We start from the raw sequence: 55,741 nt of genomic DNA on the forward strand, positions 1-55,741 counted from the left end.
CTACTTTCCGGTTTTATCCCCAAGGAACCATTAGGCGCTTTGACGCGTTGCCAAGATAAGAGTCATACTTTTTTGGGAAACATCCTGCTTTTCTGAAAACCGAACTTTCCAGCAAGAGGAAGACCTTTAATGGCACAGAAAGTAAACATCATCCTCGTTGATGATTTGGATGGGGGATCCGCAGACGAGAATGTGAAGTTTGGCCTCGACGGGGCCAGCTACGAGATTGACCTGTCGGCAGCCAATGCCGCTGAACTCCGGTCTTCATTGGAGAGGTTCATCAACGCTGCACGCAAGGCTTCCGGTGGAAGCCGGGCGCAGCGGACCAAGGCGCCAACAGGGGGCCGCAGCCACGATTCGGCGCAAATCCGGCAATGGGCGCGGGATAACGGGTACACCGTTAACAGCCGCGGCCGAATTCAGGCCGAAATCCAGGAAGCCTACCAGAAGGCAAATTCCTAGCACCGCCTTTAGCTCCACCGAGACCCCGCTTACCGCCGACAGGCGGGGCGGGGTTTTTCAATTTGCCGATATTGCTGCTACTGGCGGTGTCTGCCGTTGCCCATTTGACTCAATTGGGACGATGCCGCGGCCTCTTGGCAGCTGGCCGGATTGAAGGGTTTTGCCGGGTCCCTTCCGGGCGCCAGGGCCGGCTGCTCCCCCGCCTTCCCCGTCCAGAGCGCCGCGCTGCGGCTGCCCGCAACGTTATTCCCGCAAGGGGCACGGTTTCCCCTGTGGCGAACACGCTCCACAACTCAGGGGCGGCCACGTAGCATCAAAGTACGTCGTAGCTAGGAGTGTGGCGAAATGTTTGAGCGATTTACGGACCGTGCCCGTCGCGTAGTTGTGCTTGCCCAAGAAGAGGCACGCATGCTGAACCACAATTACATCGGTACCGAACACATCCTCTTGGGTCTGATCCATGAGGGTGAGGGCGTTGCCGCCAAAGCTCTTGAGTCTTTGAGCATTTCGCTCGACGGCGTTCGCGAGCAGGTGCAGGAGATCATCGGACAGGGCCAGCAGGCCCCCTCCGGCCACATCCCCTTCACCCCCCGTGCCAAGAAGGTACTGGAGCTCTCGCTGCGCGAAGCCCTCCAGCTGGGCCACAACTACATCGGCACGGAGCACATCCTGCTCGGCCTGATCCGTGAAGGTGAAGGCGTTGCCGCCCAGGTTCTGGTCAAGCTCGGCGCCGACCTCAACCGGGTCCGCCAGCAGGTCATCCAGCTCCTCTCCGGCTACCAGGGCAAGGAAACCACCGGCGCAGGCGTCGGCGGCGGACAGCCTGAGGGCGCCCCTGCCGGGTCCGTGGTCCTGGACCAGTTCGGCCGCAACCTGACCCAGGCTGCGCGCGAGAACAAGCTGGACCCGGTCATCGGGCGCGAGCAGGAAATGGAACGCGTCATGCAGGTCCTTTCCCGCCGCACCAAGAACAACCCGGTCCTCATCGGCGAGCCCGGTGTCGGCAAGACCGCCGTCGTCGAGGGCCTGGCCCAGGCGATCGTGCGCGGCGACGTCCCGGAGACCATCCGCGACAAGCAGCTGTACACCCTGGACCTCGGCTCCCTGGTGGCAGGCTCCCGCTACCGCGGTGACTTCGAAGAGCGCCTGAAGAAGGTCCTCAAGGAGATCCGCACCCGCGGCGACATCATCCTGTTCATCGACGAGATCCACACCCTGGTGGGTGCCGGTGCCGCCGAAGGCGCCATTGACGCAGCCTCGATCCTGAAGCCCATGCTGGCCCGCGGCGAGCTGCAGACCATCGGTGCCACCACGCTGGATGAGTACCGCAAGCACATCGAGAAGGACGCCGCGCTGGAGCGCCGCTTCCAGCCGATCCAGGTCAAGGAACCCTCCGTGGCGCACGCCATCGAGATCCTCAAGGGCCTGCGCGACCGGTACGAGGCACACCACCGCGTCACCATCACCGACGGCGCCCTGGCCTCCGCTGCCAGCCTGGCCGAGCGCTACATCTCGGACCGCTTCCTGCCGGACAAGGCGATCGACCTGATCGACGAAGCCGGTGCACGCCTGCGCATCCGCCGCATGACCGCTCCGCCGGAGCTCAAGGCCATGGACGAGCGCATCGCCAAGCTGAAGATGGAGAAGGAATCCGCCATCGACGCCCAGGACTTCGAAGGTGCAGCTTCGCTCCGCGACAAGGAGCAGAAGATGATCTCCGAGCGGGCCGAGAAGGAGCGCCACTGGAAGTCCGGCGGCATGGACGACATCTCCGAGGTGGATGAGGATCTCATCGCTGAGGTGCTGGCCAACTCCACCGGCATCCCCGTCTTCAAGCTGACCGAGGAAGAATCCTCGCGCCTGCTCAAGATGGAAGAGGAACTGCACAAGCGTGTGGTGGGCCAGGACGAGGCCATCAAGGCACTGTCCCAGGCCATCCGCCGCACCCGTGCAGGACTCAAGGACCCCAAGCGTCCCGGTGGCTCATTCATCTTCGCCGGCCCCACCGGCGTCGGCAAGACCGAGCTCGCCAAGGCACTCGCGGAGTTCCTGTTCGGTGAAGAGGACGCCCTCATCACCCTGGACATGTCCGAGTACTCCGAGAAGCACACCGTTTCGCGGCTCTTCGGTGCCCCTCCGGGCTACGTGGGCTACGAAGAGGGTGGCCAGCTGACCGAGAAGGTCCGCCGCCGTCCGTTCTCCGTGGTGCTGTTCGACGAAGTGGAAAAGGCCCACGCGGACCTCTTCAACTCGCTGCTGCAGATCCTGGAAGACGGCCGCCTGACCGACTCCCAGGGCCGAGTGGTGGACTTCAAGAACACAGTGATCATCATGACCACCAACCTGGGTACCCGGGACATCTCCAAGAGCGTTGCCACCGGCTTCCAGTCCGGCACCGACACGCAGACCGGCTACAACCGCATGCGTGCACGTGTCACGGAGGAACTGAAGCAGCACTTCCGCCCCGAGTTCCTGAACCGTGTTGACGACGTCGTGGTGTTCCCGCAGCTCACCCAGGACGAGATCATCGAGATCGTGGACCTGTTCGTGACCCGCCTGGAGAAGCGCCTCAAGGACAAGGACATGGGCATCGAGCTCACCAAGGCCGCCAAGGTGCTCCTGGCAACGCGCGGCTATGATCCCGCCATGGGGGCCCGGCCGCTGCGCCGCACCATCCAGCGCGAGATCGAGGACCAGCTCTCCGAGAAGATCCTCTTCGGCGAGATCCACCCCGGCGACATCGTCGTGGTGGATGTCGAAGGCGAAGGCGACGACGCGAAGTTCACCTTCGCCGGCAACGCCAAGCCGCGCATCCCGGAAATCGCCCCGAGCGTCTAGGCGCCATAGCCAAAGCCCCGCCACTCCGCAAGGAGCGGCGGGGCTTTCGTTTTGCCGTCTGTACCCGTCAGTGGTCTGGGGTTTGTGACGGCGGCCACAAACCGTGTTGAATCGGGGCATGGCTAATCAGAATCCGGTGATCCCGGACGAGCAACCACTGACTCCTTTCCACGACCTCGACCACTACCTGTCCATCCCGCGGGTAAGCGGACTGGCGCTGAGCCCGGACGGCTCCCGCCTGGTCACCACCGTCGCCACCCTGAACGGCAAGAGCACCGAGTTTGCCACCGCCCTGTGGGAGCTGGACCCGGCGGGGCAGAAGCACGCCCGGCGCATCACCCGCAGCGCCAAGGGCGAAGCGGGCGCGGCTTTCGCCGCGAACGGCGACGTCTACTTCACCTCCGCGCGCCCCGACCCGGACAGCCCCGACGAAGAACCGGTCAATGCACTGTGGCTCCTTCCGGCCGACGGTGGGGAAGCCCGCGTAGTCCTCAGCCGGCCCGGCGGCGTCAGTAAGGTGATGACCGCCAGGAACGCTGATGCGGCATTCGTGGCGGCTGAGGTTCTGGCAGGGTCAGCCGATGAGGAGGACGACGCCGAGCGGCGCAAGTCCCGCAAGGACAGGAAGGTCTCCGCCATCCTGCACAGCGAGTACCCGGTCCGGTACTGGGACGCCGACCTGGGTCCCGGCCAGCCGCGGATCTTCGCCGTGGAAGCCGGGGCGGACAAGGGGCCCGGCAAGCCCGCAACCGTTGACGCCACAGCTCCCCTGGTCCTGCGCAACCTCACGCCCGACGCCGGCCCGCGGCTGAGGGAAGCCGAGACAGTGGTCAGCCCGGACGGGAAGACCGTCTACAGCAGCTACACCAAACCCCTCGCCAAGGCGGACAGCCGGTCCGTCCTGGTGGCGGTGGATGTGGCATCGGGCAGCCTCAAGGTGCTCCTGGACCAGGAGGGCATGAGCTATTTCCCGGGTCCGGTCAGCCCCGACGGCAACACGCTGGTGGTGGTCAGCGAAAGTGATTCCACCCCGCAGCGGGCCCCCGAGGTCAGGATGCACCTCCTGGACGTCTCCGGCAGCGCCGGGGATGCCGGGTTGCAACCGTTGGCCCATGACTGGGACCGCTGGCCCAAGCCGGCAGCCTGGCTTCCGGACGGTTCCGCCCTCCTGGTCACGGCGGACGACGACGGCGCGTCGCCGGTTTTCCGGGTCAGCGTCCCCGCGGCTGCCGCTGAGGTGGGTGTTGCCCGGGTGACGCAGGACGCGGCGGCCTACTCCGACGTCGTTGTTTCGCCGGAAGGGCGCTATGCCTACGCCCTGCGCAGCTCCTACGAATTCCCACCCGAGGCAGTGCGGATCGACGTGGCCACAGGGGAAACCACCCGGCTTCCAGCCCCTGCCGACCGGCCGTCCCCCCCGGGCCGGCTGGAGCGGATCGCCGCCACGGCTCCGGACGGTTCCCGGGTTCCTGCCTACCTTGCCCTGCCCGAGGGTGCATCAGCAGAGGAGCCCGCGCCGATGCTGCTGTGGATCCACGGCGGTCCCCTGGGGTCCTGGAACGCGTGGACGTGGCGGTGGAATCCCTGGCTCCTGACGGCGAAGGGCTACGCGGTGCTGCTCCCGGACCCTGCATTGTCCACGGGCTACGGGCAGGCCTACATCCAGCGCGGATGGGGTGCCTGGGGCAAAGCGCCGTTCACCGACCTCATGGCCGTTACGGACGCGGCGGTAGAGCGTCCGGACATCGATGAGGCCCGGACTGCTGCGATGGGCGGATCCTTCGGCGGGTACATGGCCAACTGGGTGGCGGGCAACACGGACCGGTTCAAGGCCGTGGTCACCCACGCCAGCCTGTGGGCGCTGGACCAGTTCGGACCCACCACGGATGCCTCGCAGTACTGGCTGAAGGAAATGACCGAGGAGATGGCGCTGGAGAATTCACCGCACCTGCACGCGGAGAAGATCGGTTCGCCCATGCTGGTGATCCATGGCGACAAGGACTACAGGGTGCCCATCGGGGAGGGCCTGCGGCTCTGGTACGAGCTGCTGTCCAAATCGCGGCTGGCGGCGGACCAGGACGGGCAGACCCCGCACAGGTTCCTCTACTTCCCGGACGAAAACCACTGGGTCCTCCAGCCGCAGCACGCCAAGGTCTGGTACCAGGTGGTGGAGTGGTTCCTGGCGAAGAACGTCCTGGGCCAGGAACTCGAGCTGCCGCCCGAGCTGGGCATCTAAGCGCCCGGCTCCTGCGGCTCGGAGGGTGGGACATTTACCGCTTGCTGCTCCTCCGTCGCTTTGGCGGAAGCTACGTAAATGTCCCACCCTCCTTCGCCTCGTAGGATGGCTTTGTGACCGACTCCTTCCACATCCGCCCAGCACGCACCAGTGACGTCCCCGCCATCAAGAAGCTGGTGGCGCCCCTGGCCGAGGAACGCATCCTTATGGCGAAGGAGACGGTGGCCTACTACGAGAGCCTCCAGGAGTTCCGCATCGCTGAATCCAGCGACGGCGAAATGATCGGCTGCGGGGCGCTGCACGTCATGTGGGAGGACCTGGCCGAAATCCGCACCCTCGCGGCGTCCGGGCAATGGCGGGGCAAGGGCGTGGGCCATGTCCTGGTGGAAAGCCTGCTGGAGGAAGCCCGCGCCCTCGGAGTGTCCCGGGTCTTTTGCCTTACCTTCGAGGTGGACTTCTTCAAGCGTCACGGCTTCGAAGTGATGGCGGACCAGTCCGCGGTGGACCCCGAAGTGTATTCGGAGCTTCTCCGCTCGCACGACGAAGGCGTGGCTGAATTCCTGGACCTGGCACGGGTCAAGCCGAATACCTTGGGCAACACCCGGATGATCCGCACCCTATAGTCCGCTGGGGCCACCTAGGGCATACCCCTCTTGGTTTTACTCGAATTGATGGATAAACTATTGGAGGCCGATATGTGGGGGGCCTCAGGAAAGGGACAGTCATTGGGGGCTGTCCCTTTGCTGCGTCCCGGACCGGTCGCGGGCGGACGCTGACTGAAAACCGGGCCGGAGGAACCTACCGCCACCTGTGATCCCGGTAGTAGGGTCGGAAACACATCCTTCAGGAGCACAGCCAGGAGCACCGCCATGAAGAAACTCATCAACGATCCAAAAGCCGTTGTCCAGGAAGCTGTCCAGGGCTTTGGCCTGGCACACGCAGGGCTGGTCACCGTCAGTGAAGACCCCACCTACATCACGCGCAAGGACGCGCCAGTGGCAGGCAAGGTGGGGCTGGTTTCAGGCGGCGGCAGCGGGCACGAGCCGCTGCATGCCGGTTACGTGGGGCGGGGCATGCTCGACGCCGCCGTGCCCGGGGCGGTGTTCACCTCACCTACCCCGGACCAGATCCTTCCCGCCACCCTCGCAGTCGACTCAGGTGCCGGCGTCGTGCATATCGTCAAGAACTACACCGGGGACGTCCTGAACTTCGAGACCGCGGCCGAACTGGCCGAGGCTGAGGGCGTAAGCGTCCGGACCGTACTGGTCAACGACGACGTCGCCGTGGAGGACTCGCTGTACACCGCCGGCCGCCGGGGAGTGGGCGGCACCGTGCTCGTGGAGAAGATCGCCGGCGCCGCTGCCGAGCGTGGTGACGGCCTGGATGCCGTGGCCGCCATCGGAGAACGGGTCAACGCCAACGTCAGGACCATGGGTGTTGCGCTGTCAGCCTGCACGGTGCCGCACGCAGGCACGCCCAGTTTCGACCTCGCCGAGGACGAAATCGAGATCGGCATCGGCATCCACGGCGAACCCGGCAGGCACCGGATCCCCATGGAGAACGCGGACAGCATCACCAACCGCCTGCTGGAACCCGTCCTGGCCGATCTGAAGGTCAGCTCCGGCGACAAGGTACTGCTGTTCGTCAACGGCATGGGCGGCACCCCGCTGAGCGAGCTCTACATCGTGTACCGGCGGGCGGTGCAGGTGCTGGCGGATGCAGGCGCCACGGTGGAACGTTCGCTGGTGGGCAACTACATCACCGCCCTGGAGATGCAGGGCTGTTCCATCTCGGTCCTCCGGCTCGACGACGAGCTCACCGAACTCTGGGACGCTCCCGTGCATACCCCCGCCCTGCGCTGGGGCGTGTAGCCGTGGTGCTGGATGCCAATTGGGCCGTCAAGTGGCTGACCCTGTGCGCGCAGGCCATGGCTGAACACCGCGTTGAACTGATCGAACTTGACCGCGCCATCGGGGATTCGGACCACGGCGAGAACATGGACCGCGGCTTCCAGGCGGTCCTTGCCAAGCTCGGTGAATCCACGCCCGAAACGCCGGGGGCGGCGCTGAAGATGACAGCCATGACCCTGATGTCCAAGGTGGGCGGCGCAGCCGGCCCGCTTTACGGAACAGCGTTCCTCCGCGCCGCCACCGCGCTGGGTGATTCCGCCGAGATTGATCCGGCCGCCTGGGCCGGCGCCCTGGAGGCGGCCCGGGACGGGATCGTGGCGCGCGGCAAAGCGGAGTCCGGGGACAAGACCATGGTGGATGCGTGGACACCGGCGGTCGATGCTGCCCGTGCGGCGGCCGACGGCAGCGGCACGGACGTCCTCAGCGTCCTGGTGGCCGCCGCCGAAGCTGCCGAGGCAGGGGCCGTGGCCACCGACCCGATGGTGGCACGGAAAGGCCGCGCCAGCTATCTTGGCGAACGCAGTGCAGGCCACCGGGACCCGGGAGCAGTGTCCAGCGCGCTGATCCTCCGTGCTGCCGTTGGGGCGGCCGCGTGACCGTCAGCATCGTGGTGGTGTCGCACAGCGAAAAAATTGCCGACGGCGCCGTGGAGCTTGCCGCCCAAATGGCCCCGGACGTAATGATCCTGCCGGCCGGGGGCACCGACGATGGCAGGATCGGCACCAGCCTGGAGAAGGTCCTCGCGGCCCTGGAAAAGGCCGGGGGAGAGGCTGGCGGCGAACCTTCCCGGCAGGCCGGCGGGGATGGCGCCGGGGTAACGGGCACGGTGGTCCTGACAGACCTGGGATCAGCCGTGATGACCGCGGAATCGGCACTCGAGTTTTTGGAGAATCCCGCCGGTGTCCTGCTTGCCGACGCACCGTTGGTGGAAGGCCTGGTGGCCGCGGCCGTCGCTGCGCAGGGTGGTGCGGACGTCCACGCGGTCCTTAAGGCGGCCGAAGGTGTGCGGGGGCTGGCGCACGAACCGGAGCGGGGCGGGGCGGCAGCCGAACACGAGCCTGTCAGCAGCGCCCCGCCGGACTTCACGGGCGACTTTGAGCTGGTGAACCAGGCCGGCATGCATGCCCGGCCTGCTGCGAAAGTGGCAGGGGGCCTGGCTTCGCTGGACGCTGAGGTCACCATCAACGGCGTGGACGGTGCGTCCATGACCGGGCTGATGACCCTGGGCGCGGGCAAGGGCACCGTGCTGCACGTGGAAGCGTGGGGCGCGGATGCTGAACGGGCCGTGGAGTATGTGGGCGGCCTGGTGGAGGCCGGCTTCGGCGAGCCCTGAGCTCCCCGGCCGTTCCTGGGAATAAGCTCGATGGCATGGAACGGCCGCTTGCAGACAACACCCAGGAAATCGAAGTGCTGGACGGCCAAATTTCCGTGGAGGAACTGCTCGCCGAACTGGGCTTCAACTGGAGTGCTGAACCGGTGGGGAGCGGCCCCGCGGCCGGAGCTTCCGACGACGGGACCTTCACCCAGCCGGCGCTTTTCTAGCCCCGCGGCTTTTGGGATGCCGGCTGCTGGTGCAGCCCGTCGCCGTCCAGCGTAAGTGATGCCGACAGGAACTTCCCGCACTGCTCACCGAACGGATACAGCGCCTGCGGGCGGAACTCCAGGGTGCGGACGGCCAGCGCTGTCCCGTCAGGAGCCGTGCCGGAAGCGGTCACCGTCATGGGTGATTCCGTAAGGGTCTCCAGCATCAGCGTCGCCACCTTGGTGCCGTCGGGAGAAGCCGTGGCCGAACAGGCGCCCTCGTCCGTGCACCCCTGGTCAACGGAGGAGCTGCCGGGGCGCAGTTCGACGCCGGACTCCTTGCAGGCGCCGTCCTGGCATGCCCGCAGATGCAGCGTTTGTACCAGGGCGGAGTAGTCAGCGGTGATTGTCACGGCCACGACGGTGGCCTGCGCAATCGCCGGGCATGCGCTGCCGGCGGGCCCGCAGGCAGCGAGGAGCGCCGCAGCCATCCCCAATGGCACCAGCATTCCGGGCTTGTGCATGCCTTCAGGCTACCGCGCCCGCGGCACAGTCAGCCGATTGGAAAAATGCCGATAAACCAGAACGAGGCGACGGCGAAGACCGCGAAAAACGCGATCAGGCAGCCCATGGCCCTGCGCGGCTCGGAGGATACCTGGAGCGATTCGTTGGGGTTGGACGGGTTGTAAGCCACCTCGATCAGCGAACCCGGCACGGGCTGCTCCACCCCGGAGATTTCGGACTTGCCCATGAAGAGGGTGCCCTGCGGATCGGTGAACTGGTACGTGGGGAAGTAGCGGAGGTTCCGGCTGGCACTGCCCACGCCGCTGGTCCAACCGGTTGCGCTGCCGGTGACGGTTGCCTGCGCCTTGGGCCAGGATGCCATCTGTTGTTCCTGCCGCTTGGTCCGGCGCGACGCATAGAGCAACGAAAATATCGCCGCGGCAACAAACAGTGCCCAGACGATGTACAGAATGGTCTTCATGGCTTCCCCCGGTTCCGGTCACCAAGAAGTATGCCATCCCGGGCCCACGCCGCCGGTGGGTCAGGCAGGAAGCCGGTAGCCGCCGTCGTGCATCTCTGCCAGCCCGTCCGCCAGCAGCCCCGCAAGCGCCCGCTCCAGCTGTTCAGGGGCGGAGTTGAGCCGGTGCAGCGCGGCCAGCGGCACGCCGATTCCCTCCGGGGCAAAGCCAAGGTCGGCAGGTTCACGCTCGAACATGTCCGGCGGCACGGGCGATTCCGCCAGCCGGAGCACGGCCAGCACGGCGCCACGGACCTGGCGGTCGGTGCCGTGCCATGCCTGCCCCTTGGGAACGTACGACGGCGGGGGCTCACCCGCCGCCAGCCACGCGCAGGAGTCTTTGACCGGGCAGGCGGCGCACTTCGGCGCCCGGGCCGTGCACACCAAAGCCCCAAGCTCCATGACCGCAGCGTTCCAGCGCACGGAAGTTTCGTCGTCGTCCGGCAGCAGGGCGGCGGCCAGGCGCATCTCCGCCGCGGTCAGCGCCGGGGCGGGAAGCGCGACGCCGGTGACCAGCCGGGCGTGCACCCTGCGGATGTTGGTGTCCACCACCGTTTCCCGGCGGCCGTACGCGAACGCTGCCACTGCGGCGGCGGTGTAGCTGCCCACCCCTGGAAGGGCCAGCAGCTCGGCGTGGGTGTCCGGGACCTTGCCGCCGTGGTCCTGCACGATCGCCGTGGCCGCGGCATGCAGCCGAAGCGCCCGGCGGGGGTAGCCCAGCCGGCCCCACGAGCGGACGGCTTCCCCTGCCGGTTCGCCCGCCAGCCCGGCGGGGGTGGGCCAGCGCTTGAGCCATTCATGCCAGACGGGAAGCACCCGGACCACCGGGGTTTGCTGCAGCATGATCTCGCTGACCAGGACGCCCCAGGGGGAGCAGCCGGGCTCGCGCCAGGGCAGGTCGCGGGCAATGCCGGCGAACCAGCCGTTGATCCGGTGGTGGAGCAGCTCCAGGTTTGCGGGGTCCGCCGGAGCATGCTTTGCGGGGGAGGTTTGAGTGTCGATGCCAACACTGTAGTGGATTGGTTCCGGCGGCCCGCAAACCGGTTGTGACCAGCGCGATGGGCCTGCGGCGGCGTGGTGGCAGTGCAGATCCGGCGGGTTTCCCTAGCCTAGGAGGATGGGCAGGCAAGGCAATTCATCAGCGCGCGGCACGGCATCGGGTTCCAGCAGCGTCCGGAAGCCCAGCGCCGCCGTGTACCGCCGGCGACGAATGGTTGTTGGTGGTGCGCTCCTGCTGGTGATCGCGCTGGTGGCGGGCGGGTTCGCGCTCGCCGCAGCCTTCACGGGTGGGTCCCGGAAAGCATCCTCCACCCAGCCGTCGTCCACCGAAACCGCGTCGAACCCGACCGCATCCCCGTCTGCTGCCGCCACGCCCTCTGCCTCCGCGGCTGCTTCCGCCACGCCGTCGCCCACTGCCCCGGCGACCCCCACCTGCAACCAGAACCTGGTGACTGTCTCGGCTGCCACGGACAAGCCCGCTTACGGTCCGGGGGAAAACCCGCTGCTTACCCTGAAGGTGACCAACGGCGGCACCGTGCCCTGTGAAGTCAACATCGGAACCTCCCAGATGGAGTTCCTGGTGACCAGTGGCTCAGACCGGATCTTTTCCTCGAAGGACTGCCAGGCCTCCAGCGAGGACCTGGTGAAGGTGATTGCGCCCGGTGCCAGCGAAACCGCGAACTTCCCGTGGAGCCGGAACCGCAGCGCCGATGGCTGCAAGGCCGTTGCTGCGGCCCCCGGTGGCGGCGGGGCGTACTACATCTTCACCGCGAAGCTGGGTTCCCGGGCCAGCCCCAAGGCCGTCTTCCAGCTGAACTGAGCTGCTGCTTCATCGATTGCTCCGTAACTGTCGTTTTCAGGCTTCATAACGACAACTACGGAGCACTCGATGAGCGTTATCCCACGGATGGGGATCTTAGAGGAATCGGTCCAGGAGGCTGGCCTCGGCCATCCGGCTCAGGCCTTCGCGAACGGTGCGGGCGCGCTGGTCCCCGATGCCGTCAACGGTCATGAGGTCATCAATGGTGGCGGCCATGAGGTACTGCAGGCCCCCGAAATGGTCCACCAGGCGGTCCGCCACGGCCTTGGGGACTGCCTTGAGGCCGGACAGCAGCCGGTAGCCGCGGGGCTGGACCACCGCGTCGAGATTGGCTTCGCCGCCGGCAAACCCCACAATCGCGGAGATCTTGCCAAGGTCGATCAGTTCCGTGGGGCCCAGGCTGACAAGCTCATGGACGGCCTTGTCGATGTCGTCCGCGGAGGCATTGGGGCTGGCGTAGTCACGGATGATCACATCGCTGCCGGGGCCCCTGCCCACGGTGAGTTCGTCCAGCTGCAGGGAGAGGAGCCTGCCGTCTTCGCCCAGTTCCAGCACATACTGCGAGATTTCCTCCGAGATGCGGCGGACCATTTCCTGCCGCTGGAGGGTCACGGCCACGTCCCGCACCGTCACCATCGCCTCGATTTCCAGCGCAGACAGCGAACTGGTGACCTGGTCCAGCCGTGCGCGGTAGCGCTCCAGGGTGGCGAGTGCCTGGTTGGCGCGGGCAAGAACGTTCTCGGAGCCCTCCAGGACATGCCGGAGACCGTTGACGTAAAGGGCGATGATTTGCATGGACTGGCTGACGGAGATCACCGGGACTCCGGTCTGCTTGGCCACCCGTTCCGCAGTGCGGTGGCGGGTGCCTGACTCCTGGGTTTCGATGCTTGAGTCCGGGACCAGCTGGACCGCCGCGCGCAGGATGTTGCCCGCGTCCTTGTCGCAGATGATGGCACCGTCCATCTTGGCCAGTTCCCGCAGCCGGGTGGGCGAGAACTCGATGCCGATATCGAATCCGCCGGAGCAGATGGAATCGATGGTGCGGTCGGAGCCCAGGACGATCAGTGCGCCGGTCCGGCCGCGGAGGATCCGTTCCAGGCCGTCGCGAAGCGGTGTTCCGGGTGCAACCCTGCCCAGAGTGGCCCTCAGCGATTCTTCGGGGCTCCGTGCCATAGGTGTTTCCCTTCAAAGGTGCGGACCGCCGCCCGCAGGAATGCCGGCATCCGCAGTTGGTAAGCAGGATCAAAAAGTGCTCTGATTCCCGCAAGCTCAATGATAGGGGCAAGAAGCCCAAGTTCCGCACGGGCAAGCCCCAAAGTACCCCATTAGGGGGTAACCGGGCAGGGCGGAAAAGTGCCCCCTGGATGTCATGCAGGGCAGGCACTTTTGCTCTTTTCAGACGCGGTCATGGCGGCCGGTTCAGGCAGCCCCTGCCAGGAGCGTGATCGTTTTGGTGCTGCTGTCCCACAGCCGGGCTGCCGTGCAGCGGCCCTCCACGCGAAGGTCCAGCAGGTCCATGGCCGTCCCGAGTTGATGGCCGGGGATACGGCGGGAGATGGTGACGTGCGGTGTCCAGCCCTCCGGAAGGGTGAGCGGCAATGCACCTGCAAGCCCTTGGTGCAGGTGCCTGTGCAGATCCAGCAGGGGAGCGGTCAGCAGGACAGACCGGGCCAGCACATACTTGCCGGCTCCGGCGGGAAAAACGATGGCGCCCGAAAACGTGATGTCCAGGGGCAGCGCCTGCCAAGGCCCTTCCTGGCCGGACTGCAGGTCCGCTCCTGCGGCAAGCGTGACGTGTGGACTGTTGCTGGGTGAGGTGTGCGCTGCCATGCTGGGGAGGCCGGCGGCTTCGAGCCGCGCCCAGTCGGCTCTGAGGAGGGCGTCCGTGCGGTCATCAAAGACCAGTTCGATGCTGCGCATAAGCACATCATGCCGTTACCCGCTGTCCCTTGCGCCACGTGTTGTGGGGCGCCGGGACAACCGGGCCGCGGCCGACAGAGATTTCAGCGCCTGCGCTCCCTGATCATCCGCTCCAGATCCCTGCTGACTTTCGAGAGGGACGCGGCGCGGAGCGCCTTGTGTTCCGCCGCCGTCTGGACGCCCCGTTGCCGCAGCGGGGCCGAGGGAATCGCTCCGCCGGGCCCCTGCGCACCCGCACCAACCGGTCCGGGGGCCAGGTTGGTGGCCAGAGGATCAAAGAAAAGGTTGCCGGAGAAAGTGGCGCCATGCATCATTCGCCCAAGCTAACGGTCCGGCATTTCGCGGCCTTGAACGGGCGGTTTCGCCTGCGTTAAGCACGGCCCATGCCGGTTTGCGGCCCTGCGATAAACTTGTACTTTGGCCGTTTGCCAATCCTGATTCCCCGCCCTCGAGTCGCACCGCAGAACCCGAATGGCCCCTGGGCAGCCTCAACCGCAGCGAAAGTAGCACCGTGTCCCAAGATGTCCTGACCCCCGCCCGGATCTCCGAGATTCACAAGCAGGCGGGCCGCCGCAGGACCTTCGCCGTCATCTCCCACCCGGACGCCGGCAAGTCCACGCTCACCGAGGCGCTGGCCCTGCATGCAAAGGTGATCGGCACCGCGGGCGCCTCCAGCGGCAAGGCCAACCGGAAGGAAACGGTCTCGGACTGGATGCAGATGGAGAAGGACCGCGGCATCTCCATCAGCTCCGCAGCCCTGCAATTCTCCTACCGCGACACGGTCATCAACCTCCTGGACACCCCCGGCCACGCCGACTTCTCGGAGGATACCTACCGCGTGCTCGCCGCCGTGGACTGTGCCGTGATGCTGGTGGACGCCGCCAAGGGCCTGGAAACCCAGACCATGAAGCTCTTCGAGGTCTGCAAGCAGCGCAACCTGCCCATCATCACCGTCATCAACAAGTGGGACCGGCCGGGCCTGGACGCCCTGGCGCTGATGGACGAGATCACCGAACGCACCGGCCTGCAGCCCATGCCGCTGACCTGGGCCGTGGGCATCTCCGGCGACTTCCGCGGCGTGTGGGACCTGCGCAACGACCGCTTCGCACGGTTCCAGCGCAACAACGCCGGCGCCCAGATCGCCATCACCGAATACTTCACGCCGGAGGAAGCCGCCGAGAGCCAGGGCAGCAACTGGTCGGACGCCGTGGACGAGGCAGGCCTGGTGATCGAGTCCAACCTCGAATTCGACGTCGACGCCTTCCACGCGGGAAAGGCCACCCCCATCCTGTTCAGCTCCGCCGCCCTGAACTTCGGCGTCAAGGAGCTGCTGGACGCCCTGGTGGACTTCGCTCCGCCGGCGTCCCCGCGCCCCGACGTGGACGGTGCGCCCCGCCCGGTTGAGTCGCCGTTCTCGGGCTTCGTCTTCAAGGTGCAGGCCGGCATGAACAAGGCGCACCGTGACCACGTGGCCTTCATCCGTGTCTGCTCAGGCGTCTTCGAGCGCGGCATGGTGGTCACCCAGACCCGTACCGGCAAGTCCTTCGCCACCAAGTACGCTCAGCAGGTGTTCGGCCGGGAACGCGAAGTCATCGACGAGGCGTATCCCGGGGACGTGGTGGGCCTGGTCAACGCCTCGTCCCTGCGCGTGGGTGACAGCCTCTTCCTTGAGGAACCCGTCGAGTACCCGGCCATCCCGCTGTTCGCCCCCGAGCACTTCCAGGTGGCCCGGTCCAAGGACCCCAGCAAGTTCAAGCAGTTCCGCCGCGGCATCGAGCAGCTCGAGCACGAGGGCGTCATCCAGGTGCTCCGCTCCGACGTCCGCGGCGACCAGGCCCCGGTGCTTGCCGCCGTCGGGCCCATGCAGTTCGAAGTGGTGGAGGACCGCATGGCCCACGACTTCAGCGCACCCATGCGCCTGGAACGCCTGCCCTACTCGCTGGCGAGAATTTCGACGGCGGACGCCATGCCCGCGCTGGCCAACGTACCGGGGGCGGAGGTGCTCTTGCGGTCCGACGGCGAATACCTCGCCTTGTTCAACGACGTCTGGGCGCTCCGGCGGATCGAGAAGAACCACCCGGACCTGACACTCGTGCCCATCGGCACGCACAACCCGGCGAAGTAAGGCATCCGTGAACACTCCTGCACCCCGCGCCGTCGTCACCGGTGCCGGCACCATCAACCCGCTCGGCACCACGGTCAAGGAGACCTGGGAGGCGCTGCTTGAGGGGCACTCCGGGATCACCGCCCTGGACCAGGACTGGGCGGAGCAGCTGCCGGTCAAAATCGCCGGGCAAATTACTGCCGACCTTTCGGAGCACCTCAGTACCCGCGAAATGAAGCGTATGGACCGTTGCGGCCAGCTCGCCCTGGTCTCAGCCCGGGAGGCATGGACGCAGGCCGGCAGTCCCGAGGTTGACCCCGAGCGGTTCGCGGTGGTGATCGGTTCCGCTTACGGCGGCCTGGGCTCCACCATCGAGCAGGACCGCACGCTGAACCAGTCCGGGCCGCGGAAGGTTTCCCCGCACACCCTCACCCGGCTTATGGCCAACGGTCCCGCCGCCTGGGTCTCCATCGACCTTGGCGCCCGCGGCGGTGCGCGGACGCCGGTCAGCGCCTGCGCCTCCGGGGCTGAGGCGATTGTCCAGGCAGCCGAGCTGATCCGCTCCGGTGCCGCCGACGTCGTCATTGCCGGCGGCGTTGATGCCTCCGTCAACGACCTGGTGATCAGCGGCTTCGCCCAGATCCGTGCACTGTCCACCCGCTCGGATAACCCGCAGCGGGCCGCGCGCCCGTTCGACGGCGGCCGGGACGGCTTTGTACTCGCAGAGGGCGCCGCGGTGGTGGTGCTGGAGAGCGAAGAACACGCCCGTGCCCGCGGCGCCGCCATCCTGGGTGCCGTCGCCGGGGGAGCGGTGACCTCCGATGCCAACGACATCGTGGCGGCAGATCCTGCGATGCAGCGCCGCGTCATGCAGAAAGCGCTGGACTCGGCCAGGATGGAACCGGCGGAGATTGGGTTTGTCCATGCCCACGCCACGTCCACCCCCGTGGGCGACCGGCTGGAAGGCCAGGCAATCAACGCCGTCTTCGGCGCCTCCGTGCCGGTGACGTCCACGAAGGGCCACACCGGACACCTGCTGGGCGGCGCGGGCGCGTTGGCCGCCGTCGTGGTCCTCGAAGCCCTCCGCACCGGCCAACTCCCCGGGACGTTGAACGTGGAGGCGCTGGACCCGGAAGTGGACCTCAACGTCGTCACCGAAAGCGCCCACCAGCTTCCGCCCGGGTTTGCCCCGGCAGGACTGGTGAATGCGTTCGGCTTCGGTGGCCACAGCGTGGCTCTGGTGCTCACCGGCGCCTAGCCAAACGCCGAAAACGCCGGAACGGTGCGGGGACGCCGGAACTGACCGGCGTTTCCGCACCGTTCCGGCGATCCGGATGCAGCAGCGCGTCAAGCGGGTGGTCTAGCTGGCCGCCATGTCCTCAACCAGTGCGTCGAGGATGGGCAGCTGGCCCTTGACGAGTTTGAGCCGCGCCTCCTGCTCAGGGAACCAGCGGGCGTCGTCAATCTCGGGATAATGCTGGATACGGCCGGACCCCTTGGGCCATTCCAGCGGAAAAGTGTTGCTGTTAATCACCTCCGGGGCGAACTCAGCCTGCGCCGCGTAGGCGGTGATGAGCTTCCCCGAGGACTGCCGGAACTCGCCAAGCAGCCGGTATTCAGCCTCCGGGGCAGCAGTCCCCATCTCCTCTGCGAACTCCCGCAGTGCAGCAGCCAGCGGGTCCTCGCCGTCGGCGTACTCGCCCTTGGGGATGGACCAGGCGTGGGTGTCCTTGCGCGCCCAAAACGGACCGCCCATATGGGCTATCCATACCTGCAGCCCGTCCGGGGCGCCGTCGGGGGTGGCCGGGTCCCGGCGGTACAGCAGGATGCCTGCGCTTCGAATGGGCATTTGGTCTCCGGATCATCAGGAAGTGCAGTTGCCGTCCGCCGTTAACGTGGAGTTCACGGCGCTGCTCTAGGTTATTCCTTCAGGCACCCTTGCCAGGCACTCCGCTCGAAAGGAGCACTCATGGCCAACATCGCTGAGGTTTTGGGACGGCTCACCCCGGAAGAAGTGGACGAACTCCGCAGCCTTGGTCCGCAGGGCCACCTGCCGCGGCATCTGGTGGAAGCCCTGGACCGCGCGGCCGGGGGAACAGGGTCGGGCCGCGGGTACTACGTGGCCAACGGCAATGTGAGCGCCACCGGCGGCCCGCTGCTGGTGCTGCGCAGCGACGTTTCCAGCTGGCTGGCCGTCGCCTCTTCCTGACTGTCCGGAGCTGTCAAAGTCCCGGCAGGATAAAGATTGCAGTGGTGCCCACGCCGGGCTCACTGTCCAGGCTGATCGATCCACCGTGGCCCTCAACGATGGTCTTGCTGACGGGCAACCCCAGGCCCGCGCCCGGGATGGCCGTTTCCCGCGACCGGGCCGAACGGAAGAACTTGGTGAAGGCCTGTTCCTGCTCTTCCTCCGTCATTCCCACCCCCGTATCGGTGACGGAACAGACCAGGCCCGCATCGGTCCTGACGGCCCCGGCAGTGATTAAGCCGCCGCTGGGGGAGTACTTGATGGCGTTCGAGAGCAGGTTCCTGACCACCTGGCTGATTCGCTCCGGATCGACCCTTGCCGGCAGCGGCTGCTCCACGTCAAGGACCAGCTGCAGCCCGTTGCCGGCAGCCTTGGGCAGTGCGGCATCCACCTCCAGCGCCAGCAGCCGGGCCAGGTCCGTTTCCTCCAGCGACAGGTCCATCCGCTCGGATGCCACAGCGATCAGGTCATTGACCAGGCTCAGCAGGTGTTCCGCATTCCGGCGTACCACCAGGAGCTCCTCCCGGATGTCCTCATGCCCGGGTTCGTCCAGGACCAGTTCCAGGTAACCCAGGATGGACGTGAGCGGTGTCCGCAGCTCGTGAGAGACGGTGGCAACAAAATCGTCCTTGGCGGCCAGCGCACTGACCAGGGTGGTGACGTCCACAAAGGTGATGACGGCACCACCTTCCTGGCCGCCGGCGGGAGGGAAACCATGCGAGCTTACGGAGTAGGCGCGCTGGCGGTCTGCGGGGCCGGCCCAATACAACTCGTCCGTGAAGGCATCGCCGGCTGCGGCCCGGATTGCGGGAAGCAGGCCTGACGGTACCGGCGTGCAGCGGTCCGCCAGCATCAACATGCCCGGCCCTCCGGCAGGGTCCATCACGCCGCCGAGGGCGGGGTCCGTGCGCATCGCCCTGTTGGCCAGCACCGTGTGGCCCCGGGTGTCCACGACCCAGACGCCCACCCCAACGGCCTTCAGCACTGCGTCAAGCAGGGCCTGGCGGCGTACGCTTTCAGCCAGCGTGCGGGCCAGGTCCTGTTCGTTTTGGACAAGCCTGACGCGATGGCGGCGGATGGTGGTGGCCACCACGTGGGCAGTCACCGCGATGACGGACATGACCAGGGGCAGGATGAGGGTGCGGATCATGGATCCCCCGGTAAGCGGCGCCCCTTGGACAACGGACGGGGCCAGCGTGCTGAGGACAGTCCCTGCAATGGCCAGGACCGGCATGTACGGCCGGGCCTGCGCCGAGAGCCAGACAACGGGGAACACCAGCATCATGCTCAGCACGTTGAAGGCGGGACCTCCAGCCTCGCGGGTGAAGCCGATGGCAAGGCAGTCCAGGAGCGGGATCACGGCGAATGCCCCGGCGGGAAGCCTGGCCCAGGGAACGGCCAGGCACGTTGCGGCGATTGCGAGATGAAACAGCAGCGCGGCGAGAAAGATACTGTTGGCCAGCGTCGCCGGACTGAAGATTGCCGCGGCGAGGACCACGAGCGCAATGGTCAAGGTGACGGGCAGCTGGCTCGCCACCACGCGCTTCCGAGCACTGAGTGCACCGAATAAACCGTCGAGACGGTCGGACACAACAGGCTGCATGGGCCCCCTGCGTGCGTGGCCAGCAACGCCTGCGGCGCCCTGCTGTTCCTGGATGACCAAGCTTCCCCCAGCACAGAAATCTTTGACCTCCGTTGGCGTGAAGGTTCTGGACTTAGAGTACCCGCCGGGAAGCAGTGCCCTGCCCGGTATCCTCCGCACCCGGCCCCTTGAACGGATCCGCTAGCCAATCAGGAGGCTGAGCGCCTCCGTGAGGTGCTCGACTTCACGCACCGAGAATCCCGCCGGCACGGGACCGGGCCCGGTGTGGCTTGCCGGAACCACGGCGTGGGTGAATCCCAGCCGGTGGGCTTCCTGGATGCGCTGGTTGATGCCCGGTACGGGCCGGACCTCGCCTGCCAGGCCCACCTCGCCGAACGCGATCAGCCGGATGGGCAAAGGCTTGCGGGCCTTGGCCGACGCCACGGCAAGGGCCACCGCAAGGTCCGTGGCCGGTTCGCTGAGCTTCACCCCGCCCACGGTGGCAACGTAGGAATCATCCTTATGCAGCATGGTCCCTGCGCGCTGCTGCAGCACGGCCAACAGCATGGACACGCGTGAGCTGTCCAGGCCGCTGGTAGCGCGGCGGGGCTGCGCGTTGGGGCTTTCGGCGAGCAGCGATTGCACTTCCGCCAGCAGCGGGCGGCGCCCCTCCATGGTGACGGTGATGCAGGTCCCGGAAACCGGGTCCTTGGTGCGGCTGACGAACAGCCCGCTGGGATCGGCCAGTCCCTCGATGCCGTTTTCGTTCAGGTCGAAGCAGCCAACGTCGTCGGTGGGTCCGTACCGGTTCTTCACGGCGCGCAGCAGCCGCAGCCGGGAGTGCCGCTCGCCCTCAAACTGGCACACCACATCCACCAGGTGTTCCAGCAGGCGGGGCCCGGCAATGGAACCGTCCTTGGTAACGTGCCCCACCAGCAGGGTGGTCATGTTCCGCCGCTTGGCGGCCGCGATAATGGAGGCCGCCACCTCGCGGACCTGCGACACCCCGCCGGCGCTGCCGTCAACATCGGCGCTGCTGAGGGTCTGCACCGAGTCCACGATCAGCAGCCGCGGTTCGATCTTCTCCACCTGGCCCAGGGCCTGGCCGAGGTCCGTCTCCGCAGACAGGTACAGGGATTCGGCGACGGCGTCGATCCGTTCGGCCCGCAGTTTGACCTGCGCGGCCGACTCCTCGCCAGTGACATAGAGGACGTCCTGGGCGGTGCGGGCGAACTTTGCAGCGACGTCCAGCAGCAGCGTGGATTTACCGACGCCGGGTTCGCTTACCAGCAGGATGACCGCACCCGGGACCAGGCCGCCGCCCAGCACCCGGTCCAGTTCGTCCACGCCGGTGGGCAGGAAAGCGGCGGTGGTGGCATCGACGTCGGCAATCCGGCGCGCGGGCTCCGCGACTGTTGTGGCCGCCGTCGTCCGTGCCACGGCCGTGCCTGTTTCCTCCACCGTGCCCCACGCCTGGCACTCGCCGCAGCGGCCCACCCACTTGACCGTGGTCCAGCCGCACTCGGCGCATTTGTACGCGGGCGCCTTGGACGCCCGGGAAGTCTTTGTTGCCATGCGTCCAACCCTAGCGGCGGGCACCGACACACCCCACCCCGCACTGGCCTCGCAAGCCGGCCAGGGAACCCTGCGGCTGTGGGCCCACCCCATCCGCCCGTCCGGAGCTACAGCGCGGGCAGCACGTCCCTGGCCTCGCCCGCATCCATACCGGTGGCTTCCAACAGGTCCACCATCAGCGGCCGGAACAGCATGACAACGGTTTCGCCCTCCAGCCGCGTCACCTCCAGCAGCTTGGGATGCAGGCGAAGGGCGATCTCGCTCAGGTCCCGCCGGGCAGTGCGCAAGTGGGCGCGGCGAACGCCTTCGTGCGTCTCCGCAAGGCCCAGGGAAAGCTCATCAATGGCGGCAGCGGTCTCCTGCAGCACCCCCGCGATGCTGTCCGTCGCCTCGTCCGAGAGCGCCGTGTGGTTGATGGCGCTGGTCAACCGCCGCGCAAACACGCGGCTGTTCCTCAGGGCAAGGTCGATGAAATCCAGCGACTGCTTCAGCCGGTCCAGTTCATCACGGTGCCGCCGGTAAGCGGGCGCCAACGTGGCCACCTCGCCGGACGCGCGGAGGGACTGGCGCATGGCATCCACCAGCGGCTGGCAGTTCCGGCCGCGGATCAGCGCATGCCAGGCCTGGGTGGAGTCACTGTTGGCCAGCGCCCCGGCACATTCACGCAGTACCTCCGCCAGTTCATGCAGCAGTTTCTGCACATCCCGGCGCGGCTCCTGGCGGGGGTCCTTTGGCACCAGGATGGTCACCAGCAGGGCGCACATGCCGCCCACCACGGCATCGATACTCCGGGTGAACGGGCCCCCGGACGGTGCGGGCAGCAAGACCACGAGCAGCGATTGAAGCGCCAGCTGGGTGGTGAAGATACTTCCGCTGTCCAGGAAGCGGGCCAGCAGGATCGAGAAGAGGAGCACGACGGCGGCCACCCAGATATCGCCGCCCAGCCAGTGCAGGAGCAGGTCACCGACGGCGATGCCGATGGTGCAGCCCAGGCCCACTTCCATCACGCGCCGCAGCCGTGGCTCCCGGGAAAATCCAAGGGCGATCAGCGACGAGGTGGCAGCGAACAGGGGGCCGGAGTGGCCCAGGATGTATTCGGCGAACGCATAGGCGCCCACCGCGCACACGGTCATCTGGATGGCGGGCACAAAGGAGTTGCGGCTTCGGATCAACCCGGTCCGGATCCGGCTGCGCAGGAACCGCCTGGTCGCTGAGAGTCCTGCTGGGATGGCCATGGGTCCAAGTCTATTCAGTGCCGATCCACTGCCCGGCGCAGGTGCACTACGACTGCGCATGTGATCTGCGCAATGGTGACCCGGCATTTGTCAGCCAATATCCCGCCGTCGTTAATCCTCCGTTCACTTTGGACAGCCCATCCCGTTACCTGCGGCCCTTAACTTTCTTGAAGGTACAAAACGTACGCATCGCGCAGCAGGGTTCTCCGTCCCTGTCCCGCACCTGAATAACCCTGGAAGGGGTACATCTAGTGAAGGCACTCCGCTTCGGCCGCCACGCGGCTATCGCTGTTATCGCAGCCGGCGCACTCGCGCTCTCCGCCTGCGGTTCAGACAACGCCACGGGCACCGCCCCTGCCGGCACCCAGTCCGCCGGCGGCACCAAGGTGACCGGTACGCTGACCGGCATCGGTTCCTCCGCCCAGGGCGCCGCCATGGACGCCTGGAAGACCAACTTCGCCTCCGCCAACTCCGGTGCCACCGTGCAGTACTCCCCGGACGGCTCGGGCGCAGGCCGCAAGGCCATCCTGGACGGCTCGGCCCAGTTCGCCGGCTCGGACGCCTACCTCAAGGATGACGAGTACGCCTCGTCCAAGTCCGTCTGCGGACCCGACGGCGCCATCAACGTCCCCGTCTACATCTCTCCGATCGCCGTGGCCTTCAACGTTCCCGGCGTCACCGACCTGAAGCTGGACGCCACCACCGTGGCCAAGATCTTCCGTGGCCAGATCGCCAAGTGGAACGACCCCGCCATCGCCGCCCTGAACGCCGGCGTCTCGCTGCCGGACCTGAAGGTCACCCCGGTGAACCGCTCCGACGACTCGGGCACCACGCAGAACTTCACTGACTACCTGGCCGCCGCCGCCTCGGACGTCTGGACCGACAAGGCAGCCGGTGTGTGGCCCGCCAGCCTCCAGGGCGAAAACGCCAAGGGCACCTCCGGCGTGGTCAAGACCGTCACGGACACCCCCGGTGCGGTGACCTACGCCGACGACTCCGCCGTCAGCGGCAAGCTGGGCGTTGCCCAGATCAAGGTAGGCGACTCCTTTACCAAGATCTCCGCCGATGCTGCTGCCAAGGCAGTGGACGCCGGCAAGCCCGTTGAAGGCCGCGCCGCCAATGACCTGTCCATCAAGCTGGACCGCAAGACCACCATCGCGGGCGCCTACCCGATCGTCCTGGTGTCCTTCCACGTCCTGTGCACCACGTACGACAAGCAGGAGACCGTTGACCTGGTCAAGGCCTTCGAGCACTACGTAGTTTCCGCAGAGGGCCAGAAGGCCGCAGCAGAGTCGGCCAAGTCCGCCCCGCTGTCCTCGGACCTCGCAGCAAAGGCCGCCAAGGCCATCGACTCGATCAAGGTCAAGTCCTAGCCAACGCTGTAAAACCGGGTTCCCCGCCTGCCGGACGGCAGTGCGGGGAACTTGGCTTTGCACCCCGCATCCTTAATCCAGCTACGAATTGAAGGGCCGTCGAATGACCGCCACCTCCCTGACCAGTACCCAGGGCGCCGGGCGCGCCGGGGACAAAGTCTTCTCCGGCGCCACGCTGGCAGCCGGGTGCCTGATCCTCGCCGTCCTTTTCGGCGTCGCGCTTTTCCTGGTAGTCCAGGCAATCCCCGCGCTGACCGCGCCCGCAGACAAGATCCAGGGCGGCCAGGGCTTCTTCGCCTACATCGGGCCCATCGTGATCGGCACGCTCATCGCCGCCGCCATTGCGCTGGTGATCGCCACCCCCGTCGCCATCGGCGTGGCGCTGTTCATCTCCCACTTCGCACCCCGCCGCCTGGCCTCCGGGCTCGGCTACGTGGTGGACCTGCTCGCCGCCATCCCCTCCGTGGTCTACGGCGCCTGGGGTGCCGCTTTCCTTGCCAAGGAGATCGCGCCGGCGTACGGCTGGCTCGCGGCCAACATGGGCTGGCTCCCCATCCTCCAGGGCCCGGCCTCAACCACCGGCAAGACCATCCTCACCGCCGGAATCGTCCTTGCCGTCATGGTCCTGCCCATCATCACCTCGCTGTCCCGCGAGATCTTCCTGCAGACCCCCAAGCTGCATGAGGAAGCTGCGCTGGCACTCGGTGCCACCCGCTGGGAAATGATCAAGATGGCCGTCCTGCCCTTCGCCCGGCCCGGCATCATCAGCGCCATCATGCTGGGCCTGGGGCGCGCACTGGGTGAGACCATGGCCGTTGCCCTGGTGCTCTCTTCCGGTGCCCTGACCGCCAGCCTGATTCAGTCCGGCAACCAGACCATCGCAGCCGAGATCGCCCTGAACTTCCCCGAAGCCAGCGGCCTCAAAGTCAGCACCCTGATCGCCGCCGGCCTGGTGCTGTTCATCATCACCCTGGCCGTGAACATGATCGCGCGCTGGGTCATTACCCGGCACAAAGAATTCTCGGGAGCCAACTAAATGACCTCCACGCTTACCCCCGTCCGCAGCAAGCGGTCGGCGCTTACCAAGGGCCAGCTGCCCAAGTTCGCACCCTATGCAGTGCTCGGTGGAGCGCTGATTGTCGGCGCCGCCATCCTTGCCCTGATCGGCTTCAACCCGTTCGGCTGGGGCCTGGTCTCCGCCATCCTGTTCGCTGTGGGCCTGGTGTCCTGGAGCGCCGCGGTGGAAGGCTCCCGCAAGGCCAAGGACAAGCTGGCCACCTGCCTGGTGGTCGGCTCATTCCTGGTGGCTCTGCTGCCCCTGGTCTCAGTGATCTGGACCGTGCTGGTCAACGGCATCCCCGGGCTCATCGATCCCGGGTTCCTCACCACCTCCATGAACGGCGTCACAGGCGCGTTCGACAACAAGGCCGTGGAAAGCGGTGCCCCCGTAATGGGCGGCATCTACCACGCCCTCCTGGGCACCGTGCAGATCACGCTGCTCGCCACCGTGATCTCCGTCCCCGTGGGGCTGCTCACGGCCATCTACCTCGTGGAGTACGGCAACGACGGCCGCCTGGCCAAGGCCATCACGTTCTTCGTGGACGTCATGACCGGCATCCCCTCCATCGTGGCCGGCCTGTTCGCTGCCGCGTTCTTCTTCGTGGTGGTGGGCCCGGGCACCAAGACCGGTGCGGTGGCCGCCGTCGCGCTTTCCGTGCTGATGATCCCCGTGGTGGTCCGCTCCAGCGAGGAAATGCTCAAGATCGTCCCCAACGAGCTCCGCGAGGCGGCCTACGCCCTGGGCGTCCGCAAGTGGCGGACCATCCTCAAGGTGGTCATTCCGACGGCGATCTCCGGCATCGCGTCCGGCGTCACCCTGGCGATCGCCCGGGTCATCGGCGAGACGGCGCCCATCCTGGTCACCGCCGGCTTTGCCACCAGCATCAACTCCAACGTGTTTGGCGGCTGGATGGCCTCGCTGCCCACGTTCATCTACACCCAGATCCTCAACCCCACCTCGCCGTCCAACCCGGACCCGTCCTCCCAGCGGGCGTGGGGTGCGGCCCTGGTCCTGATCATCCTGGTGATGGTCCTGAACCTGGTGGCGCGCCTGATCGCCAGGATCTTCGCCCCCAAAACCGGCCGGTAACCAGGCCTCCCTTCCGCCATACCGCGGCGGATCCTAGACTTCAATCCATACCCAGCAAGTGAAGGAACACCATGTCTAAGCGCATCGACGTCAAGGACCTGAACGTGTACTACGGCGACTTCCTCGCCGTTGAGGACGTCAGCATCAACATCGAGGCCAAGTCCGTCACCGCGTTCATCGGCCCCTCCGGCTGCGGAAAGTCCACCTTCCTCCGCACCCTGAACCGCATGCACGAGGTCATCCCCGGCGCGCGCGTTGAGGGCGAGGTCCTGCTGGACGGCGACAACCTCTATGGCCCAGGCGTGGACCCCGTAACCGTGCGCTCGCAGATCGGCATGGTCTTCCAGCGGCCCAACCCGTTCCCCACGATGTCCATCAGGGACAACGTGCTGGTAAGCGTGAAGCTGAACAACAAGAAGATCTCCAAGGGCGAGGCCGATGTCCTGGTGGAACGCTCCCTCAAGGGCGCCAACCTCTGGAACGAGGTCAAGGACCGGCTGGAGAAGCCCGGGTCCGGCCTCTCGGGCGGCCAGCAGCAGCGCCTCTGCATCGCCCGCGCCATCGCCGTGGAGCCGCAGGTGATCCTCATGGATGAGCCCTGCTCCGCCCTGGACCCCATCTCCACCCTGGCCATTGAGGACCTCATCAACGAGCTCAAGGACCAGTACACAGTGGTGATCGTTACCCACAACATGCAGCAGGCCGCGCGCGTGTCCGACAAGACGGCCTTCTTCAACATTGCGGGCACCGGCAAGCCGGGCAAGCTGATCGAGTACGGCGACACGCACACCATCTTCAGCAACCCCGTACAGAAGGCTACGGAAGACTACGTCTCCGGACGCTTCGGGTAAACCGCTGTTCCCGTTGGCGATCTACTGACCGGTTTAGTACGCTAATCGAGATACTTTCGCAACTAGTAGTAAGCCCGCTTAAGGAGTTTTGCCATGACGCAGACGGCCAGTGAACCCCTGGGCCCCCAGCTTACTGTTTCCGTACCCGGGGTGGACGCAGTGCAGGACGCTGTTGAACCGGCGCAGGCTTTCGCCGCTGCGGCGGGGCTGGCGGGACCCCTGGCCGCCGGTCCGCTGGCGCCGGAGCTCGAACCGCACCTGGCCCTGGCCGCGGCCGGAGTTGAGGAAGCCATCGAGGAAGAGGATGTCCTGGCCGAGGTGTGGCGCACCAGCTCGCGCCTCGAAAGCATGCAGTGGGAACTGGACACCGCCCAGGAGTCCCTGCGGCAGGCTGTCCGCAAGGCTTCCGCTGCCGGAGTGGCGGACGGCGAACTGTGCAGCGCCGCCAACCTGACCCCGGAGGAGCTCGCCACCGTGCTGATGGCCGCCGCCGTCGTCAGCCCTGTGGCGCTGGAGTTCTAGCAAAACCTTGAGGCGCGGCGGCCGCGGTGCCTATTCCGGGACCTCCAGCTGGAACCCGCAGTGGCAGCGCAGGACCCGGGTCGGCAGGGATACGGCGTTGAGCCCGCTGCCTGGCCTGCTGCTGCGGTAGCAGAGCCGCTCTACCTCGAACTCCGCCTCTTCCATGGGGAAGCCGCAGTGGATGTAGTCGTCCCCGAAGAGGACCACCTGGGCCATCCAGCGGACCTGGTTCAGCGCGGCCGCGACGTCGGTGGCGTATGCCGTGTGTTCCTGGAACAGGTCGCAGTCGTTGCAGGTGTAGGACACCGTGACCAGGTCCCCGCCGGCAGCGCCGATGGCAGTAATGGCGTGGATGGTCAGCTGGTGCTCGGTTCCGCAGGCCTCGCACTGTGGTTGCCGGGGCTGTGGAAGGTGGCGCCGGGAATAGGAGGGAGACATGACGCCTGCTCTTTTCCGCGTTGTGCATCCAGGCCGCCGGGTGGCTGCAGCGGCGCCGCGTCCGCAGCCCTGCACACGGCGCGGACGCCGGTCCCCGGCACCGTTGACCGGGGGCGCACTTTCGAATCTACGTCACGGCGGATTCCCTGTACAGGGCAGCACCGCCCCCGGCACGCCCCGCCTAGGCGGAAATGGGGGAGAGGGCCAGCGCAAGCACGAAGCCCAGGGCGCACGTCGCCAGCGGGGTCAACCCCCAGAGCCACAGGATCCGGATGACCAATTTTCGGTTCGTGACCGAAAAGTGCTGGTTCTCTCCGGCGCCGAGGGCACCGGCCGTGACGGTGTGGGTGGTGGAAAGCGGCCAGTGCAGCCCGATGGCCCCCACGAAGAGCATCAGCGCGCTGAAGGTCTGGGCCACGGAACCACGCAGGGGATCGATCCTGGTGATCTTGTATCCGATGGTGTGGGAGATCCGCCATCCTCCGAAGAGCGTCCCGGCAGTCATCATTACCGCGGAAAGTGCCGCAACCCAGGTGGGGATCCCGCCGTCGGAATAGCCTGCTGCCAGCAGGGCCAGCAGCAGCACCGCGCTGACGCGTTGGCCGTCCTGCAGGCCGTGGCCAAAGGCCACCGCGCCGGCGGCAACCGCCTGGCCGCGGCGGAAGCGCTGGTTCACCACGTTGGGCTGGGTATAGCGGGCCACCCACGTGGCTGGATACACCAGGAGGAAGGAACCGCTGTAGGCCACCAGCGGGGACAGTACCAGCGGCAGGACCACCTGGAACAGGAGCGACTGGTCCACCCCTGCCACTCCCGGGCCCCCGATCGCCAGGCTGGCGAGGCCTGCGCCGGCGAGCCCGCCCACCAGGGCGTGGGTGGAGGAGGCAGGGATGCCGCGCCACCACATCAGGACGCCCCAGGCGCAGGCGCTGGCCAGGCCCGCCACCAGGATGGCCAGGCCGTCAGTGCCGGACGGAAGGTTGATCCAGGTACGGCTGACGGCGACGGCGAGCAGGGCGCTCAGGAGGGCGCCGACAAAGTTGAAGAACGCGGCGAGGAGCACGCCGACGCTGGGGGTGAGCGCCCGGTTCCGCACGGCCAGGGCCACCGAGGTGGACGCGTCGCGGAACCCGTTCAGGAAAGCAAACGCCGCGGCCAGCAGGACCACCGCGCCAAAGATGACTGCCGTCACGTCAGGATTCCTTGACGATGATGCTGCCTACCTGGGTGGCCACCCGCCGCATGTCCTTGGTGACCTCCACCAGCTGGTTGGCGATGTCCCGGTTGCGGGAGTACTGGGCCCACTTCATGTCCGCGATCATGTCCGCCACCCAGACGCGGTGGGTCCGTTCGGCCCGCTTGGCGAGGCGCAGGATTTCGATCCAGTAGTCCTCGAGGTCGTCCAGGTTATTGAGCCTGCGCATGGCGTCAACGGTCAGCTCGGCCTGCCTGCTGATGATCTCCAGCTGGTCCGCCGCGCGCTTGGGGAGGCGGTCCAGCCGGTAAAGTGCCACCAGCTCCGCCGCGGCGTCCATCTTTTCCATGGCTTCGTTGAGGTACCGGGAGAGGGCGTACATGTCCTCGCGGGGCAGCGGATTCACAAAGCTGGTGCGCATATGGGTCAGCAGCGCGAAATGCAGTTCGGCGGACTTGGCCTCGATGTTGTGCATGTCCTCAACGAGCTTGCCGTGTTCGTCCGCGGGTACGCCAAGGATCTCGGCCAGGGTGGCGGTGGCCAGCACGATCTGTTGTGCCATCTGTGAGAGCAGGTTCAGCCCTGCGGGCTCCTGTGGAAAAAGGCGCAGCTTCACGTGTTTACCGGTCTCCAGGACGTATCAAGGCGGGGGTTGCTGCCGTGTGACTTGACGGCGGCGCGCAACTGACGCTTACTCTACCGGCCCGTAACTGCACCCTCTGAATTGACCACCTGGAAGAGGGCAGAAAAATGGTGCCGAACCGGATACGCCTCTCGGCGGTAGGCCGCTCTAGGCGGCTAATTGTTGAAGCCCGGGGGTTTCGCGGCTCGGCACCGGTTTCAGTCTTCTACTTCACCCGGCCCAAGTCAATCTTGACAGCGGAGGCTTGGTTCGTCCCGGAAATCCGGTCCGCCGGTGGAAAGGACGCCTCAGTCCAGTTCGCCCAGGCGCCACGCGTTGGCCGCGTGTTCAAGGTCCTCGGCGGTCTTGACCAGTTGGTGGGAGTTGCGGGTCAGCTTGCTGGCGTGTGCCTCGTTGGCATGCTCGGCGCCGTCGGCGAGGGTGGCCTGGCCGAGCGCCACCACGCGGCAGAACGCGGCGGAGCGTTCCAGCGCGACGTCGAAATCGCCGTCGAACGCGCCGGAAAGGATGGCGTCCGCCATGGTGCGCATTTCGTCGGCGCCCGGTGGCTCAGCCGCGCCGGTCACCACGTTGGATACCTGGGCGGTGTCCCTGCCCGCGCGGAAGTAGACGGAGATGCGTTCGGGGTCCTGGACGGTGGCGGCACGGAGTGCGTAGAGCCGCCAGAGGGCGCCGGGAAGGGACCGGGCAGGGCTCTCCGCCCACATCTCGGCGATGGCGTCCAGGCCCTGTTCGTCCGCTAGCTTCACCAGGCGTTCGGTGATCACCGGATCGTCGCTGTCGCGGCCATGGCGGACCAGGGCCTGCGCGGCAAGGTGGGCAGCCTCTGACACGCGGGCGGGATCGGCACCGCCTGCGAAGGGCTCGAAGTCCATCGGAGCGAAGGGCTTGGGCTTATGGTGCCGGTTGCTGCCGCCGTACGGAGTTGTTCCTGCTTGCTCGCTCATGCCCCCCACGCTACTCCTGTGCCACAGCGGAAATCGAGCGTCCGCGGGGCTTGTCCGGTGACGGCAGCAGGGTCCCGGACCGCGGGGTTAAAACGTACGACGGCGGCGCCCGGGGCGTGTGCGAAGTGCCCGGAACCATGGGTTACAGTATTAACGTCCAGAAATGGATTGGGCCGTACGGGCAGGCACTGCGTGTTTGACCGGTAAGCAGGGGCCTTTAGCTCAGTTGGTAGAGCATCGGACTTTTAATCCGTGGGTCGTGGGTTCGAGCCCCACAGGGCCCACCCGTCAAGACCGAGAGGGTCCGCCGCGAACGCGCAGGCGGGCCCCGTTCTTTTAAGCAGCCCCGGTCACACAGCCACGACAGTCCCGTTCCGCGGCAGTCCGCCCGCGAATGAGACGGGAACCGCGGAAGCCTGTCCAGGATCTGCGGAGTCCATGGCCTGCACGTGCACATGCGGTTCGGTGCTGTTGCCCGAGTTGCCGCACCGTCCCACCGGCTCCCCGCTCCGGACCAGCTGGCCCGGCTGGACGCAGATGCTCCCGCGCTTGAGATGGCACAGCGCGATGAACACCCCGCCGACCTCGATGATCACGTGGTTGCCCGCCAAGCCCACCCACCCCTCCCGCACGCGCCGGGCCTGGGTTGCGGCGTAACCGATCGAAGGAAAGCCGCGGAAAGCTGCATGGTCCGGCTCCCCGTCACGGGCGGCGCGGACCAGGCCGGACGCCGGTGCCGTCACAGCCCTGCCGAACCCTGCAAAGCGTTCCGGCTGCTCGGACCGGAACAGTGAGGCCAGGGTGACCGGCGCCGACTGCCCACTGGCGTCCACCGGTGTGAAGTCGATGGCGAAGCTCGTGGCAAAGAGCCGTGTCCCATGGCTGGGGACCCGGTCCGCCGGTGAGTTCTGCACCAGCCAGGTGCCCGTGAAGGGATAGGCCAGGTCAATCGGGCCTGCCGGATTCACGGTTCAGCGGCGGGGTCGTATTGGAAGGCGCGCAGCTCCTGCGGGCAGCGGCAGGCCACCGCGATCTTCGCAGCCCACTGCACCGCGGCATCGTACGCGGGCAGTTCCAGCACCGTGTAGCCGCCCTCGATCTGCGCGGTCTGGGGGTAGGTGCCCGCGCGTACGGTTCCGTCACCGCTGACGGTGACGGGCGGGACGCTCTCGTCAATGCCGCCCCCGAAAACCCAGACACCGGCGTCTTTTGCCTCCTGGACCACTGCGTGTGCGGCGTCAGCTACTTCCTGCAGCCCGCCGGCGGGGATGTCCATGGCGCCGCTGGGAAACGAGATCAGGTACTTGGTCATTCCGCCGGCTCCTTCTTCGCAAACGGTGGATCACCCTCATCCTTCCTACTGGTCCACTGCCGCGCAAGGATTCAGCCGCACCCTTCACGGGCGCCCATGCCGGTGCCCCAGGCGGGCGCAACAGGGGGAGCCGCAGGGACGGCAACAGGCACAATAGGCACATGGCAAAAACCAGCAAGGGCCGGATGCCGCGCCTGGAAGACGTGGCCAAGGTGGCCGGCGTCTCCCACCAGACCGTCTCCCGCGTGGTGAACAACCACCCCAACGTGAGCAAGGCGACCCGGGAAAAGGTTGAGGCGGCCATTGCCGAACTGGGGTACCGACGCAACACCGCGGCCCGGAGCCTGGTCACGCGGCGCTCGCAGACCATCGGCGTGCTGGCCAGTGAGCTCTCCCAGTACGGGCCCGCGAACACCCTGCTGGGGGTTGAACATGCGGCCCGCAACGCCGGCTACTTTGTCAGCATCGCGGCGTTGCGGGAAGTGAGCAGGGACGCCATCGCCGATGCGGTGGGCCACTTCATGGACCAGGCCGTGGACGGGATTGCGGTACTGGTCCCGCACGCGGACACCCTGGCCGTGCTGGAGCAGCTGAACCTTCCGGTGCCCGCGGTGGCCGTGGGCTCCGCCGGCAGCGCCTCCGTCAGCGGGGCCATGGTGGACCAGCGCGCGGGCGCCAGGCTCGCCGTCGAACATCTGGTCAAGGAGGGCCACCTGCGGATCGGGCATATCGCCGGCCCTCCGGACTGGACGGACGGTGCCGAGCGCGCGGAGGGCTGGCGCGCGGCGCTTCGCGAGGCAGGGCTGGACGAATCACTCCTGGTGGAAGGGGACTGGAGTGCGGGGAGCGGCTACGCAATCGGCCGCCGCCTGGCGTCCGGACTCACGGCCACGGCCATCTTTGTGGGGAACGACCAGATGGCCCTGGGCCTCCTGCGCGCGTTCACCGAGGCGGGCGTGAGGGTGCCCGACGACGTCTCCGTGGTGGGCTTCGACGACCAGCCCGAAGCGGGCTACTTCACGCCGCCGCTGACAACCGTTCGCCAGGACTTCGAGGAACTGGGGCGCCGCTGCATGGACATCATGCTCGACGAGATTGAGTCAGGTGCCGCTGTGAGCTCCACCGTGGTCCCGCCGCAGCTTGTCCTCCGCGCCAGCACCGCCGCCCCGGCGTCCGCTTAGAAGCCCGGGGAAACCGTCCGGGAAGCCGGCTTAAGCTGCGGAAGAAGAAAAGTTAAAAAATCTCCATGAATCTGCATCCAAATCCTGGCCTGCGCCGGTAGTAGGGGTGTCAGTAAAAAACGCCCGGCAGCCGGGCCGTTCAAGGAGATGGACATGCGCAACACAATCTTTACCGCAGGTGCCGGGGCGGCAGCCATTGCAGCCGCAATCGCCCTGGTAAGCCCCGCCAACGCAGCAGAAGGAGATGCCCAGCTCTCAGTGCTGCACGGCGTTCCCGGACTGACCGTGGACGTCTGGGTCAACGGCGACCGGACGCTGGACGATTTCACCCCGGGAACCCTCGCCGGTCCGCTGGCCCTTCCCGCGGGCACCTACGAAATTGCCATCACGGCAGCTGACGCAGCCGACGCGTCCGCCCCCGCCATCGGTCCCGTCAGCGTCAACCTGGCTGCCAATGGAAACTACACCGCAGCCGCCCACCTCGGCGAGGACGGCAAGCCCACGGCAAGCCTGTTCACCAATGACGTCTCCCGGATCGAGGCCGGCAAGGGCAAACTGACCGTCCGGCATGCCGCCGCCGCCCCTGCCGTCGATGTCCTGGTAAGCGGCACCGCCGTCGTCACCAACCTGGCCAACCCGAACGAACAAACCCTGACCCTCGATCCCGGCACGGTCCCGGCCGCCGTTGCCGCCGCCGGCACCACCACCCCCGTGATCGGCCCGGCAGACGTCACGGTGGCCGAAGGGACGCACACCATTGTCTACGCCTGGGGCAGCCTGGCGGACCAGAACCTGAAGCTGGCCGTTCAGACCATCGAGGGCCTGCACACCGCTCCGGCGTCGGTGCCCGGCGCCCTTGACGGTTCCGCAAATACCGGCGGGGCGGGCCCCGCAGTTGCCACAGCGGGGTTCGGCCTGGCAGCCCTGGCCCTGCTGGCCGGGGCGGTGGGCGTCAGCCGCGCCGTCCGCGCCCGGCGGGCCGAACTGTAGCCGCCACTCTGTAGGACCATCAGCGCAGGGGCCCGGCCGCACACCCGCGGACGGGCCCCTGCGCTGGCCCTTTTGTTCCCCAACCGATGTCTTCCTTGGAAGGAACTCCTCATGAACGGACGCACGACGCCGGAAGGCTGGTGCCGCCGTCGGCCTGCCTCAAGGGGTGCGGCAGCAGCGCTGGTGGTTGGGGTGCTGGTTCTCTCCGGCTGCGGTTCCGCCGCCCTGTCCAATTCCGGGCAGGCACCGCCCCCTGCGGCTGCAGCCAGTTCAGTGGCTCCGCCGGATTCCCCGCTGCCCCAGGCGGCCGCCCCTTCCAGTCCTGGCAGCGCGCAGCCGGGGGACATCCCGCTCCGGCCAGCGACCCTGCCGGCGAATGCCCCAGCACCGGCACCCACTTCGCTCACCGTTGCCGGCACGGCCATTGATATGCCGGTGGTGCCCGGGGGAGTGTCCACCGCAGGAGCGATGGAGATACCGGACGTGTTCGACCGTGCCGCCTGGTACAGGTTCGGCCCCGCCCCCGGGGCGGCCGAAGGCGCCGCCGTCATCGCCGGACATATCGACACCACCTCGGACCGCGCGCCCTTCTCCGCCCTGAAGTCGCTCCCGGCGGGAACCATCATCCGCGTGGGAAGGGACGGCGCCCCCGCGCTCACTTACCGGGTGGTGGGCGTGGAGCTGATGGCCAAGGACAGGTTCGACGGCGCGTCCCTCTTCAGGCGGTCAGGGCCCCATGAACTCAAACTCGTCACCTGCGGCGGCAAATGGCTGGACGAGCGGATGGACTACAGCGACAATGTGATTGTCACCGCAGTCCCTGCCTGAACCGGTCCCCGCATGAACCAGTTCCTGCACAGCCGGTGGCCAGCCATGTATCTCGTCGCCGAAGCCGGGAGGGAGACGCCCGTGACGCTCCCAGGCCGCGCGTCCCCTGGATGGGATGACGGGCTCACCGCCTCTTTCCTGTCCGGCGATGAGCATGCACTGGCGGCGGCCTACCGCGAGTTCGCGCCGCTGGTCCATACGCTGGCCGTCCGGTCCCTCGCGGACCGCGCGGCGGCGGACGACGTGACCCAGGAGGTCTTCATCCGCGTGTGGCGCTCCCGGAACACCTTCAACCCGCACGTGGCCCGGCTCCCGGCGTGGATTGTTGGCATCACGCGCAATGCCATCGCGGATGCCCAGCAGTCGTCGGCCCGCGAAGCGCGCAAAGCCTATGCCGCTGCGGGCGCCGGCATGGCCGGGGACGCGGGGGCCGGAACGGAGGCCGCGGAAACACTGGCGGACCGGCTGCTCCTGGACGGCGAACTGGAAAAGCTGGGTGAGCCCCAGGGGTCCATCATGAAGCTTGCCTTCTACGAGGACCTGACGCACGAACAGATTTCAAGGAAACTGGACCTTCCCCTTGGTACCGTCAAGAGCCACATCCGCCGCAGCCTGACGCACCTGAGAAGCAGATTGGAGGTTGACCATGCCGCATCTTGATCCGGAACAGTTGAGCCTCCTGGCGCTGTACAACGACTGGGATGACCCTGGCGGCCGGGAGCACCTCCTGGCCTGCCCCCAGTGCGCCGCCGACTACGCCGCCCTGCGGCGTGCGGTCGAAGCGGTGAAGACGACGCCGGACACCAGCCGGCTCTCCGTGCCCGGCCCCCAGGTCTGGGCGGGAATCCACCGCGAGCTTGGCCTGGGCGAGTGCGTCCGGGAGGACCCGCTCGCGGCGGCGGAGCCGGCGGAACCTGGGTCTGTGGGAGACGTTTCAGAGGAACGCGGGGCTGAGCGTGGCGGGGCTGATGGAGGTGCCGCAACACCTGCAGTCACGCCCGCACCCGGGGACGTGCCGCCGTCGAACATTGTCCCCCTCGGTGACAAAGCAATCGGCAGCCGGACAAGGGGAACCCGGACAAGGGGTGCCGGAACGGACAGTGCCCGGACGAGGGGCGCGTGGCAGCGCCCCGGAACGTGGCTGGCCACGGCGGCAGCTGCTGTCCTGGTGGTTTTCGGCGCCGTCTGGGCCTTCAACCGCCCGCCCCAGCCCCAGGAGCTGGCGGCAACGCAGCTGACCCCGCTCCCGCAGCACTCCGCGGCGGGATCGGCCAAAGTGGTGGAGGCCAAGGATGGTTCCCGCAGCCTGGAGGTCAGCCTGGACAAGGACGAAGCCAGGGGCTACCAGGAGGTGTGGCTGATCGCGCCGGACCTTTCCAAGCTGGTCAGCCTGGGCGTTATGAACTCCACCTCCGGAACGTTCCAGGTGCCTGCCGGCCTTGACCTGTCCCAGTACCCGGTGGTGGATGTCTCGGACGAGCCCATGGACGGCAACCCCGCCCACTCCACCATAAGTATTGCCCGGGGCACTCTCACATCCTGATCTGGGCCCGCGGACGCACCCGCTGAACAGGCGGAACCGGCAGCGGGTCAGCGGCCGAAGTGTGAGTGCGGCGCACCTTCCGGGAGCCGCTCCAGGATGTCCTCGGCCACCTTGCGCACCTTGATGTTCCGGTGGCTTGAAGCCTTGGCGAGGATGGCGAACGCCTCCTGGTAGGAGCACCGGTTCTGGGCCATGATCACGCCGCAGGCCACATTGATGGACGTGCGGCTGTCGAGGGCCGAGCGGAGGTCCGTGGCCAGTGACCGGGCAGTGTGCAGGTTGATGGCCATCTGGAGGCTTTTGGTTGCCAGCAGCGCGAAAGTGCGTGCCTCCGCGATGGCCTGGAGCGGAAAGGCCTTTGAATCCTGGGCGAAGAAGGCGAGGGCGGCCCTTGACTGGCCGAGTTCGCTGTTGCCGGGAATCCCGTCGTCGGCAGGAATCTCTGCGTCCAGGCGGAGCCTGACCGCGAGGGCGCTGCCAAACCCGGCGGCCTGCAGTTGGCCGGAATAGTGCTGCCAGCGGAAGTCCCCGTTCCTCTGGAGGACCGCCACGGGGTGGCCGCCGGCCATGACGTCGGTCACCGGGCCCTCGGCCGTTTCCCGTTCCCACTCCAGCAGGCTGACTACCTCGTCGGTGGTGCCGGTGATGGCGGGACCACGCTTGGGTTGGTGGAGCACCAGGCCACAGCCGACATCTATTCCAGCGGTCCTGACCACGTGCGCGGCCGATGCAGCCACCAGCAGGTCCAGGGAGTCTGCCAGGGACCGGGCGCCATTGACCAGGTCCAGCAGCAGAGCCGTGTTCCGCGGGTTTGCCTGCTCATGGCTGCCCTCCCCGGGCAGCGGTGCGTGGCCCCTCCGGGAGAGCGGAGGGGCAAGAGGGCCGGCGACGGCTGGGGGAGAGTCCTTGGTCTCGAAGGACTCCTCGTCGCCGGCCCCGCCTATCACCCGGGTCCGATGGACCGGGAAGCCTGCGCGGCCTATGTGTGGTGAACGATGCATTGCCAGTCTCACACCCCCTAGTGAGCCAAGTACCAAGAGCCTGAAGGTCTTGTCTCTGTGAAAAACCTAATGGCCCTCCGGGCCCCGGTGAATGCGTAGCTGGTACCTGTTTTTTCGATTAGGTAGTACTTGGAGGTTCCGGCTCCCGCGCCGTTTTGAGCGTCGCCGCAGGTGGGACCGCCGCAGCGTCCTCCGGCCGCGGCTGGAACCTTTTGGCGGGACCGCAGGCCGAACCCTTGACTCCGGGACCAGCGCAACAAACAATGTCTTCTATAACGTTGTAGAAACTACCTGAGGATACCTTCGTGACCCAGCCACAACCCCCCGCAGCCAAAATCACCGTCGACCCGTCGTTCACGGTAGGTCCCGTCCGCCGTCGTACATTTGGCGCGTTCGTTGAGCACCTTGGCCGGTGCGTGTACACCGGCATCTTCGAACCGGAACACCCGGAGGCCGACGAGGACGGCTTCCGCAAGGACGTCCTGGAACTGACCCGTGAGCTTGGTGTTTCCACCGTGCGCTACCCCGGCGGCAACTTCGTCTCCGGCTACCGCTGGGAGGATGGCGTGGGCCCGGTGGACCAGCGTCCCGCCCGCCTGGACCTGGCCTGGCACTCCACTGACCCCAACACCGTGGGCGTGGACGAGTTCGCCAAGTGGTCGGCCAAGGCCGGCGTGGAACCCATGATGGCCGTCAACCTGGGCACCCGCGGCGTGCAGGAGGCATTGGACCTCGTGGAGTACTGCAACATCGACGGCGGGACCGCCCTCTCCGAGCAACGCCGTACCAACGGGGCCGGCAATGGCTACGGCATCAAAATGTGGTGCCTGGGCAACGAAATGGACGGGCCCTGGCAGATCGGCCACAAGAACGCTCTGGAGTACGGCCGGCTCGCGGCGGACACCGCCCGCGGCATGCGCATGATCGACCCTGACCTGGAACTCGTGGCCTGCGGCAGCTCCGGGCCCAGTATGCCCACCTTCGGGGAGTGGGAGCGCGTGGTCCTGACGGAAACCTACGACCTGGTGGACCTGATCTCGGCGCACCAGTACTTCGAGGACTTCGGCGACCTGCAGGAACACCTGGCTGCCGGGCACAAGATGGAAGCCTTCATCCGCGACATCGTGAGCCACATTGACCACGTGAAGTCGGTCAAGAAGTCCAGCAGGCAGGTGAACATCTCTTTCGACGAATGGAACGTCTGGCACATGAGCCGCGACGAGTCAAAGGTGCCCACAGGCAAGGACTGGCCCGTGGCCCCCGTCCTGCTGGAAGACACTTATACAGTGGCTGACGCCGTGGTGGTGGGGGACCTCCTGGTCACGCTGCTCCGGAACACCGACCGCGTCCACTCGGCCAGCCTGGCGCAGTTGGTGAACGTCATCGCACCCATCATGACCGAACCCGGCGGCCGGTCCTGGAAGCAGACCACCTTCCACCCCTTCGCCCTGACCTCCCGGCATGCGTCGGGCACGGTGCTGCAGCTCGCCGTCGAATCCCCCCTGGTCAGCGGCGGCACGACGACCGGCTTCGCGGCACTGTCCGCCGTTGCCACCTACGACCCGGACAAGGGCGAGGCCGTAGTGTTCGCAGTGAATCGATCGGCCGCCGATGCCCTCGCACTGGATGCTGCCGTGGCAGGCCTGGGCCATGTCCATGTCGTGGAGGCCGTCACCTACGCCAACAAGGACCCTTACTGGCAGGCGAGTGCTGACGATTCCACGTCCGTCCTGCCGTCGGAAAACGGCACGGTGAAGGTGGAAGGGGGCCGGCTCACCGCTGAGCTTCCGGCAGTGTCCTGGTCCATGATCCGGCTGGCTGTGGAGTCCTGACCCGGCGAAATTTTCTTGGAGGTGTGCTTATGACGACGGCGGGCCGCAGGTGGGAGGATGGACGGCATGGAACTGCACATCACGGGGGACCCCGCCGCGGACAAGTTGTTGAATGAGGACGACTTCGCCCTCCTGACCGGCATGCTGCTGGACCAGCAGGTGACGATGGAATCCGCGTTCGCCGGACCGGAAAAGATCCGGACCCGGATCGGGTCGTTGAAGCCCGAGGCCATTGCGGCGCACGATCCTGCGGCGTTCGTGGAGATGTTCAAGGAACGGCCCGCCGTCCACCGTTTTCCGGGCTCCATGGCTGCGCGCGTGCAGGCGCTCGCCGAAGCGGTCCAGAACGAGTGGGACGGCGATGCCGCCGCCATCTGGACCAAGGGCTCGCCGGACGGTGCCGAGGTGCTGCGCCGGCTCAAGGCGCTGCCCGGTTTCGGGGAGCAAAAGGCGAAGATCTTCCTTGCCCTGCTGGGCAAGCAGCGGGGCCTCGAGGCTCCGGGCTGGCGCGAAGCGGCAGGCCACTACGGTGAGGATGGCACCTACCTGTCGGTGGCCGACATTGTGGACCCGGAATCCCTGGTCAAGGTGCGGGCCAGCAAACAGGCTGCCAAGGCGGCGGCAAAGGCAGGAAAAGAACGTTAATGGCAGTCACCATGAACGACGTTGCGAGGGCGGCAGGCGTCTCCCTCAAAACCGTTTCGAACGTCCTGAATGACTATGAATTCATCCGCCCCGCCACCAAGCAACGGGTGCAGGATGCCATCGCGGAGCTGGGTTACGAGGCCAACCTCACCGCCCGCAGCCTGCGGTCCGGCAAGACGTCCATGCTGGGCCTGGTCCTGTCCGACCTCTCCGCCCCCTACTATGCCGAGCTGGCGTCCAGGCTGATGAAGGCTGCCGCCCGGCACGGCTACCGGGTGATGGTGGAGCAGTCCGATGCCGAAGCCTCCGCTGAACTTGGCGCCCTCCGAGGGACCTTCCGGCAGCTCACCGACGGCCTCCTGTTCACGCCGCTGGTGGTGGACGCGGATGCCATTGCCGCGCGGGCGGGCAAGAAGCCGCTGGTGATGCTCGGCGAGCACATCGTGGATCCCCGTTTCGACCTGGTGACCATGAAGAATGAGGAAGCCGCGGCTGCGCTGACCAGGCACCTGCTGGCCGGCGGCCGCCGTCGTATCGCCGTGGTGGGAGCGAACACGGGGGAGTCCGCCGGGACTGCGGGCCTGCGCCTGAACGGGTACCGGAGTGCGCTGGCGGAAGCAGGCATCCCCTTCGACGCCGCGCTCGTGGCACCCGCTGAATGGCGGCGCGATACGGGTGCTGCCGCCGTCGCCGGCCTGCTGGATAAGGGCGTGGAGTTCGACGCCGTCTTCGGGCTGAATGACGTACTGGCGCTGGGTGCCATGCATGAGCTGCTGATCCGCGGCGTCAAGGTGCCGCAGGACGTGGCGGTGGCCGGTTTTGACGACATCGACGAGGCGCGGTTCGCATCCCCCTCCCTGACCACCGTCTCGCCGGGCATGGATGAGATCGCCGAGCGGTCCATCAGCCTGCTGCTGGAGCGGATCACCGGCCGCGAGCCCTCGGAACAGGGCGTGCACGTGGAAGCCGGGTTCGAACTGAAGGTCAGGGAATCCGCACCCTAGGGTTTCGCCGCGCTCCACGCGGGTAACTTTTCCTCACCACCCGCCGGCCCACCGGTTCAACGAGGAAAGGTGCCCACATGATTGCCCTCCTGGTCATCGACATGCAGAACGCATTCTTCGAAACGCCCGAACTGGCGGCCCAGCAGGACCGGGTGGTCAGTGAGTGCAACCGGCTGCTGGAAGGGTTCAAGGCTGCCGGACATGCGGCGCTCCTGATCGGCACCGAACATGAGCGGGACAAGTCCACCTGGACCCTCAGCATGCTGGACGACGATCAGGGCTTCATTTTCCGCGGGAGCGCGCAGGCCCAGTCGGTGCCCGGCCTCATCAAGGAGGACCTGCCCCAGTTGAACAAGACCCGGGACAGTGCTTTCGTGGGAACCAACCTGCTGGCCCGGCTGCGGAACTGGGATGCCGACGAGGTGGTGCTCGCCGGAGTCTCCACGCACAACTGCATCGCCCAGACCGCAGCCGACGCATTTGCGCACAACATCCGGGTCACCTACGCCAAGGACGCGATGGCCTCCGAAGCCGACCAGGACGCTGCCGACATGCTCCGCATCCTCTCCACCACCTACCGCCAGCCCATCCAGTCCAGTGGCGAGATCCTTGCCCGGCTCAGCGGGGCGGAGTAGCCTCCCACCGTTGGGGCACATCCCCAGCTTTCGTTGATACTCCTGAAACCTGGCGGAAACGTGACCCGCCTACGCTGGCAGCACGCCGCAGGCCGTCGAAGGGAAACCCATGCATCTCATGCCGCGTGAGCAGGAAAAACTCCTGATCGTGGTGGCCGCCGACCTGGCCCGCCGAAGGCAGTCCCGCGGCCTCAAGCTGAACTACCCCGAGGCCGTGGCCATCATCAGCTATGAACTGATCGAGGGCGCCCGCGACGGCAGGTCCGTGGCCGACCTCATGAGCTACGGCACCACCCTGCTCACCCGGGCCGACGTGATGGAAGGCGTGCCGGAGATGATCCACGACGTCCAGATCGAGGCCACCTTCCCGGACGGCACCAAGCTGGTCACCGTCCACAACCCCATCCGCTAAGGAGCGCGGCAATGATTCCAGGCGAGTACGTCCTGCGGCCGGAGCCCGTGACCGCGAATGCGGGCCGGGAGGCAATCGAGGTGGCCGTGACCAACACCGGTGACCGGCCCGTCCAGGTGGGGTCGCATTTCCATTTTGCCGAGGCCAACGCGGCCCTGGCCTTCGACCGCGAAGCAGCTTATGGCCGGCGCCTGGACATTCCCGCGGGAACGGCGGCCAGGTTTGAGCCGGGGGATTCGCGGAGCGTGCGGCTTATTGAACTGGCCGGGACCCGGGAGGTCTACGGGCTCAGCAACGCGGTCAATGGAAGGCTCGACGGCGGCACGCGCCAGAGCGGGCCTCTTACGGAAGGGGACGGCGAGTGAGCTTCGACATTCCGCGCCGGCAGTACGCGGACCTTTACGGCCCGACGACCGGGGACAGGATCCGCCTGGCGGACACCGAACTCTTCCTCGAAATCGAAAAGGACCTCACCGTGTACGGCGAGGAAGTGGTGTTCGGCGGCGGCAAGGTGATCCGCGACGGCATGGGGCAGAACGGCCAGGCAATCCGTGACGGGGACATTCCAGACAGCGTCATCACCAACGCCGTGATCCTGGACCACACGGGGATCTACAAGGCAGACGTGGCGCTGAAGGACGGCCACATCTTCCGGATCGGCAAGGCCGACAACCCGCAGATCACCGACGGCGTGGACATCGTGATCGGCTCAAGCACCGAAATCATCGCGGGCGAGCGGAAAATCCTCACCGCCGGCGGCATCGACACCCACATCCACTTCATCTCCCCGGACCAGATCCCCACCGCCCTGGCCAGCGGCGTGACCACGATGATCGGCGGCGGCACCGGGCCCGCCGAAGGGACCAAAGCCACCACCGTGACCCCCGGAAGGTGGCACATCCAGCGGATGCTGCAGGCCGCCGAGGCGTTCCCCATGAACATCGGCCTGTTCGGCAAAGGCCACGCATCCGCCGTCGAACCCCTCTCCGAGCAGATCCGCGCCGGTGCCATCGGGCTCAAAGTCCATGAAGACTGGGGCGCCACCACCTCCTCCATCGACACATCGCTGAGGGTCGCTGACGAGTACGACATCCAGGTGGCCATCCACACCGACACCCTGAACGAGTGCGGGTTCGTGGAAGACACCATCCGCGCCATCAACGGCCGGGTCATCCACACCTTCCACACCGAAGGCGCCGGCGGCGGCCATGCACCGGACATCATCAAGATCGCGGGCATGCCCAACGTCCTGCCCGCCTCCACCAACCCCACGCTCCCGTACACGCGCAACACCATCGAAGAGCACCTGGACATGCTGATGGTCTGCCACCACCTCAACCCGGACATCCCCGAGGACGTGGCCTTCGCCGATTCCCGCATCCGCGCCGAAACCATCGCCGCGGAGGACGTCCTGCAGGACCTGGGCATCTTCTCCATCACTTCCTCCGACTCCCAGGCCATGGGCCGGGTAGGCGAGGTGATCACCCGCACCTGGCAGGTGGCGGACAAGATGAAGAAGCAACGCGGGATGTTGGAAGATGCCGACGGCGGGGCGCACGGCAGTGCGGACAGCGACAACTTCCGGCTCAAGCGCTACGTGGCCAAGTACACCGTCAACCCCGCCATCGCACAGGGCATCGCGGATTCCGTAGGGTCAGTCGAAGTGGGCAAGTTCGCGGACCTGGTGCTGTGGGACCCGGCATTCTTCGGCGTCAAACCGGAACTGGTGCTCAAGGGCGGGCAGATCGCCTACGCACTCATGGGCGACTCCAACGGGTCCATCCCCACCCCGCAGCCGCGCACCATGCGTCCCATGTTCGCCACCTTCGGCAAGGCCGTTCAGCAGTCCTCCATCACCTTCCTGTCCAAAGCAGCTATCGACGCCGGTGTGCCCCAGGAGCTGGGGCTGGAAAAGGTCATCCGGCCCGTCTCCGGAATCCGCAACCTCACCAAGGCCGACCTCAAGCACAACGACGCCACGCCCGACATCCAGGTGGACCCGGAAACCTACCAGGTGACGGTGGACGGCGAGGACGTCACCTGCGAACCGTCCGACGTGCTGCCCATGGCCCAGCGGTACTTCCTCTTCTAGAACCGCGAATTCCAGACCCCCGAAAGCAACCACATGATCATCGACAAAGTCCTGGGCAACCTGCACGACCTGCCGGACTCCGACCTCGCCGCCTACGCCGGCCTGCACCGCGAAAAAGTCGTCCTGCCCAGCGCCCAGCTGGTCAAACGCATCCAGCGCGCCACCACCGACCACGGCAAGGAAATCGGCATCCGCCTCCCCGCCGGGTCCGGAGACCTCCGCGACGGCGACATCCTCCACCTCGAAGAAGCCAACATGATCGTGGTGTCCGTCCTGCCCACCGACGTCCTGGTCATCGCGCCACGGACCATCCACGAAATGGGCGTCACCGCGCACTCCCTCGGCAACCGCCACCTCCAGGCACAATTCTTCGACGCGGACAGCGAATACGGGGCCTCCGTCATGGTGTGCGCCTACGACCACACCGTCGAGGACTACCTCCGCCACAACGCCGTGCCCTACACCCGCCAGGAGCGCGTCATGCCTGTGCCCTTCCGCCATGCTGAACACTCGCACTGACTCTCACGCGCTGCGCGCTCTTACGGGTGCGTCCGCTTGGGACGCCGCGAGGGATATGGGGCCGTGCCCGCTTCGCGGTGCCCGCCACACCGCGGCCCCATATCCCTCGCGTCGCTTGGGTTTCGCGCCTTTGGGAGGCGCTTAGTGGGTGGGTATCAGCTTGCTCTTCAGCAGCTCACTGACTCTGCTTTGCCTACCGGGGCGTTTGCTCACTCCTTTGGGTTTGAGACGTACATCGATGCCGGGGTGGTCACTGATGAGGCTTCTTTCAGTGGATGGTTGTCCGCGTTCATCTCGCAGTCGCTGACTTACTCCGATGGTCTTGCTGTCCGGCTTCTCTATGAGGGGGGTGAGCTTGGGGAGCTGGATTTGCTTTTGTCTGCTTCCCTTTTGCCGCGGCAGGTTCGGGAGGCCAGCATAAAGATGGGCGGCCGCTTGCTCGAGATCGGGGCTGAGGTGTTTCCCTCGCCTGCGCTGGAACTGTACCGGGACCTGGTGGCCACGGGCCGCGCCGCCGGGCACCAGCCGCTGGCGTTCGCCGTCGTCGCCCGCTCCCTGGGCGTTCCACTGCAGGAGGCGCTCGCCGCCTACCTCTTCGCCACCGTCACGTCCCTCACGCAAAACGCCGTCCGCGCCATCCCGCTCGGCCAGAACGCGGGGCAGCGCGTGCTGCGGAAAGCGCACGACGACGTCGCTGCCGCCATCGACGCGGTCGCCCGCCTCACGCCGGACGACCTCGGCGCCGTCAGCCCCGGACTGGAAATTTCGCAAATGCGGCACGAACGCCAGCGTGCCCGGATGTTCATGAGCTGACCGTGCTCGTGACCTAGGAGGAAACCATGACTGAACCCATCAAAATCGGCATCGGCGGGCCCGTCGGCGCCGGCAAAACCCAGCTCGTGGAGCGGCTCACCCGGCACATGAGCGGCGATATCTCCATGGCCGCCATCACCAACGACATCTACACCATCGAGGACGCCAAAATCCTCGCCGCTAACGGCATCCTGCCCGTGGACCGGATCATCGGCGTCGAAACCGGGGGCTGCCCGCACACCGCCATCCGCGAAGACACCTCCATGAACACCGCCGCCATCGAGGAACTCAAAGCCCGGCACCCCGACCTGCAGGTCATCTTCGTCGAATCCGGCGGCGACAACCTCTCCGCCACCTTCAGCCCCGAACTGGTCGACTTCTCCATCTACATCATCGACGTGGCCCAAGGCGAAAAGATCCCCCGCAAAGCCGGTCAGGGCATGATCAAATCCGACCTCTTCATCATCAACAAAACCGACCTCGCACCCCACGTCGGGGCAGACCTCGCCGTCATGGAACGGGACTCCAAGGAATTCCGTGGCAACAAGCCGTTCTGCTTCACCAACCTGAAGACAGACGAAGGACTCGACAAGGTCATCGACTGGATCCGGCACGACGTCCTGATGCTCGACCTGGCATGAGTACGACGGCGGTTGGGTCACCTCAAGCAGGCACCTCGCCGGGGCCTGCGCCCGCGGGTGGGGTCGCTTCCGGCGCTTCACCGGGGATAGGGGGCCGTGCCCGCTCCGCGGTGCCCGCCACGCCGCGGCCCCCTATCCCCGGCTCCGCTTCTGCTGACAGGTCACCTATGGGGCGGCTTGAGTTGGGCGTGAGCGTGGGGCATGGACGGTCGGTTGCCTTGCATCAGTTTCATGAGGGGGCGCTTCGGGTTTTGCGGCCGCATTACCTCGATGACTCCGGGCAGGTTTGCTATGTCGTCGTGAATCCTGGTGGGGCTTATCTTGGGGCGGATCTTTTCCTGATTGATGTGGAGGTGGGGGACTCTGCTTCTCTGCTGCTGACTACCCAGTCCGCCACCAAAATTTACCGGACGCCCGGGTCCTTTGCCGAGCAGCGGATGACTTTGCGGCTCGGGGAGGGGGCGCGGCTGGAACTCATGCCGGACCAGTTCATCGCCTACCGGGAAGCCAGCTACCGGCAGCGGACGTCCGTGACCCTGCAGCCCTCGTCATCGCTGGTCATGGCCGAGGTTGTGACGCCCGGATGGTCGCCCGACGGCGCAGCCTTCCGCTATGAGGAAGTGCGCCTGAGGAACCACATCTGTGTGGAAACCGGGGCGGGCACCGAACTGCTGGCGCTGGACAACCTGCTGATCCGGCCGCCGCTCCACGACGTCACCGGGCTCGGGTTCATGGAAGGCTACAGCCACCTCGGATCGCTGGTGGTGGCGGACCCCCGGGTGGACCAGGCGCTCGCCGACGAACTGCACCTGCTGACCGCTGACCACCGGGCCCTGACCGGCATCTCGCTGACCCGCACTGTTTCGGGGACCACCGGGCTGGTGCTGCGGAGCCTCTCCAACAGCACCGACGAACTGAACCGCCTGCTTCGATCCTGCACGGACCTGCTGCGCGGACGCTGGTACGGCCAAGAACCGCTGGACCTGAGGAAGCACTGATGGTAAGCATCGCTGCGCTCTACCGGGACCGGGACTCGTTGCCGCTCCGGACCCGGGCGCTCTTCACCTTTGGCGCCGTGGCCGCGCTGCACGCTGCCGCCGTCGTCCTTTTGCTTGCCGGAACCCGGACCGGGGGCGGCGGGGCGCTGTCCTGGGGACTTGTCCTCACCTCCTACTTGGCCGGAGTGAAGCACAGCTACGACTGGGACCACCTGGCCGCCATCGACAACTCCACCCGGAAGTTCGTGGCACAGCGGCAGCATCCGGTGAGTGTGGGCTTCGCGTTCAGCCTGGGCCACAGCTCGGTGGTGACCCTGGCCGGGGTGCTGGTGATCGCCGGTGCGTCCATGGTTGGCGGGCTGATGGAGGACGGTACTGCCGGGAACCTGGTGCTGGGGCTGATCGGCAGCGGTGTATCCGGGCTGTTCCTGCTGGCCATGGGGCTGTTCAACGGCTCGGCCTTCACCCGCTCGGCCGCTGCCTTCCGGCGCTCCCGGTCCGGAGCAGCCATCGATCCCCGCGACCTGGAACCGCAGGGACTGGTACCGCGCCTGCTGGCCAAACCCCTCGCCAGGGTGCGCCGGTCCCGGAACATCTACGTGATCGGCTTCCTCTTTGGTCTGGGTTTCGATACCGCCACCACCATCGGGCTGCTGATGATGACGACGGCGGCGTCGCTGGCCGGGGTGCCCCCGTTCGCCCTGCTCGCCCTCCCGCTCGCCTTCGCCGCCGCGATGACGCTGTGTGATTCGGTGAACGGCATGGCGATGATGCGGATGTACCGCTCGGCGCTGGCTGACCCGCGGCGGAAGCTTGGCTTCAATGCTGTGGTGACGGGCATCTCGGCGGTCTCGGCCCTGTTCATTGCCGTGATTACTTTGGCCGGCTTCATTCACGCCGCATTCGGGCTGCATGATCCGGTGACGGCTTGGCTTTCATCGATCGACCTGGGCGACGCTGGCCTGCTGCTGGTGGCGCTGCTGCTGGCCGTCTGGGGCGGCGCTGCGCTGGCGTGGAGGCAGGCCCGGAACGGATAGGGGCGCGGAGCCGGCATCCACTGCCGGCGCCGCGCCCCCGTTGGGGTGGGCGGCTCCTAGCCGAAATCGGCCACGTAGCTGGGAACTCCGACGGCGTCCGTGGACACCGGCGCTCCGGTGTCATTGACCACGTGGTCCAGTGTCCCGGCGCCAAGATTCACGGTCAGCAGGCTGTGCAGCTTCACGCCGGGCGTCACCGGGACCTCGAAGCCGCGGGTGGCGTGGATGGTGGGGTCCACGTTGTTGTACACATAGCTGCCGCCGCCCCACAGTTCATGGGTTTTGACGGAGTCTGCCACCTTGTACCCGGCCCAGCCGAGGACCCCGTCATGCTGCCACGCTGCCTGGTTCGGGGCGTCGTAGGGCAGTTCGTTCTGGAAGAAGACGGTTTTGCCGTTTTCGCCGTTCCAGATGACGTTGTACTCCTGGTAGTGCTCCACGAACAGGCCGGTGGCAGTGACGTTGTTGCCGTTGACGATCACGCCGTTCCTGCCGGTGTTGGTGGTCCAACCGACACCGTTGCCGTGGTCGGCGCGCCAGGCCCAGATATGGTCCAGGAGGACGTTGTCGCTGTTGACTTCCAGGCTGACCGAGGCTTTGCCCACGTGGGGCCCACCGATGCGGAAGAACACATCGTGGAGTGTGGTGGGGTTGGCCGGATCACTGCGGACGGCGGAGTCTGCTGATCCGCCGCCTGCGCCCGGGATTGCCTTGCCGACTCGCATCAGGGCAGGGGAGTTGACCTCGCCCGCGTCCACGGTGACGGCGGCAATGTCCACGCCGGGGACATCCGCGACTGTAAGGGGCACTGATCCGTTGACGGCGGTAAGTGATGCCATGCCCAGACCGAGCACCACGGTTCCGGCCCTCTTGACCTCGATGCTGCGGTCAATGTCGTAGACCCCGGGGGTCAGGATGAGGTTCTTTCCGCGGGCCAGCTGGGAGTTGATGGCCTGCACTGAATCGCCGGGCTTGGCGATGTAGAACTCTGCCAGCGGGATGCTGCGGCCTTCCGTGGGACCGTTTTCCCACGTGGTCCCTGCTGCATCCTGGCGGACGGAAGGCACGAATACGCTGTACTGGCCGTCCGGATCCACCGTCAGGTACGGCTTCTCCCTGCTGACCGGAGTCTTGTCCAGCGTGGTGTACGGCGGGGTGGGGAAGGAGTCGGCGGGCGCGCCGTCCACGCCCGAGAAGACCTGGTTCCAGACTCCGTTGGACCAGCTGCCGATGCTGCTGTCGCGCACCAGGTACTGCTGCTGGGAGCCATTGATGACGGCACCTGTCTTTGAGTCCGCGATGAACCCGCCGCTGGCGTACTGCGGGCCGGCGGTGCAGTAGTCCATCAGGGAGAGGTTGCCGCCGGTGATGTTGACCCTGCGCATCGGTGAGGCCTGGGATGCCGCCCAGAAGTTGGCGGAGCTGCGGCAGCCTTCGAGGCCCGTGACATTGATGGTGAGGTTGGACAGTGAGCGCCAAAAATTGTTCAACGCAATGCAGTTATCCGCGGTGAGGCACCGGTTGTAGACGTCCACGTGTCCGTTGATGGTGACATCGGTGGGTGCTGCGCCCAGGCCCGCCACCTCGGTGGAGTAGCCCACCTGGACGATCAGCGGCTCCTCGGGCGTGCCATAAGTTCCGGGCTTGAACAGCAGCGAGTAGCGCTTTGAGCCCATCTCGTCGTCCACCTGCTGGGCCGCAACGGCGTCCACGGTGGCTTGGATTTGGGCCACGGGCATTCCGGGATCGAAGACGTACGTGTTGGGCCCGAAAGGGTTTTGCGGGGTCTGTGCCGGCGGCGGTGGCGACGCCGGAGCCTGGACTGCGGGCTGCGCAGCTGACGGTGCGGCCTGTGCTGGAACGGTCGCGCCGGCGGTGGCAAGCCCGATGAGGAGGGCGGTGCTTGCGGCAACGATGCCAGGGTGGGGCCGGCGCTGTGCCGGAAGGGGTCTGGGTACTTCAGGGCGTAAGGATAGCGGCATTGCTGGTCCTGTCAGTGGTGGGACTGGACGACCCGCGGCGGCTGCACTGCGCAGCTTGGGATCGGATGGTGGGAGCGCTCCCGTCGGGGAAGCGTAACATCGGCTCCCGGCGCCAGCAAGGGTTGGTGGGAGCGCTCCTAAAAGTTCTTGACAATCTCTTGTGAGGTAGGACACCATGTGTGAGAGCGCTCCCACCGCCGGCCGCCGTGCCGGTCAACCAGACCGCTCTACCCTCCATGCCTCCGACCGTGCACCCGGATCGATAGGGCATCCCTGACGAAGGAGTCTTCCCCCTGTGAAAAGCCTCAGCAAGTTCTCCGTGCTTTCGGCCGCCGCCGCGTGCCTTGCCCTGTCGCTCACGGCATGCGGTTCGTCATCGCCCGAGAAATCCGGCGTGAACGGCGCCACCGGGTCCGAGGCAGTTACCCTCACGGTCGGCACCTTCAACGAGTTCGGCTACGAGAAACTCTTTGACGAATACCAAGCGCTGAACCCGAACGTGACCATCGAACACAAGAAGGCGGCAACCACCAACGAGGCACGGGACAACCTCACCACGCGCCTTGCTGCGGGCTCAGGGCTGTCCGACATCGAAGCCGTAGAGGTGGACTGGCTTCCGGAACTCCTCCAGTATCCGGACCGCTTCGCCGACCTGAAAGACCCTGCAGTGGAAGGGCGGTGGCTGGACTGGAAGGCCGAGGCCGCCACCACCCCTGACGGCAAGCTCCTTGGCTACGGGACTGACTCCGGCCCCGAAGCTGTTTGCTACAACGCCGAACTGCTCAAGAAGGCCGGCTTGCCCACGGAACGCGGGGAGGTGGCCAAGATGCTGGGCACCACCTGGGACAGCTATTTCCAAGCCGGCAAGGCATTCAAGGCTGCAAGCCCGGATTCTGCATGGTTCGATTCGGCAGGGGCAATTTACCAAGGCATGAGCAATCAGCTTGAAAAGGTCTACGAGGAGGAGGACGGCACCGTCATCGCCACGGAGAACCAGCAGGTCAAGGACACGTACAAGCAGGTTCTGAAAGCCTCGACCGAAGACGGGCTGTCCGCCCACCTCAAGCAGTGGAGCGACGATTGGGCTTCCGGTTTCCAAACCGGCGCCTTCGCCACAACACTCTGCCCGGGCTGGATGCTTGGTGTTATCGAGGGTAACGCGGCCGGTGTCACCGGCTGGGACGTGGCCAATGTCTTCCCCGGCGGCGGCGGAAACTGGGGCGGCTCCTACCTGACAGTTCCCACCCAGGGCGCACACCAGGCCGAGGCCAAGAAGCTGGCCGGATGGCTGACTGCGCCAGAGCAGCAGATCAAGGCATTCACCGCCAAGGGCACCTTCCCCAGCCAGAAGGAAGCCCTCGACAGCAGCGCACTGCTGGGCCAGACGAACGCGTTCTTCAACGGCGCCCCTACCGGCGAAATCTTTGCCGAACGGGCCAAGGCCGTTGACGTGACCCCCTTCAAGGGCACCAAATTCTTCGCCATCAATGACGCCATGCAGCAGGCCCTCACCCGCGTGGACGTCGACAAAACGGACGACGCCGCCTCCTCCTGGGAGAAGTTTGTCACCGCAGTGAAGTCCCTCTAAACATGGCTGTCACCGACCGGGTCAAGCCACGGAGCCCCCGGAGGCAGTCCCTGCCTCCGGAAGGGACGAAGGGTGTCCGGCGCCTGGCCTTCTCCCAGCAGGTGTCCAAGTGGGACGTCAAGGTGTCCCCCTACCTCTACATCTCGCCGTTCTTCATCCTGTTTGCCATCACCGGGCTCTTCCCCCTGGTGTACACGGCGTGGGTTTCCCTCCACAACTGGAACCTCATCGGTGGACAGGGCAAGTTCACAGGCCTGGAAAACTACGCCTTTGTGGTGGCCCAGCCCTACTTCTGGAACGCGGTGGGCAACACCTTCAGCATCTTCATCCTGTCCTCCGTCCCCCAGGTTGTTATTGCACTGGTGATAGCGGCGGTGCTGGACGCGAACCTGAGGGCAAGGACGTTCTGGCGGATGGGGGTCCTGGTGCCGTTCGTCGTGGCGCCCGTGGCGGTGGGCCTGATCTTCAACAACCTCTTCGCAGACCAGTTCGGACTGATCAACGGGGTGTTGACGGCGGCAGGGCTGGACCCGGTCCGGTGGCATTCCGAATCTGTAGCCAGCCACCTGGCGATCGCCACCATGGTGAATTTCCGGTGGACAGGCTACAACGCGCTGATCTTCCTCGCGGCCATGCAGGCCATTCTCCGGGACGTGTTCGAGGCGGCAACGATCGACGGCGCCGGCCGGCTGCGCCAGTTCTTCTCCGTTACCGTCCCCATGCTGCGTCCGACGGTGATCTTCGTGGTGATCACCTCGACCATCGGCGGCCTGCAGATCTTCGACGAGCCGCGGGTCTTCGACCAGTCGGGCCTGGGCGGAGCGGACAGGCAATGGCAGACGCTGACGATGTATATCTGGGAACTCGGCTGGGGCCAGCGCAACTTTGGCAGGGCCTCGGCTGTGGCGTGGCTGCTTTTCCTGATCATTGTGCTGATCGCCCTGTTCAACTTCCTCATCGCCAAGCGCATCGCAAGCCAGGGAGGCCGCAAATGAGCTCCATCCCCATGATCGAACAGACGGTAAGCAAAGGGGCCGCACGGGCAGCCGCGCGGCGCGGGCCGGGTGCCAGGGGTCCGAGGGCCGGCCGCGGGAGTGCCCGCAGGCCCGGTTTCCTCACGTACGGGTTCCTCGGCGCTGTGCTTCTGGCGTCCCTCTTTCCGCTCTACTGGTCCTTTCTGGTCGGCAGCCACGACAGCACCGTCCTGAGCCGTGGCATCCCGCTGTTGCCCGGGGGCAACTTCCTGGTCAACGCCGCGAAGGTTTTCGACAGCATCCCGTTCTGGAAGGCGATGGGCAACAGCCTCATCGTCTCGTGCGTGACTGCGGCCTCCGTCGTCGTGTTCTCCACCCTGGCCGTCTTCGCCTTCGCCAAGCTCCGGTTCCGGGGCAGTAAGGGGTTGTTGGTGTTCGTCATCGCAACGATGGCGGTTCCCACCCAGCTCGGCGTGGTTCCGCTGTTTATCGTGATGTCCAAACTGGGGTGGACCGGCTCGCTCTGGGCTGTCATCATCCCCGGTGTTGTCACGGCTTTCGGCGTGTTCTGGATGACCCAGTACCTGCGCGACGCCCTTCCGGATGAACTCATTGAGGCAGTGAGGATGGATGGGGCTTCCATGATCCAGGCCTTCTGGTACATAGGATTCCCGGCTGCCCGGCCCGCGGCCGCCATGCTCGCGCTGTTCACCTTCGTGGCCACCTGGACGAACTTCTTTTGGCCGTTCATCGTCCTGGACCCCTCGAACCCCACCCTTCCGGTGGCCCTGCAATTGCTGCAGGCTGCCCATTTCGTGGACTACTCCGTGGTCCTGGCCGGTGCCGTCCTGGCCACTGTCCCGCTCCTGCTTCTGTTTATCGCAGCAGGCCGGCAACTCGTATCTGGAATTATGCAAGGAGCAGTCAAGGGATGAGTTCCACCCAACTTTCGTTCCCGGAGGGGTTTCTCTGGGGCACGGCAACAGCTGCCTACCAAATTGAAGGGGCAGCACATGCCGAGGGCCGACAGGACTCTATCTGGGATGCGTTCGCGCGGCTGCCCGGTGCGGTGGCAGACGGTCACAACGGGGAAGTGGCGTGCGACCACTACCGGCGCTACAAGCAGGACGTGGCCCTAATGGCCGATATGAACATGGGGGCCTACCGGTTCTCTATTTCCTGGGCCCGTTGCATGCCCGACGGCGCCACGCCCAATCCCGAAGGCCTCGACTTCTACTCCCGTCTGGTCGACGAACTCTTGGCGGCAGGCATTACGCCTTGGCTGACCCTGTACCACTGGGACCTGCCCCAGGCGCTTGAGGACAAGGGCGGCTGGGCCAACCGGGACACGGCATACCGTTTCGCCGAGTACGCGGCCCTCATGCACAGCGTCCTGGGCGACCGGGTCCGGATTTGGACGACCCTCAACGAGCCGTGGTGCTCGGCGTTCCTGGGCTATGCGGCCGGCATCCATGCACCGGGGAGACAGGACCCGCGGGCCGGGTTGGCTGCCGCCCACCACCTGCTGCTTGGGCATGGACTCGCAGCACGGGAAATTCGCCGCCAGGACTCCGGGGCCTCCGTAGGCATCACCCTGAACCTGACAGTCGCGGATCCGCGGGATCCCGGCAGCGAGGGTGACAGGGACGCGGCAAGGAGGATCGACGGCCAGTTCAACAGGATCTTCCTGGAACCGCTGTTCAAGGGGGAGTACCCGGCCGACCTGCTGGCGGACGTTGCGCACCTTGGCCTGGCCGAGCTGGTGCAGGACGGGGATCTGGAGACCATTTCCACGCCCCTGGACCTGCTCGGCGTCAACTACTACCACGGTGAATCGCTGACCAAGGATCCTGCCGATGTCCCGGGCCAGCCTGATGCAACGACGACGGCGTCTCCTGAGCAGGTGGTCCGCGCGGTGTCCTCACCGTTCGTGGCGGCTGACGGCGCGCGTTCGGTGCCCCGCGGCCTGCCACTGACGGGAATGGGTTGGGAGGTCCAGCCGGAGGGGCTGCGGCGCCTGCTCAACCGGCTGCAGGCAGAGTACACCGGTCCGGCGGGGATCCCGGTGTACATCACGGAAAACGGCGCAGCTTACGATGACGTCCCTGACAGCGCGGGGTTCGTGGACGACCAGGACCGGCTGGGATTCTTCGCGGCCCATCTCCACGCAGTACATGGTGCGATCGCAGATGGTGTGGACGTCCGCGGGTACCTGGCCTGGTCCCTGCTGGACAACTTCGAGTGGTCCTTCGGCTACCACCAGCGCTTTGGACTGGTCCGGGTGGACTACACAACGCAGGAACGCATCCCCAAAGCCAGTGCCTTGTGGTACTCGGCGGTGGCTTCTTCCAATGCCGTTCCAGCCCCCGGCAGCCCGGTGCCGACTACGGAGCAAGGTGTCGTATTGTCGGTGTAATGAACGAAAAGACCAGCCGCCCTGCCTTGGCCGCAGCAGGGCGGACCAGTCCCACGCTGGAGGACCTGGCGTCCGCCGCCGGGGTGTCCCGCTCCACTGCATCCCGTGCCATCAACGGCGGATCCAAGGTGAGCCCGGAAGCCCAGGCTGCGGTTGACGCCGCGATCGTGGCGTTGGGCTACACCCCAAACCGTGCAGCGCGAAGCCTGGTCACCCGGCGCACGGGTTCGGTGGCGCTGGTCATCCCCGAACCCGACGCCCGGGTCATGATGGACCCGTACTTCGCCGCAGTCATTACTGGAGTCAATGAAGCACTGCGCGAGACGGACCTGCAGCTGGTACTGCTGATGTCCCGGGCCGGCGACGACTCTGCGCGGACCATCCGCTACCTGCGCGGGGGCCACGTTGACGGGGCGATCGTGGTATCCCACCACCGCGCCGACGACTGGGTTGAGACCCTCGGCGCTACCGGTTTGCCCACCGTCTTCATCGGCAGGCCGTGGGATACGGAATCCGGGATTCCCTACGTGGACCTGGACAACTTCGAGGGCGGGCGGCTGGCGGCACGGCATCTGGCGGGCATCGGCTGCACCCGGCCCGCAACTGTCGCCGGCCCCACCGATATGACGGCCGCCGTCGACCGCCTGGAAGGATGGCTGCAGGGACTCAGGGAAGCCGGCCTTGAGCCCGGACCGGTCATCCACGGGGA

General features: G+C 66.5%; 57 protein-coding genes and 1 tRNA gene (1 of these 58 only partly in view). 40 read left to right on the forward strand and 18 right to left on the reverse strand.

Going from position 1 to position 55,741, the window contains the following annotated elements; genetic code table 11:
* The first annotated feature begins 129 nt into the window (after positions 1–129).
* The 8 genes from NMQ03_RS01360 to NMQ03_RS01395 all read left to right on the forward strand — a co-directional run bounded on the left by NMQ03_RS01360 (position 130) and on the right by NMQ03_RS01395 (position 8,988).
* Positions 130–462, forward strand: a complete 333-nt coding sequence (locus NMQ03_RS01360; RefSeq protein WP_255174056.1) for an Lsr2 family protein — start codon at positions 130–132, stop codon at positions 460–462.
* Between the two features lie 345 nt (positions 463–807).
* Positions 808–3,300, forward strand: a complete 2,493-nt coding sequence (locus tag NMQ03_RS01365) for an ATP-dependent Clp protease ATP-binding subunit (protein ID WP_026264823.1) — start codon at positions 808–810, stop codon at positions 3,298–3,300.
* A gap of 118 nt (positions 3,301–3,418) precedes the next feature.
* The gene (locus NMQ03_RS01370; RefSeq protein WP_255174057.1) at positions 3,419–5,536 is read left to right on the forward strand and encodes a prolyl oligopeptidase family serine peptidase; all 2,118 of its coding nucleotides are present in this window, start codon (positions 3,419–3,421) and stop codon (positions 5,534–5,536) included.
* Positions 5,537–5,649: 113 nt separating this feature from the next.
* Complete coding sequence (locus NMQ03_RS01375) at positions 5,650–6,159, forward strand: amino-acid N-acetyltransferase (RefSeq protein ID WP_255174058.1); 510 nt, start codon at positions 5,650–5,652, stop codon at positions 6,157–6,159.
* A gap of 246 nt (positions 6,160–6,405) precedes the next feature.
* Positions 6,406–7,407 (forward strand): dihydroxyacetone kinase subunit DhaK, encoded by a 1,002-nt coding sequence (gene dhaK, locus NMQ03_RS01380; RefSeq protein ID WP_255174059.1) that lies wholly within the window; start codon positions 6,406–6,408, stop codon positions 7,405–7,407.
* Positions 7,408–7,409: 2 nt separating this feature from the next.
* Positions 7,410–8,042 (forward strand): dihydroxyacetone kinase subunit DhaL, encoded by a 633-nt coding sequence (gene dhaL, locus NMQ03_RS01385; RefSeq protein ID WP_255174060.1) that lies wholly within the window; start codon positions 7,410–7,412, stop codon positions 8,040–8,042.
* A complete protein-coding gene (locus NMQ03_RS01390; RefSeq protein ID WP_255174061.1) occupies positions 8,039–8,779 on the forward strand; it encodes an HPr family phosphocarrier protein in 741 nt (246 codons plus the stop codon). Before dhaL ends, NMQ03_RS01390 begins: the two co-directional genes overlap by 4 nt.
* 35 nt (positions 8,780–8,814) lie before the next feature.
* A complete protein-coding gene (locus NMQ03_RS01395; RefSeq protein ID WP_255174062.1) occupies positions 8,815–8,988 on the forward strand; it encodes a hypothetical protein in 174 nt (57 codons plus the stop codon).
* Here the strand turns inward: NMQ03_RS01395 and NMQ03_RS01400 are convergent.
* Genes NMQ03_RS01400 through NMQ03_RS01410 form a run of 3 tightly spaced genes read right to left on the reverse strand, consistent with a single transcriptional unit; the run spans position 8,985 to position 10,831 of the window.
* The gene (locus NMQ03_RS01400; protein ID WP_255174063.1) at positions 8,985–9,491 is read right to left on the reverse strand and encodes a hypothetical protein; all 507 of its coding nucleotides are present in this window, start codon (positions 9,489–9,491) and stop codon (positions 8,985–8,987) included. The genes NMQ03_RS01395 and NMQ03_RS01400 overlap by 4 nt on opposite strands.
* 29 nt (positions 9,492–9,520) lie before the next feature.
* Positions 9,521–9,952, reverse strand: coding sequence for a DUF3592 domain-containing protein (locus NMQ03_RS01405; protein ID WP_255174064.1), 432 nt, complete (start codon positions 9,950–9,952; stop codon positions 9,521–9,523).
* A gap of 60 nt (positions 9,953–10,012) precedes the next feature.
* Positions 10,013–10,831, reverse strand: a complete 819-nt coding sequence (locus tag NMQ03_RS01410) for an A/G-specific adenine glycosylase (protein WP_255174065.1) — start codon at positions 10,829–10,831, stop codon at positions 10,013–10,015.
* 274 nt (positions 10,832–11,105) lie between these two features.
* On the opposite strand from NMQ03_RS01410, the gene NMQ03_RS01415 reads away from it, so the two are divergent.
* Positions 11,106–11,807 (forward strand): hypothetical protein, encoded by a 702-nt coding sequence (locus tag NMQ03_RS01415; protein WP_255174066.1) that lies wholly within the window; start codon positions 11,106–11,108, stop codon positions 11,805–11,807.
* Between the two features lie 96 nt (positions 11,808–11,903).
* Here the strand turns inward: NMQ03_RS01415 and disA are convergent, their stop codons facing one another.
* The 3 genes from disA to NMQ03_RS01430 form a co-directional block, all read right to left on the reverse strand.
* Positions 11,904–12,980 carry a DNA integrity scanning diadenylate cyclase DisA gene (gene disA / locus NMQ03_RS01420; RefSeq protein ID WP_255174067.1) on the reverse strand — a complete coding sequence of 359 codons (1,077 nt, stop codon included), beginning with the start codon at positions 12,978–12,980 and terminating at the stop codon, positions 11,904–11,906.
* A gap of 246 nt (positions 12,981–13,226) precedes the next feature.
* Complete coding sequence (locus NMQ03_RS01425; RefSeq protein WP_255174068.1) at positions 13,227–13,727, reverse strand: 2'-5' RNA ligase family protein; 501 nt, start codon at positions 13,725–13,727, stop codon at positions 13,227–13,229.
* Positions 13,728–13,810: 83 nt separating this feature from the next.
* Positions 13,811–14,041 carry a hypothetical protein gene (locus tag NMQ03_RS01430; RefSeq protein ID WP_255174069.1) on the reverse strand — a complete coding sequence of 77 codons (231 nt, stop codon included), beginning with the start codon at positions 14,039–14,041 and terminating at the stop codon, positions 13,811–13,813.
* A 197-nt stretch (positions 14,042–14,238) separates the two neighbouring features.
* On the opposite strand from NMQ03_RS01430, the gene NMQ03_RS01435 reads away from it, so the two are divergent.
* Positions 14,239–15,852 carry a peptide chain release factor 3 gene (locus tag NMQ03_RS01435; protein ID WP_255174070.1) on the forward strand — a complete coding sequence of 538 codons (1,614 nt, stop codon included), beginning with the start codon at positions 14,239–14,241 and terminating at the stop codon, positions 15,850–15,852.
* Between the two features lie 7 nt (positions 15,853–15,859).
* Positions 15,860–17,089 (forward strand): beta-ketoacyl synthase, encoded by a 1,230-nt coding sequence (locus tag NMQ03_RS01440; protein WP_255174071.1) that lies wholly within the window; start codon positions 15,860–15,862, stop codon positions 17,087–17,089.
* A gap of 102 nt (positions 17,090–17,191) precedes the next feature.
* On the opposite strand, the gene NMQ03_RS01445 is transcribed toward NMQ03_RS01440, so the two are convergent.
* A complete protein-coding gene (locus tag NMQ03_RS01445; RefSeq protein ID WP_255174072.1) occupies positions 17,192–17,680 on the reverse strand; it encodes an NUDIX domain-containing protein in 489 nt (162 codons plus the stop codon).
* A 120-nt stretch (positions 17,681–17,800) separates the two neighbouring features.
* On the opposite strand from NMQ03_RS01445, the gene NMQ03_RS01450 reads away from it, so the two are divergent.
* Complete coding sequence (locus tag NMQ03_RS01450) at positions 17,801–18,040, forward strand: hypothetical protein (protein ID WP_255174073.1); 240 nt, start codon at positions 17,801–17,803, stop codon at positions 18,038–18,040.
* Positions 18,041–18,053: 13 nt separating this feature from the next.
* Here the strand turns inward: NMQ03_RS01450 and NMQ03_RS01455 are convergent, their stop codons facing one another.
* The 3 genes from NMQ03_RS01455 to NMQ03_RS01465 all read right to left on the reverse strand — a co-directional run bounded on the left by NMQ03_RS01455 (position 18,054) and on the right by NMQ03_RS01465 (position 22,471).
* Entirely contained in the window at positions 18,054–19,682 is a 1,629-nt protein-coding gene (locus NMQ03_RS01455; protein ID WP_255174074.1) for a cell wall metabolism sensor histidine kinase WalK, read from the reverse strand.
* 180 nt (positions 19,683–19,862) lie between these two features.
* Positions 19,863–21,236 (reverse strand): DNA repair protein RadA, encoded by a 1,374-nt coding sequence (radA, locus tag NMQ03_RS01460; protein ID WP_255174075.1) that lies wholly within the window; start codon positions 21,234–21,236, stop codon positions 19,863–19,865.
* Positions 21,237–21,343: 107 nt separating this feature from the next.
* A complete protein-coding gene (locus NMQ03_RS01465) occupies positions 21,344–22,471 on the reverse strand; it encodes an aromatic acid exporter family protein (RefSeq protein ID WP_255174076.1) in 1,128 nt (375 codons plus the stop codon).
* 251 nt (positions 22,472–22,722) lie between these two features.
* On the opposite strand from NMQ03_RS01465, the gene pstS reads away from it, so the two are divergent.
* The 5 genes from pstS to NMQ03_RS01490 all read left to right on the forward strand — a co-directional run bounded on the left by pstS (position 22,723) and on the right by NMQ03_RS01490 (position 27,366).
* Positions 22,723–23,844, forward strand: a complete 1,122-nt coding sequence (pstS, locus tag NMQ03_RS01470; RefSeq protein ID WP_255174077.1) for a phosphate ABC transporter substrate-binding protein PstS — start codon at positions 22,723–22,725, stop codon at positions 23,842–23,844.
* Between the two features lie 103 nt (positions 23,845–23,947).
* Positions 23,948–24,880: a phosphate ABC transporter permease subunit PstC gene (pstC, locus tag NMQ03_RS01475; RefSeq protein ID WP_255174078.1), complete on the forward strand. Its 933-nt coding sequence runs from the start codon at positions 23,948–23,950 to the stop codon at positions 24,878–24,880.
* On the forward strand, positions 24,881–25,993 hold the full coding sequence (gene pstA / locus NMQ03_RS01480) for a phosphate ABC transporter permease PstA (RefSeq protein WP_255174079.1): 1,113 nt from the start codon (positions 24,881–24,883) through the stop codon (positions 25,991–25,993).
* Between the two features lie 71 nt (positions 25,994–26,064).
* Positions 26,065–26,844, forward strand: coding sequence for a phosphate ABC transporter ATP-binding protein PstB (pstB, locus tag NMQ03_RS01485; protein WP_255174080.1), 780 nt, complete (start codon positions 26,065–26,067; stop codon positions 26,842–26,844).
* 93 nt (positions 26,845–26,937) lie between these two features.
* Positions 26,938–27,366, forward strand: coding sequence for a hypothetical protein (locus NMQ03_RS01490; RefSeq protein WP_255174081.1), 429 nt, complete (start codon positions 26,938–26,940; stop codon positions 27,364–27,366).
* 30 nt (positions 27,367–27,396) lie between these two features.
* On the opposite strand, the gene NMQ03_RS01495 is transcribed toward NMQ03_RS01490, so the two are convergent.
* The 4 genes from NMQ03_RS01495 to NMQ03_RS01510 form a co-directional block, all read right to left on the reverse strand.
* Complete coding sequence (locus NMQ03_RS01495) at positions 27,397–27,804, reverse strand: hypothetical protein (RefSeq protein ID WP_255174082.1); 408 nt, start codon at positions 27,802–27,804, stop codon at positions 27,397–27,399.
* Between the two features lie 181 nt (positions 27,805–27,985).
* Complete coding sequence (locus NMQ03_RS01500) at positions 27,986–28,996, reverse strand: inorganic phosphate transporter (protein ID WP_255174083.1); 1,011 nt, start codon at positions 28,994–28,996, stop codon at positions 27,986–27,988.
* Between the two features lies 1 nt (position 28,997).
* Entirely contained in the window at positions 28,998–29,615 is a 618-nt protein-coding gene (locus NMQ03_RS01505) for a DUF47 domain-containing protein (protein ID WP_255174084.1), read from the reverse strand.
* A gap of 314 nt (positions 29,616–29,929) precedes the next feature.
* Complete coding sequence (locus tag NMQ03_RS01510; RefSeq protein ID WP_255174085.1) at positions 29,930–30,589, reverse strand: hypothetical protein; 660 nt, start codon at positions 30,587–30,589, stop codon at positions 29,930–29,932.
* Positions 30,590–30,800: 211 nt separating this feature from the next.
* Between NMQ03_RS01510 and NMQ03_RS01515 the strand changes: the two genes are divergently transcribed.
* A tRNA-Lys gene (locus NMQ03_RS01515) sits at positions 30,801–30,873 on the forward strand.
* A 66-nt stretch (positions 30,874–30,939) separates the two neighbouring features.
* Here the strand turns inward: NMQ03_RS01515 and NMQ03_RS01520 are convergent.
* Both NMQ03_RS01520 and NMQ03_RS01525 read right to left on the reverse strand, forming a co-directional pair.
* The gene (locus NMQ03_RS01520; RefSeq protein ID WP_255174086.1) at positions 30,940–31,557 is read right to left on the reverse strand and encodes a M23 family metallopeptidase; all 618 of its coding nucleotides are present in this window, start codon (positions 31,555–31,557) and stop codon (positions 30,940–30,942) included.
* On the reverse strand, positions 31,554–31,901 hold the full coding sequence (locus NMQ03_RS01525; protein ID WP_255174087.1) for a YciI family protein: 348 nt from the start codon (positions 31,899–31,901) through the stop codon (positions 31,554–31,556). Before NMQ03_RS01525 ends, NMQ03_RS01520 begins: the two co-directional genes overlap by 4 nt.
* A 161-nt stretch (positions 31,902–32,062) precedes the next feature.
* Here NMQ03_RS01525 and NMQ03_RS01530 point away from each other — a divergent pair, with 161 nt between their 5' ends.
* The 5 genes from NMQ03_RS01530 (at position 32,063) to NMQ03_RS01550 (ending at position 36,443) form a co-directional block, all read left to right on the forward strand.
* Positions 32,063–33,082 (forward strand): LacI family DNA-binding transcriptional regulator, encoded by a 1,020-nt coding sequence (locus NMQ03_RS01530; RefSeq protein ID WP_255174088.1) that lies wholly within the window; start codon positions 32,063–32,065, stop codon positions 33,080–33,082.
* 153 nt (positions 33,083–33,235) lie between these two features.
* Positions 33,236–34,072, forward strand: a complete 837-nt coding sequence (locus tag NMQ03_RS01535; protein ID WP_255174089.1) for a DUF4397 domain-containing protein — start codon at positions 33,236–33,238, stop codon at positions 34,070–34,072.
* A 111-nt stretch (positions 34,073–34,183) separates the two neighbouring features.
* Positions 34,184–34,900 (forward strand): class F sortase, encoded by a 717-nt coding sequence (locus NMQ03_RS01540; protein ID WP_255174090.1) that lies wholly within the window; start codon positions 34,184–34,186, stop codon positions 34,898–34,900.
* 81 nt (positions 34,901–34,981) lie between these two features.
* On the forward strand, positions 34,982–35,560 hold the full coding sequence (locus NMQ03_RS01545; RefSeq protein WP_255174091.1) for an RNA polymerase sigma factor: 579 nt from the start codon (positions 34,982–34,984) through the stop codon (positions 35,558–35,560).
* Positions 35,547–36,443 (forward strand): anti-sigma factor, encoded by an 897-nt coding sequence (locus NMQ03_RS01550; RefSeq protein ID WP_255174092.1) that lies wholly within the window; start codon positions 35,547–35,549, stop codon positions 36,441–36,443. Before NMQ03_RS01545 ends, NMQ03_RS01550 begins: the two co-directional genes overlap by 14 nt.
* Positions 36,444–36,490: 47 nt before the next feature.
* Here the strand turns inward: NMQ03_RS01550 and NMQ03_RS01555 are convergent, their stop codons facing one another.
* Positions 36,491–37,444 (reverse strand): ANTAR domain-containing response regulator, encoded by a 954-nt coding sequence (locus tag NMQ03_RS01555; RefSeq protein WP_255174093.1) that lies wholly within the window; start codon positions 37,442–37,444, stop codon positions 36,491–36,493.
* A gap of 305 nt (positions 37,445–37,749) precedes the next feature.
* On the opposite strand from NMQ03_RS01555, the gene NMQ03_RS01560 reads away from it, so the two are divergent.
* The 12 genes from NMQ03_RS01560 (at position 37,750) to NMQ03_RS01615 (ending at position 48,072) form a co-directional block, all read left to right on the forward strand.
* The gene (locus tag NMQ03_RS01560) at positions 37,750–39,276 is read left to right on the forward strand and encodes an alpha-N-arabinofuranosidase (RefSeq protein ID WP_255174094.1); all 1,527 of its coding nucleotides are present in this window, start codon (positions 37,750–37,752) and stop codon (positions 39,274–39,276) included.
* A gap of 57 nt (positions 39,277–39,333) precedes the next feature.
* On the forward strand, positions 39,334–39,921 hold the full coding sequence (locus NMQ03_RS01565; protein ID WP_255174095.1) for an HhH-GPD-type base excision DNA repair protein: 588 nt from the start codon (positions 39,334–39,336) through the stop codon (positions 39,919–39,921).
* Positions 39,921–40,925, forward strand: coding sequence for a LacI family DNA-binding transcriptional regulator (locus tag NMQ03_RS01570; protein WP_255174096.1), 1,005 nt, complete (start codon positions 39,921–39,923; stop codon positions 40,923–40,925). Before NMQ03_RS01565 ends, NMQ03_RS01570 begins: the two co-directional genes overlap by 1 nt.
* 77 nt (positions 40,926–41,002) lie before the next feature.
* A complete protein-coding gene (locus NMQ03_RS01575) occupies positions 41,003–41,560 on the forward strand; it encodes a cysteine hydrolase family protein (RefSeq protein ID WP_255174097.1) in 558 nt (185 codons plus the stop codon).
* Positions 41,561–41,669: 109 nt separating this feature from the next.
* On the forward strand, positions 41,670–41,972 hold the full coding sequence (locus NMQ03_RS01580; RefSeq protein ID WP_224024310.1) for an urease subunit gamma: 303 nt from the start codon (positions 41,670–41,672) through the stop codon (positions 41,970–41,972).
* A gap of 11 nt (positions 41,973–41,983) precedes the next feature.
* Positions 41,984–42,337, forward strand: coding sequence for an urease subunit beta (locus tag NMQ03_RS01585; protein ID WP_255174098.1), 354 nt, complete (start codon positions 41,984–41,986; stop codon positions 42,335–42,337).
* Positions 42,334–44,064: an urease subunit alpha gene (gene ureC, locus NMQ03_RS01590; RefSeq protein ID WP_255174099.1), complete on the forward strand. Its 1,731-nt coding sequence runs from the start codon at positions 42,334–42,336 to the stop codon at positions 44,062–44,064. Before NMQ03_RS01585 ends, ureC begins: the two co-directional genes overlap by 4 nt.
* A 33-nt stretch (positions 44,065–44,097) precedes the next feature.
* Complete coding sequence (gene ureE, locus NMQ03_RS01595) at positions 44,098–44,583, forward strand: urease accessory protein UreE (RefSeq protein WP_255174100.1); 486 nt, start codon at positions 44,098–44,100, stop codon at positions 44,581–44,583.
* A gap of 144 nt (positions 44,584–44,727) precedes the next feature.
* Entirely contained in the window at positions 44,728–45,396 is a 669-nt protein-coding gene (locus NMQ03_RS01600; RefSeq protein WP_255174101.1) for an urease accessory protein UreF, read from the forward strand.
* Between the two features lie 26 nt (positions 45,397–45,422).
* Positions 45,423–46,037, forward strand: coding sequence for an urease accessory protein UreG (gene ureG, locus NMQ03_RS01605; protein WP_110542400.1), 615 nt, complete (start codon positions 45,423–45,425; stop codon positions 46,035–46,037).
* A 167-nt stretch (positions 46,038–46,204) separates the two neighbouring features.
* Positions 46,205–47,035: an urease accessory protein UreD gene (locus NMQ03_RS01610; protein WP_255174102.1), complete on the forward strand. Its 831-nt coding sequence runs from the start codon at positions 46,205–46,207 to the stop codon at positions 47,033–47,035.
* Positions 47,035–48,072: a HoxN/HupN/NixA family nickel/cobalt transporter gene (locus NMQ03_RS01615; RefSeq protein WP_255174103.1), complete on the forward strand. Its 1,038-nt coding sequence runs from the start codon at positions 47,035–47,037 to the stop codon at positions 48,070–48,072. Before NMQ03_RS01610 ends, NMQ03_RS01615 begins: the two co-directional genes overlap by 1 nt.
* Positions 48,073–48,128: 56 nt before the next feature.
* Here the strand turns inward: NMQ03_RS01615 and NMQ03_RS01620 are convergent, their stop codons facing one another.
* On the reverse strand, positions 48,129–49,811 hold the full coding sequence (locus NMQ03_RS01620; RefSeq protein WP_255175712.1) for an adenylyl cyclase: 1,683 nt from the start codon (positions 49,809–49,811) through the stop codon (positions 48,129–48,131).
* Between the two features lie 538 nt (positions 49,812–50,349).
* Here NMQ03_RS01620 and NMQ03_RS01625 point away from each other — a divergent pair.
* The 5 genes in view from NMQ03_RS01625 to NMQ03_RS01645 are tightly spaced (at most 2 nt apart) and all read left to right on the forward strand, a layout consistent with a single transcriptional unit that may run on beyond the window.
* Positions 50,350–51,642 carry an ABC transporter substrate-binding protein gene (locus tag NMQ03_RS01625; RefSeq protein ID WP_255174104.1) on the forward strand — a complete coding sequence of 431 codons (1,293 nt, stop codon included), beginning with the start codon at positions 50,350–50,352 and terminating at the stop codon, positions 51,640–51,642.
* A 2-nt stretch (positions 51,643–51,644) separates the two neighbouring features.
* The gene (locus tag NMQ03_RS01630; protein WP_255174105.1) at positions 51,645–52,637 is read left to right on the forward strand and encodes a carbohydrate ABC transporter permease; all 993 of its coding nucleotides are present in this window, start codon (positions 51,645–51,647) and stop codon (positions 52,635–52,637) included.
* Positions 52,634–53,551, forward strand: a complete 918-nt coding sequence (locus NMQ03_RS01635) for a carbohydrate ABC transporter permease (protein WP_255174106.1) — start codon at positions 52,634–52,636, stop codon at positions 53,549–53,551. Before NMQ03_RS01630 ends, NMQ03_RS01635 begins: the two co-directional genes overlap by 4 nt.
* Positions 53,548–55,032: a glycoside hydrolase family 1 protein gene (locus tag NMQ03_RS01640; RefSeq protein WP_255174107.1), complete on the forward strand. Its 1,485-nt coding sequence runs from the start codon at positions 53,548–53,550 to the stop codon at positions 55,030–55,032. The genes NMQ03_RS01635 and NMQ03_RS01640 overlap by 4 nt, the downstream gene beginning before the upstream one ends.
* Positions 55,032–55,741 carry the 5' portion of a LacI family DNA-binding transcriptional regulator gene (locus NMQ03_RS01645; protein ID WP_255174108.1) on the forward strand. Its footprint extends 343 nt past the window's final position, so only the first 710 of its 1,053 coding nucleotides appear in the window; it begins with the start codon at positions 55,032–55,034; its stop codon lies off the right edge, out of view. Before NMQ03_RS01640 ends, NMQ03_RS01645 begins: the two co-directional genes overlap by 1 nt.

This window comes from Arthrobacter sp. DNA4, from assembly GCF_024362385.1.
Classification (GTDB): Bacteria; Actinomycetota; Actinomycetes; order Actinomycetales; family Micrococcaceae; genus Arthrobacter.

Coding starts and splice junctions, on each gene's coding strand:
- NMQ03_RS01525 (WP_255174087.1), bottom strand. CDS start 31,901: ATGACCAAGTACCTGATCTCGTTTCCCAGCGGCGCCATGGACATCCCC.
- NMQ03_RS01540 (WP_255174090.1), top strand. CDS start 34,184: ATGAACGGACGCACGACGCCGGAAGGCTGGTGCCGCCGTCGGCCTGCC.
- radA (WP_255174075.1), bottom strand. CDS start 21,236: ATGGCAACAAAGACTTCCCGGGCGTCCAAGGCGCCCGCGTACAAATGC.
- NMQ03_RS01580 (WP_224024310.1), top strand. CDS start 41,670: ATGCATCTCATGCCGCGTGAGCAGGAAAAACTCCTGATCGTGGTGGCC.
- NMQ03_RS01395 (WP_255174062.1), top strand. CDS start 8,815: ATGGAACGGCCGCTTGCAGACAACACCCAGGAAATCGAAGTGCTGGAC.
- ureE (WP_255174100.1), top strand. CDS start 44,098: ATGATCATCGACAAAGTCCTGGGCAACCTGCACGACCTGCCGGACTCC.
- NMQ03_RS01575 (WP_255174097.1), top strand. CDS start 41,003: ATGATTGCCCTCCTGGTCATCGACATGCAGAACGCATTCTTCGAAACG.
- NMQ03_RS01555 (WP_255174093.1), bottom strand. CDS start 37,444: ATGCATCGTTCACCACACATAGGCCGCGCAGGCTTCCCGGTCCATCGG.
- NMQ03_RS01640 (WP_255174107.1), top strand. CDS start 53,548: ATGAGTTCCACCCAACTTTCGTTCCCGGAGGGGTTTCTCTGGGGCACG.
- pstB (WP_255174080.1), top strand. CDS start 26,065: ATGTCTAAGCGCATCGACGTCAAGGACCTGAACGTGTACTACGGCGAC.
- NMQ03_RS01550 (WP_255174092.1), top strand. CDS start 35,547: ATGCCGCATCTTGATCCGGAACAGTTGAGCCTCCTGGCGCTGTACAAC.
- NMQ03_RS01610 (WP_255174102.1), top strand. CDS start 46,205: ATGGGGCGGCTTGAGTTGGGCGTGAGCGTGGGGCATGGACGGTCGGTT.
- dhaK (WP_255174059.1), top strand. CDS start 6,406: ATGAAGAAACTCATCAACGATCCAAAAGCCGTTGTCCAGGAAGCTGTC.
- NMQ03_RS01635 (WP_255174106.1), top strand. CDS start 52,634: ATGAGCTCCATCCCCATGATCGAACAGACGGTAAGCAAAGGGGCCGCA.
- NMQ03_RS01425 (WP_255174068.1), bottom strand. CDS start 13,727: ATGCGCAGCATCGAACTGGTCTTTGATGACCGCACGGACGCCCTCCTC.
- NMQ03_RS01370 (WP_255174057.1), top strand. CDS start 3,419: ATGGCTAATCAGAATCCGGTGATCCCGGACGAGCAACCACTGACTCCT.
- NMQ03_RS01495 (WP_255174082.1), bottom strand. CDS start 27,804: ATGTCTCCCTCCTATTCCCGGCGCCACCTTCCACAGCCCCGGCAACCA.
- NMQ03_RS01630 (WP_255174105.1), top strand. CDS start 51,645: ATGGCTGTCACCGACCGGGTCAAGCCACGGAGCCCCCGGAGGCAGTCC.
- NMQ03_RS01620 (WP_255175712.1), bottom strand. CDS start 49,811: ATGCCCGTGGCCCAAATCCAAGCCACCGTGGACGCCGTTGCGGCCCAG.
- disA (WP_255174067.1), bottom strand. CDS start 12,980: ATGGCACGGAGCCCCGAAGAATCGCTGAGGGCCACTCTGGGCAGGGTT.
- ureG (WP_110542400.1), top strand. CDS start 45,423: ATGACTGAACCCATCAAAATCGGCATCGGCGGGCCCGTCGGCGCCGGC.
- NMQ03_RS01365 (WP_026264823.1), top strand. CDS start 808: ATGTTTGAGCGATTTACGGACCGTGCCCGTCGCGTAGTTGTGCTTGCC.
- NMQ03_RS01490 (WP_255174081.1), top strand. CDS start 26,938: ATGACGCAGACGGCCAGTGAACCCCTGGGCCCCCAGCTTACTGTTTCC.
- NMQ03_RS01530 (WP_255174088.1), top strand. CDS start 32,063: ATGGCAAAAACCAGCAAGGGCCGGATGCCGCGCCTGGAAGACGTGGCC.
- pstA (WP_255174079.1), top strand. CDS start 24,881: ATGACCTCCACGCTTACCCCCGTCCGCAGCAAGCGGTCGGCGCTTACC.
- NMQ03_RS01535 (WP_255174089.1), top strand. CDS start 33,236: ATGCGCAACACAATCTTTACCGCAGGTGCCGGGGCGGCAGCCATTGCA.
- NMQ03_RS01585 (WP_255174098.1), top strand. CDS start 41,984: ATGATTCCAGGCGAGTACGTCCTGCGGCCGGAGCCCGTGACCGCGAAT.
- NMQ03_RS01430 (WP_255174069.1), bottom strand. CDS start 14,041: ATGATGCATGGCGCCACTTTCTCCGGCAACCTTTTCTTTGATCCTCTG.
- NMQ03_RS01360 (WP_255174056.1), top strand. CDS start 130: ATGGCACAGAAAGTAAACATCATCCTCGTTGATGATTTGGATGGGGGA.
- NMQ03_RS01450 (WP_255174073.1), top strand. CDS start 17,801: ATGGCCAACATCGCTGAGGTTTTGGGACGGCTCACCCCGGAAGAAGTG.
- NMQ03_RS01565 (WP_255174095.1), top strand. CDS start 39,334: ATGGACGGCATGGAACTGCACATCACGGGGGACCCCGCCGCGGACAAG.
- NMQ03_RS01410 (WP_255174065.1), bottom strand. CDS start 10,831: ATGCTGCAGCAAACCCCGGTGGTCCGGGTGCTTCCCGTCTGGCATGAA.
- NMQ03_RS01455 (WP_255174074.1), bottom strand. CDS start 19,682: ATGCAGCCTGTTGTGTCCGACCGTCTCGACGGTTTATTCGGTGCACTC.
- NMQ03_RS01405 (WP_255174064.1), bottom strand. CDS start 9,952: ATGAAGACCATTCTGTACATCGTCTGGGCACTGTTTGTTGCCGCGGCG.
- NMQ03_RS01510 (WP_255174085.1), bottom strand. CDS start 30,589: ATGAGCGAGCAAGCAGGAACAACTCCGTACGGCGGCAGCAACCGGCAC.
- NMQ03_RS01445 (WP_255174072.1), bottom strand. CDS start 17,680: ATGCCCATTCGAAGCGCAGGCATCCTGCTGTACCGCCGGGACCCGGCC.
- NMQ03_RS01465 (WP_255174076.1), bottom strand. CDS start 22,471: ATGGCCATCCCAGCAGGACTCTCAGCGACCAGGCGGTTCCTGCGCAGC.
- NMQ03_RS01415 (WP_255174066.1), top strand. CDS start 11,106: ATGGGCAGGCAAGGCAATTCATCAGCGCGCGGCACGGCATCGGGTTCC.
- NMQ03_RS01400 (WP_255174063.1), bottom strand. CDS start 9,491: ATGCACAAGCCCGGAATGCTGGTGCCATTGGGGATGGCTGCGGCGCTC.
- pstC (WP_255174078.1), top strand. CDS start 23,948: ATGACCGCCACCTCCCTGACCAGTACCCAGGGCGCCGGGCGCGCCGGG.
- NMQ03_RS01570 (WP_255174096.1), top strand. CDS start 39,921: ATGGCAGTCACCATGAACGACGTTGCGAGGGCGGCAGGCGTCTCCCTC.
- NMQ03_RS01615 (WP_255174103.1), top strand. CDS start 47,035: ATGGTAAGCATCGCTGCGCTCTACCGGGACCGGGACTCGTTGCCGCTC.